The organism is Hymenobacter elongatus, from assembly GCF_004745955.1.
GTDB classification, from domain to species: Bacteria; Bacteroidota; Bacteroidia; order Cytophagales; family Hymenobacteraceae; genus Hymenobacter; species Hymenobacter elongatus.
On record NZ_SRLD01000035.1, the window covers coordinates 1 to 57436 of the forward strand.

Here is a 57436-nt window from a genome sequence, read left to right on the forward strand (position 1 = left end):
CTATTTATGGGCCGAAACGCTTTTTGACAACTCGCCCAAGGACACCGTCCTGCTCAAAATCCCGCGCCACCAACTCCACATCTGGCAAGAGGCCCTGGCATGGGCCGCGTAGGGCTAAAGTCAAGCTTAGCCTCTAGTCGCCTCACCCCCTAGCCCCTCTCCGAAAAAGGAGAGGGGGACTAGAGCTAGAGGCAATGCTATAGAGGTAGAGGTAGAGTTTATTTTTAGAGCTAGTTCCCCCTCTCCTTTTCCGGAGAGGGGGCCAGGGGGTGAGGCGTCGGAGAGGGGGCTACGAATCCAGCTTTTTCTGCAGCGGGATGCGGCGCAGATTGATGTCCACGTCGTCGTCCTCTTCCTGGTAGGTGTCGTCGAAGTGCTGGACGAAGGATTTATCGATGTCCTCGTCCTTGCCGTGCTCGAAGGTAACGAGCAGGGAAGGCAGTAGAATCAGGTTGGAGAAGTTGGTGATGAGCAGCGAGGCCGACATGAGCAAACCCAGGGCCTTGGTGCCCCCGAATTCGGAGAAGGCAAACACCGAAAAGCCCAGAAACAGCACGATGCTGGTGTAAATCATGCTGGTGCCGGCTTCGCTGAGCGTGGTGCTGATGGCGGCCCGCACCCGGTGGCCGTTGGCGGCCATTTCCTGGCGGAACTTGGCCAGCAGATGAATGCTGTTGTCGCCGTCGATGCCCAGGGCAATGCTGAAAATGAGCGCCGTGCTGGGCTTGAGCGGAATGCCGAAGTAGCCCATCAGCCCGCCGGTAAGCACCAGCGTGACCAGATTGGGCAGCAGGGTGAAGAACACGGCCCGGATGCTGCGGAACAGAATCAGAACCACCAGCCCCACCAGCCCGAAGGCGATGAGCAGGCTTTCCTTGAGGCTGTTGATGAGGTACTCGTTGCCCTTGGTGAACAGAATGGTGGTGCCGGTGAGCTTCACGCTCATGCCCGTGCCGTTGAAAATCTGCTGGATTTGCGGCTGAATCTGGTTGGTGAGCAGCGTGTCGAGGTTGCGGGAGCCGATGTCGGCAATCTTCAGGGAGATGCGGGCCCGCTGGGCCGTGGAGTCGGTGAAGGAGCGGATCAGCTTGCTGTCCATGCCGCCGCCCTTGCCCTGGGAGTGGGCCAGGTAGCTCAGAATGAAGTTCTTCTCGGAGTTGTCGGGCAGGCGGTAGTACTCGGGGTTGTCGTTGTAGAACGCCTGGGTCGACGCCTTCAGGAACGTGACGATGCTGACGGGCGTGGTGAGCACCGGCTGGGTGCGCAGGTACTTCTCGAACCGGTCAATCTTCTCCAGGTTCTTGAGCTTCATGATGCCGCGCTTGGTGCCCGTATCCACCACGATTTCCAGGGGCATCACCCCGTTGAAGTGCTGCTCGAAGAACTTCAGGTCGGCATTCACCGAGCTGTCCTTGGGCAGGTCGTCGACCATGTACGACACCGACTTCACTTTCAGAATCCCCCCCACCGACAGCACCACCAGCGCCGCGGCTACCAGGTACACCGTGCCCCGGCGCTCGAGCACGAGGTGCTCGAAAAACTCCAGCAGCTTGGTCAACGGGGCGGCTTCGAGGTGTTCCAGCTGCCTGGGCGTGGGCGGCGGCAGGATGGTGAAGACGATGGGAATCAGAATGAACGAGACAATGAAGGCCACGAAGATATTGACCGTGGCCACCAGCCCGAACTGGTAGAGAATGGCAATGTTGGTGAAGCAGAACACCACGAAGCCGATGGCCGTGGTGGTGTTGTTCATCAGCGTCACCAGCCCGATCTTGCTGATTACCCGCGTCATGGCCAGCACCTGATTGCCCGATTTACGGTAGTCGTAGTGGTAGCGGGAAAGCAGGTAGGTGCAGTTGGGAATGCCGATAACGATGATAATGCTCGGTATCAGGCCCGTGAGCAGGTTGATTTTGTAGCCCAGCAGCACCATGGAGCCGATGCACCACGTCACCACGATGAGCACGATGAGCAGCGGAAACACCACCGCCGACCAGGTGCGGAAGAACATGAATAGGGTCACGGCCATCATGGCCACGGTCAGGGCCACGAACAGCTTCATTTCGGCGGCCACCTTGGTCGTCATCGTGGAGCGCACGTAGGGCAGGCCGGCGTAGTGCATCCGGATGCCGGTTTTCTGCTGAAACCGCTCGGCGTGGCCCAGAATCTCCTTCATCACGCCCTCGCGCCGGGAGGAGTTCAGGAACCTGGGGTCCATAGTCAAAGCCAGCAGCGTGGCTCCGGTGGTGGGCGAAATCAGCTGCCCCTTGTAGAACTCCTGCCGGTTCACGATACGCATCAGCGAGTCCAGCTCGGCCTGGGTCTGGGGAAACTGCCGGAAGATGGGGCTGGCCTTGAAACTCTGGTTGGCGGTGTCCTTTTCGAGCTTGATGAGCTTGGTCACCGACAGCACGCCGCTCACGCCCTCCACCTGGCCCAGCGTGTCGGTCAGGCTGCGCAGCTCGTTGAAGTTGCCCAGCTTGTACACGCTGCTGTCCTGCAATCCCAGCACGAATACGTTGCCGTCTTCGCCGAAGGTGCGCTTGAACTGCTGGAAATACACCATGTCCGGGTCATCCGGACTCACGACCTGGGCAAAATCGTAGGTCATTTCGACCTTCCGGGCGTGCCAGCCCATGAACACGGTAATAACGGCCAGGAGGAGCACCAGAATCCGCCGATTCTTAATCGTAAATAAGGCGAGTTTACTCCACATAGGCCGCTAAAATTTAGCAAAGGTAAGGAATGGCTTGCTGGTAGAATGGTGAGGACGCCAGCAGTGATACGTACGCCAAAATACGTCTGTCATCCTGAGCTTGCGAAGCACCTTCCTCACCTGCCCCAGCAAAGGCCTTTCAACGCACAAAGCCCCTTACACGACGGTAAAGGGCTTTGAACATTGGATAAGACGCGCCACTAAGGGGAGGAAGGTCCTTCACTCTGCTTCGCACGGTGGCCGGCAGATCAAGGACGCCAGCCGAAAAAGAGCCTACAGCTGCTCGAAAATGCGCGTGAAGCTCACGGCCTCGCCGATGTAGGCGCGCAGCTCCGAAATCGGCATGCGGGTCTGCTCGCGCGAGTCGCGGTGGCGCACCGTCACGGTGTTGTCCTCCAGCGTCTGGTGGTCGACGGCGATGCAGAAGGGCGTGCCGATGAGGTCCTGGCGGGTGTAGCGCGTGCCGATAGAGTCCTTTTCCTCGACTACCAGGCGGAAGTCGTGGCGCAGGCTGTTGTAGATTTCGTTGGCCTTCTCGGGCAGGCCATCCTTTTTCACCAGCGGGAAAATGGCGGCTTTCACCGGGGCCACGGCCGGGTGCAGGCGCAGCAGCTTGCGGGTTTTGGTTTTCTGCTCCTCCCCTTCGCCCTCCACGATGGTTTCTTCCTGAAACGCCTGGCAGAGCGTGGCCAGGAACAGCCGGTCGGCACCCACCGAGGTTTCCACCACGTAGGGCACGTAGTTGCCGTAGGGCTTGCCGGTTTCGGGGTTGAGGTCGTTGTCGAAGTAGTTCTGCTTTTTGCGGCTCAGCGTCTGGTGCTGGGTCAAATCGAAGTCGGAGCGGGAGTGGATGCCCTCGATTTCTTTGAAGCCGAAGGGGAATTCGTACTCGATATCCACGGCGGCTTTGGCGTAGTGGGCCAGCTTCTCGTGGTCGTGGAAACGGAGCTTGTCGGCGGGCAACCCCAGGGCCTCGTGCCAGCGGCGGCGCGTCTCTTTCCACTGCGTGTACCACTCGCCCTCGGTGCCGGGGCGCACGAAAAACTGCATTTCCATCTGCTCGAACTCCCGCATCCGGAAGATGAACTGGCGCGCCACAATCTCGTTGCGGAAGGCCTTGCCGATCTGGGCAATGCCGAACGGCACCTTCTGCCGCGCCGACTTCTGCACGTTCAGAAAGTTGACGAAGATGCCCTGCGCCGTTTCGGGGCGCAGATAAATCTGGCTCGAATCACCAGCCACGGCCCCGATCTGGGTCGAGAACATCAGGTTGAACTGGCGCACGTCGGTCCAGTTGCCGGTCTTGCTGACGGGGCAGGTGATTTTCTCGTCGATGATAAGCTGCTTCACGCCGGCCAGGTCTTCGGCGGTGAGCAGGCGGCCCATCTCGGCCAGCAGGGTTTCGGCCCGGGCCAGCTCGCCGCTCTTCTCGTACTCGGCGGCTTTGTCTTCGAGCAACACGTCGGCGCGGTAGCGCTTCTTGCTGTCGAGGTTGTCAATCATGGGGTCCGAAAAGCCGTCGATGTGGCCGGAGGCTTTCCAGGTGAGCGGGTGCATGAAAATGGCCGCGTCGATGCCCACTACGTTCTGGTTGAGCTGGGTCATGGCGCGCCACCAGAGCTGCTTAAGGTTATTTTTCAGCTCCACGCCCATCGGGCCGTAGTCATACACGGCGGCCAGACCGTCGTAAATTTCGGACGAGGGAAACACGAAACCATATTCCTTGGCGTGCGACACAATGTCGGCCAGGGTGCCTTCGGCCGTGGCGGCAGTCTTCTGTGGGGCGTTGCTCATAAATTCGGGAACTCAGTACTAGTAGAGGGGGCAAAAGTAGCAGAAAGCGTGGGAGCCCACGCAGAATGTAGGTCACGCAAACGCAGCAGCAACTGCCCGGCGGTTATTCTGAGGGGTTCAAGCTCAATCGATTGAGGCCAGTGCCAACCCCCAATCGGTTCCTGCGTTAAGCGCAAGCAACAGGGTGATATGTCACTTTGGCGTAACAATTTCATAATCTTGCCCCGCCTAAAGGTGCATCTACCTTTGAACGCATGAAAACCGATTTCTCATTAATCCCCCTTTTATGTTTGGCTTAGAGCCTCATGTGCTGCTACTGCTACTAGCCTGTCTGTTAGCAGCTTGCGCCTTCGAATTCGTCAACGGCTTCCACGATACGGCCAACGCCGTGGCTACCGTAATCTATACCAACGCCCTGCGGCCCTGGGTAGCCGTCGTCTGGTCGGCCTTCTGGAATTTCATCGGCGTGTTTGTCGGTGGCATCGGGGTGGCTATGGGCATCGTGTACCTGCTGCCCGTCGAAAGCCTCGTTGACCAAAACGTGTACCACGGCATTGCCATGGTGGGCGCGCTTATCATCGGGGCCATCATCTGGAACGTGGGCACGTGGTACTACGGACTACCGTCCTCTTCCTCCCACGCCCTGATTGGCTCCATTCTCGGGGTGGGCATTGCCTTCAGCTTTCTGCCCGACGCCCCCGACGCGGCCGTCAACTGGAGCAAAGCCGGCGAAACCGGCCTGGCCCTACTCATCGGCCCGCTGTTCGGCTTCTCGCTCACCATCGTCATGATGTTTCTGCTGAAGCGCTTTGTGGCCAACAAAACCATCTTCAAAGAGCCCCACAAGCGCAAGCCCCCACCGGTCTGGATCCGGCTCATCCTGATTGCGACCTGCACGCTGGTGAGCTTCTTTCACGGCTCCAACGATGGCCAGAAAGGAGTGGGGCTGATTATGCTCATCCTCATCGGCATCGTGCCCACCTTCTTTGCCCTCGACAACTCCAAGAACCCGCTGGATATGCGCGACTCCCTGCTCAAGATTGAGCAGGTGATGAGCCGGGTGAACCCTGCCGAGCTAAGCCCGGCCGACCAGAAGGCGCTGATCGAAATCAAAGCCCAGACCGACGGCCTCGACGCCATATTCGCCGGCAAAACCAGCCTGCAGGAGCTGCCCCAGGACGCCCGCTTCCAGATTCGGAAAGGCATTCTGCTGACGGCTAACCGCGCCAAGAAACTACTCGGCAGCGACAAAGTAAGCCTGAGCACTGCCGACCGTGCCACTTACGACCGCGCCATTACCAACATGCGCTCCTTCACCGATTATGCTCCCTCCTGGGTCTTGCTTATCGTGGCAGTATCCTTGGGCTTGGGCACGATGATCGGCTGGCAGCGCATCGTAACAACCATTGGCGAGCGTATCGGCAAAGAGCATCTGACCTACGCCCAAGGCGCATCGTCGGAGCTGGTAGCGGCCACCATGATTGGCATTTCTACCGCCTACGGTTTGCCCAGCAGCACCACCCACGTATTGTCGTCGGCCATTGCGGGCTCGATGGTGGCCAACCGCGGCATTAAGAACCTGAACCCCCAGATGGTACGCAATATTGCCCTGGCCTGGGTACTTACTCTCCCCGTCACAATGTTCTTGTCGGGCAGCTTATTTCTGCTGTTCAGAGCACTCATGTAAGTCGATCCTTCCTGGAATGATACAAAAAAGCCGACCTGGTATAGGTCGGCTTTTTTGTTGCGGGAAGTTTTCGTAAGGGCGTTAGCTGCTACTGGTATTTACCAAACGCCCCGTATTTATCCACTAAAACTTCGGGCTATTAGATAGTTATCAACTTATCCACAGGCAATTTCCGTTGTTTTGTGGATAACTCCGTGGTTACGAAGGCCATTGCACTTCCAGGTCTTCGCTGATGAAGACGCCGAAATTAACAAACTGGAGCTGGTCTTCATCAAAGTAAAGATCAATCATCTCCTTCTCATAAGACAGCCGGGTTTCGCCCGTGTCCATGTGCTCTACCTCCGTCGACTCGAGACCATTCTGGCGCATGATGTCCTGAATTTCCTGCACGCTTTTGCCATGAATAGGCTGGCCGAAAATGCGCAGGGCAGGGTGGTCGGTTTCGATGCAGCTCAGGCGGTAGTCGTCTTCGCGGTCGAAGTACAGCGAGTAGCCTTCCTCCAGATAATTCCAGGCCTGGTGCTCAAACTCATCGTCGTCTTCCGATTCCTCAATTTCTTCCGGCTCTCCCATCAGGGCCCGTACTTCGTCCTGGGTAGCGCCGAATTTCAGCGGCCCCATGCCGGTTCCCAGAATGATTTCGTTTTCCTCGGTGCTGGTGGGTTGTGGTTGTGACGTTTGCATAGCTGGTTCTGTTCGGTGGTTGGGTGTGTGAACTCGGTGCTGTTGAATTCCAGCTTTAAAGGTAGGTATTCACGACTCACTTGCCGTAGCGGGCCTCAAATTCGGCCCGCTGCCGCACGTAGTCGGGGTGGCGCTTGGCCTCGTCCCATTTGGCCTTGAAGATGGCCGCAGCGGCCGCCTTTTCCGGGTCTTCGGGGGTGCGGGGCAGCTCGGCCCGGCCGTGAGCTCCACTCTGGCCCTTCTTATCGGCGGGCACCGGGCCGTCGTACTTCTTGCCGCCGCGGTGGTTGGCGTAGCGCCGCGCCCGGGTGAAGCCCATCTGGATGAACTTGCGGGCCATATCGGCCCCCACAAAATCTTCAGCCCGCAGATAGTCCAGAAACAGCCGGTATATCTGCTCCGACGACTCCTGGGCCACCTCCGGCGTGCGGAAGCGCCAGTGCGGCAAAATCTCCGACTTATAGGGCTCTACCAATAGCACGCCCTGCTCGCCCTTGCCCACGCGGTATAGCTCGGGGTGCCGGCGAAAGTCGGTGATCTTGAAGTCCAGGTCGTAGTCGAACGGCATGAGCGAGCAGCTTGAAAATCTACATACGGCTAAATCGGGGGGTCAGACCAGCTTATCCACTTTTCCACTTCCCATCCTGTGGAAAAGTGGATAACCAATGTTTATAATAACCTGATCATCAAATTCTTATTCACTTAATCTGCTGGCTTATAGCCGCGCCGGCTTCCTAGGGCATGTAGAAAGTAATCGAAAAAGCAGGCCTGAATGCATGTTGAACGTCATGCTGAGCATTCTGCGCATCAAGCAGCGAACGAAGAATCTCGCGTGTGGTCGTTGGATGACTACTCCTACGGCAGCACGCGAGATGTCTCGTGTTGCTCGACAGGACGTTCTTTTTTCTTCCTGTCCACACAGCCTAGAAGAGTACAGCCGAACAGTTCCTATTCACCTCGCCGCCCCTGGGTTTACCCGACGAAGGCCAGGCCAGCGGGCTGTGGCGAAAGACCATTCTTCCTCAACTGGTTTTTCCTTTTTGGAAACCACCCGAGCTTATCCACAGGGTTAATAACTTTTGAATTAAATTTTTAAAAGATTTCTCTTTGTCCCCACTCGTTGGGGGTGTGCATAAGTGGATAAGAAAATATAGTTATACACAGGGCTGATAACTTGTGCAAAACACAACGCTTATACACCGTCTATCAACAGGGTGTGTGGATAGTAAAAGCATGTATTGTAATAGCTTACAAGAATTATTCACAATCCACGAGGTTATCCACGAATCCACAATCCACAGGGTTTGGCCAGTGTGGATTAGGGTGTTTTTGGTGGGAAGTTATCCACCCTTATCCACCACGCCGGTGTGGACAAGCGCCCCTGTGCTGGCGTCAGCGTGGGCAAATAAACTTGTCCGCAACTTGTCCACGGGTTATCCCCAGGTTTCCCTGGCATTATCCACAGGTTACCCCAGGTTTACCGACCTGACCAGTGCAGCTGTGGAAAAAAATGTGGAAAGCCCGTAGCTGCCTGATCCTGAAAGCCCCCCATGTGGATAGCTGCTGAGCCCGGCCAAACCGGTGCTGCTAAGCAAGGAAAAAGCCCGAAATGCCGACCGAGCTCCGCCCGATGAGAGGAACCCTTATTTTGGGGTGCCGGAAGCGGCAACTAGACGCGGTCTTACGCACTGGAGCTGTTCGCTTAGTTGTCTGTTGCGGCAATGTGTTTACCGGAAAGCCGACCACAGCTTGGGTAGAGCTGCCAGCACAAGACCCCGCTCTACAGTAAAAGCCCCGGGCTCCGGCTGCACGTAGCAGCCGGAGCCCGGGGCTTGTGAGGAAACCACGAAGGTTAGAATACCAGCTTTAGGTCTTCTACTTCCCAGTTGGCCCGCACTTGAATCGGAGCGGGAGCCAGATACACGGGCTCGGCGGGAACAATGAGCTTGGGGTCGCCGCCGCGCCAGGTGCCGTCGGCATCGGCGTCGATGAGGACCCGCAGGCGGTAGTTGCCCGGGGTCAGGTTATCGAAGCGGAAGGTATTTTTAGGGCTTTCCAGAAAGGCGACTACCTGACTTGTGGCATTGAGCAGCTGCACCTGGTAGCGGGTGTAGCGGGTTTGCACCACCCCGGCCACGCTGCCCACCGCCGACTGTTCGCTAACCGGCAGCTGGAGGGCCCGCAGCCCCAGCCGCTGCCCGGTGATGGTAGTCACAGCCGTTGAATCGAGCAGGATGCTGACCGTCTTCTTCGCTTTCGTGTTCAGGGTGATGGTCAGCTGGGTCCGGTCGGGGCTCAGCGTCGCTTCCTGAGGCACCCGAATCGGCTTGCGGGTAGTCGAGTCTTCCAGCAGCGTACCAATGGGCTGCTTGGTAAACGGCCGCAGGGGCTCGGCAAACAGAAATTTGACCTGGCCCTGGCGGTACACGTCCCGAGGGTTTCCTTCTACCGAATACAGTGCCGCCCGCCGCGCAGTGCCGGTGATGGTGCCCGGGAATTTCACGTTGATAGTGTCGCGGCCGGTGTTGCCGAGGCTGTCGGTGGCGGCCAGCACGTAGCGGCCTTCTGCCAGCGCCGGCGTGCGGAAAAGCGTGACGCTGCGGCCCCGGTCGCCGAGCAGCACGGCTTCGTTGAGCGCATTGGGCGCACTAGCGGTGACAGGCGGCGCACCCAGGGCCGCCAGCGTGGCCTGGCGTAGTCCTTCGTTGAAGGAAATTTTGAACTGTGTGGGTGCACTCTGCTGGCTGGAAATAATAGGCCGGCGGGCATCGGGCCGCACCAGCACGAGCCGCAGCGAGTCGAGGCCGGGCCGCACCGTAATGGGCTCGGGCAGGTAGCCGATCTGCTCGCCTTCTTCGTAGCGGCCGCTCTGGTTTTTGTCGGCCAGGGCAAATAGGCGGTAGCGGCCTACTTTCAGACTCTTCAGGAAAAATGCCCCGGCCTTGTCGGCGCGGGCCAGGTAGTAGGGCTTGCCCCGCCGGATGGTGAGTGTATCGGCCGCCGGATAGAGCACCACTGATACCTCGGCGGCCGGCTCCCCGCTGAGCAGGCTCGTAACCGTGCCGCGTACGGAACCCGAGTCGAGCTGGGCCCCCGTGCTGAAGGTGACGGCGACATTCTGAGCGGGCAGGTTTTCGGTGATGTCCGTTACGGCCTCGCGGAAGTTGAAGGTGTAGGTGGTATTGGCCTGAAAAGGCTTTTCGAAGATGAGCGAAATGGCGTCGCGCTCCTCTTTCACCTTGTACTTGTCGTCATCGCCCAGCACGGGAGCTACAATCAGGTTCTTCACCAGGTCTTTCACCTGCACCGCTTCCGAGAACTCCAGCCGGATTACCTGCTGCCGCACGTTGCGCGCGCCCTGCACCGGCGACGTACCGGTGAGCTTCGGCGGCGTCGTGTCGCGTGGGCCGCCTTCGGGCGAGCTTACGGAAGCGCAGCCACTGAAAACAGCCCCGGCGGTCAGCAAAAAAAGCAGGTTAGCGCGAACGGACATTATACAGGAGAAGCGTGGTGACGGTGAGAACAGCAATGGCAACGGCTATACGCAGGCTGGTTTTGCGCGTGGGCTTGTCGGCGTCGTCTACGGTGGGCTGCCAGGCCAGCGCCGGTGCCGCAACCACCGAATCGGGCCGGAGTATCGGTTTAGTGGTATCGGGCAGCATAACGAAGGCCGGCCGGTGTAGCGTGTGGGCCGAAGCGTTCAGGAGGGGCCGGAAGCCCGCCGCCTCCCCTCCCCTATCGGCGGCCGTAGCGCCGAAGCCGGGCAGTAGCAACCCAATGGTGAGCAGGAGCAGCCCGGCACGCATAGCTCAGCGCTTGTGCGCCACGTAAATAACGCTCGAATAGAGTCCTTCGTGTTCTTCGGCGTACTTATTGGACTTGTAGCCCGCTTTGAGCACGTTCAGCAATCCGCCGCCCCGCTCGGCCCGGTGCTTCTCGCTGAGCATGCTCACGTAGTAGGCATCCAGGGGCAGCGGCAGGGTTTCGGGCACCGTGAGCTTGTGCTTTTTGAGCAGCAGCTTCATGGTTTTGGGGCTGAAATGATACAAATGCCGCGGCACGTCGTAGGCAGCCCAGTCCTGGCGGTAGTGCTGGGCGTCGAGGCTGTCCACGTTGGGCACGGCGATGATGAGCACGCCGTCGGGCTTCAGCAGACGCACGAGCTGTTGCAGCGTTTCGTTCAGCGTATGCACGTGTTCGAGTACGTGCCAAAGCGTAATGGCATCGAAGGAGCCCGTTGCGAACGTCACCAAACTCTCGTTGCCGATGGGCTGGCCCACGCGCTCCGTCGCCTCCTGCCGGGCGCGGGCATTAGGCTCTACGCCCGCCACTTGCCAGTTATCGGAGCGGCAGGCCGTCAGAAAATGCCCGGTGCCGCAGCCGTAATCCAGGATTTTGCCTTTGCGCGGTGCCAGCTTGTTGACCAACGCCACCTTGCGGCGCATGGTGAAAAACCGCGCAACTTTATAGGCTTGGTTGATAACGCCGGTAGCCGTGCTGTTGTGCGACACGTAGTCGTCGGACTCGTAGTAGCGCCCGATGGCCTCGACGTCGGGGCGCGGGTTGGTAAACTGAAAGGTGCAATTCTGACACTGCACGATGGCAAAGCTTTCCTTGCTGACGGACTTGTCTTCTACGACCAGCTTGTTGCGAAACTCGCTTTTGCCGCAGACCGGGCAATTATCCAGACGTTCGTAAGACACGCTTTTTTGAATTTAGAAGTAAGAAGTGAGAACTCAGAGCTCAGAAGCCGGAGGGAGCAGCAACTGCTTTTCCGTCCTTAACTTCTGAATTCTGAGTTCCCACGTCTCAATTATCGGCCAAGGTACACCATCAGCACCGAAATATCGGCCGGCGAGACGCCACTGATGCGGGCCGCTTGCCCAATGGTTTCGGGCTGCACCTTCAGCAGCTTCTCGCGGGCTTCGTGCGAAAGAGCCGGCATCTGCTGGTAGTCGAGGCGGCCCTGAATCACGAAGTTCTCCAGCTCGGCTACGCGGGCGGCCTGCTGGTTTTCCTTCTCGATGTAGGACTCGTACTTGATAGTAATAATAGCCTGTTCGAGGCTGTCGGGCTGGTACTGGCCCAGGGCCAGCGTCAGGGCGGGTAGGGTACGCGTGAGGTGCTCCAGCTCCACATTGGGGCGGCGCAGCAGGTTCACGGCGCGGGTCCGCTCGTGAATGGTAGCCGTGCCGAGCTCTTCCAGCAGGCCGTTGATTTCGGCGGGCTCGATGGCGAAAGACTTCAGCAGCTCCACCACTTCGGCTGTTTCCTGCTGCTTGCGCTGCACCCGCGTCATGCGCCCCTCCGAGGCCAGGCCCAGGGCGTGGCCCAGCGGCGTGAGGCGCAGGTCGGCATTGTCCTGGCGCAGCAGAATGCGGTACTCGGCGCGCGAGGTGAACATGCGGTAGGGCTCGTCGGTGCCTTTATTCACCAGGTCATCAATGAGCACGCCGATGTAGGCTTCGCTCCGCTTCAGAATGAACGGCTCTTTGCCATGCACCTTGTTGTGGGCATTGATACCAGCCATCAGGCCCTGGCAAGCGGCTTCCTCGTAGCCCGTGGTGCCGTTGATCTGGCCGGCGAAATACAGGTTTTTCACCCGCTTGGTTTCCAGCGTCAGGCCCAGCTGGGTGGGCGGGAAGAAGTCGTATTCGATGGCGTAGCCGGGGCGGAACATCTTCGCGTTTTCGAAGCCCACGATTTTGCGCAGGGCGCGGTACTGCACGTCTTCGGGCAGCGAGGAGCTGAAGCCGTTGATGTACATTTCCACGGTGCTGCTGCCCTCGGGCTCCACAAAAATCTGGTGGCGGTCCTTGTCGGCAAAGCGGTTGATTTTGTCTTCCACACTCGGGCAATAGCGCGGCCCCAGGCCCTTGATACGGCCCTGGAACATCGGCGACTTCTCGAAGCCCTCCTTAAGGATTTCGTGGACTTCGGGGTTAGTGTAGGTGATGTAGCACGGCCGCTGCTTCACCAGCGCGGGCGTGTCGAGGTAGCTGAACTTGCTCGGCATTTCGTCGCCGGCCTGCTCTTCCATTTTGGAATAGTCGAGGCTGCGGCCGTCCACGCGGGGCGGAGTACCGGTTTTCATGCGGCCCGTTTCGAAGCCCAGCGCCAGCAGCTGCTCCGTGATACCGGTGCTTTTCTTCTCCGCCGCGCGGCCGCCGCCGAAGTTCTTCTCGCCGATATGAATCAGGCCGTTGAGGAAAGTACCATTGGTCAGCACCACCGACTTACCCCGAAACTCGATGCCGAGCTGGGTCGTGACGCCCACCACCGTATCGTTTTCCACCACGATGCCCGTCACGGCTTCCTGCCAGAAATCCACGTTCGGGGTTTGCTCCAGCGTCATGCGCCATTCCTCGGCGAAGCGCATCCGGTCACTTTGCGCCCGGGGGCTCCACATGGCGGGGCCTTTCGAGCGGTTCAGCATCCGAAACTGAATCATCGTCTTGTCGGTGATGATGCCGCTCTGGCCGCCCAGCGCGTCTACCTCGCGCACGATCTGGCCCTTGGCCACCCCGCCCATGGCCGGATTGCACGACATCTGGGCAATGGTGTTCATGTTCATGGTCACCAGCAGCACCTTAGAGCCCAGGTTGGCGGCGGCGGCGGCGGCTTCGCACCCGGCGTGGCCGGCTCCTACTACAATGACATCGTATTCTTCTTGCTGAAACATGGCAGCGGGGGTTGAAAGCTAAGCACTGTCCGGATGAACAGCGGGAAAGAGGATAGAGTGCCGGTGGGTTAGGAAGTCGCTGCTGCAGTGGCCTGAGTGCGCTGGTAGACCAGGGCCAATGCGGCCCGCAACGGCTCGGCCAGCGCGGCATCCGACCCGATAGCCGTTTCGGTGAGGCCGCGCCCGGCTATGGGCAAGGTCGGCGACGCGGCTGGTAGCACCTCGGCCCCCATGGTCGTTAAAATCTCGATCAGCGACGCCTGGGCGTGCGTAGCCCGGGGTGAAGTATTGAACAGCGCAACAGGCTTGCCGGCCAACTCGCCGCTGCTCACCACCCAGTCCAGCGCATTTTTGAGCACGCCCGGCACTCCATGCGCATACTCCGGACTGGAAATCAGCACCGCCGAGCACTGCTGCAGAGCAGCCCGGAAAGCCAGCACCGCTTCGGCTACCTGCGGGCCATCGAGGTCCGGATTGAAGTGAGGCAAGTCGTTTAGTCCTTCGTACACGGTCGTTTGTGCGCCGCCCGGCGTCAGGGCCGCCAAGCTGCGCACCACTACCGAGTTGGTGGAAGCAGAGCGCAGACTACCGGAAATTGCGAGAAAGAGCATGCAAGGAGAGCTGGATAAAAGAAAAGCCGCTCGTTTGGGCGAGTGGCTTTTTTGAAAGCAAATACGCAACGTGCTCAGAACGTGCGCAAAGATAAGCAGGAATCCTGTTTTTGCGCAGCAGCCCATTCACTCCCCAGTTTCCTCTTCCAGGTCCTCCGCCTGCCAATCGGCCAGCAGCTCAGCCGATTGCCGCGCTACATCGGCCCAGGAAAACGGAAGCCACCGGCCGCTGCGGCAGTCGAAGGCTTCCGTTGCGGCCGGGCAGGGGAATAGCTTGTAGTCGAATTTGGGATAGTTGTGCACCACATAGCCGGGGTAATAGTAGCGGTGCTGCTGGCGTCGGGCATGCTCTATTTTGAGCAGCATCAGGTATTTGCCCAGGCTGTGCTTGCGGTAGTCGGGATGGTAGAAGTTCATAATCCCGGCCAGGCTGCGCGCCCCGCTGTCGAAAATACCGGCCGCAACCAGCCGGCTCCCATCCCGCACTTCGATTACGGTAGTGCGAAAGGCGTTATGCTCGGCCCCGGCCAGTAGAAACGACTCCACGCTGGGCGGCGCATCGAAGGTGATGGAACTGAGGTAGGCCGCGTACAGCTCTTCCAGCTCCTGGGTCAGGTGGAAAGGCCGGAACTCCACCGCAAATCGTTTGCTGAGGCGCAACAGCCGGCGTTGCTCGGGGCCGTAGTGCACATCGGCCAGCACCAGGCGCAGCCAATGCACGGTGTACAGGCCTTCGTCGATGGGCAGGAAGCGGCAGGTGAATAAGTCCTGATGCATCCGGTAGTAGCCCTGGCTCAGGTAAAAATCCAGTGCTGGCCCAGGCAGTATAAGGTTATGAGTAGGCGTGGCGGACATGGAGTGCTAAGAGAAACATCAACGGTCGGTGGAAAGCAGAACGTCATTCCGAGCGCAGCCGAGGAATGACGTTCTGCACAACAACACTTTTTGGTCTGGCTAAGAAGCTGTTCGAGTTAGAAAGAAAATTCTGAAACGGTCATGCTGAGCGCAGTCGAAGCATCTCTCCCGCTTCGTTGCACTGCTCAAACGAAGCGGGAGAGATGCTTCGACTGCGCTCAGCATGACCGTTTTTAATAACTCAAACAGCTTCTAAGAAACAAAAAACGCCCGCAGTCGTGCGGGCGTTTCTATAAAAGTAAGGCTGGAAAAGCCGGCTGGCGGCAAGTTAAAACGTACGCAGCGAGAGGCAATAGTCCTCCTTCTTGCGCATGGCCGTCTGGCTCAGCAGGTCTTTGTCGGCGTAGCCTAGCAGGTGCAGCACACCGTGAATCATCACGCGGTGCAGCTCATCATGGAACGGAACTCCCAGCTGCGTGGCATTTTCCCGCACCCTATCTACGCTGATAAAGATGTCGCCCTCAATGATATCGGCGTCGTCGGCGTTGTCGAAGGTGATGACGTCGGTGTACGTGTCGTGGTCGAGGTACTCGACGTTGACACGGTGCAGATAGTCGTCGGAGCAGAAAATATAAGTGAGCTGCACGATTTTGTGCTCGTGCACCTCGGCGATACGCTCAATCCAGGACGTGAGGGCTTCGGCCTCGGCCAATTCAAACACGACATCCTCTACCAGAAACTCGATGCCGTGCGACTCGTGCGAGTCTTCGGGCAGGCCGCTGGTCAGGTCATCTTCCGTTCCGGGAGGGTGCTGGTTCATGCCGCGTGGTCGGAGGAAATGGTATCGGTTTCGGAAGACTCGTCGGTTTCGACGGGCGCGAGCATAAAGGTGAGCTGCACATTGCGGCCTTCCTTAGTGAACTCAACTTCATCGGCCAGGTGCCGGATGAGGAAGATACCACGACCCCCGGGGTTTTCCAGGTTTTCGGGCGCGGTGGGATCGAGCAAGTCGGTGAAATCGAAACCATCGCCTTCGTCCTCGACCTCAAACGTTACCCGGTCTTTGTCCACGTAGAGCGACAGATATACGTTGCGGTCCTTGTCGAACTTGTTGCCGTGGCGAATGGCATTGTTCACGGCCTCCGTCACGGCGACCATGATATTGCCATAAATATCATCCTCGATGTGGAAAGTATCCTTAGAGTTGTCGATAAAGCTTTCTACAACACGGATATTCTCAACGAGCGAAGGAATCTGAATTTTAACCTGTTTCATAGGTATGTAAAGCGAGCAGAGCGGTAAAATTAGCGGAAGACTATTTCATTTTCTGAAAATATTCACTCACCTCGCGCTGATAGTACGGTGTGAGGGCCGGCGGAGTGGTCCGCAGCAGCTCCGTTTGTCGATTTTTCTGCTGCTTATACTTGTCGAAAGCGGGCGGAAATACCGGTGGGCGGCTCTGAGCGGTTTGGGCTTCGCGCTTGTCATCCTGGTCCCGCTCCCGCGCCGATTTCTCGACTTCCAGCAAACGGGTCATGATTTGGCGCTGACGCAGCACAGTCTGCTCCGTTAGCCGCTTGTTTACGAGGTCGGTTTCGGTTTGTTCCATTAATTTCTTCAGCTCGCCGGTGCCGCCCGCGCCGTTTTGGCCCTTGCCTTCCTTGCTGCCCTGCTGCAGTTTGTCGAGCTCTTTGAGGGCTTCACGGAGCATCTGCTGCTGTGCGGCCAGCTTTGCCAACTCCTCGGAAAGCGCCCGCCCAGTCTTGCCGCTCTGCTGCAGCTGCTGAATCTGCTGGTTGAGCTGCTGCTGCATCTTGCCCATCTGACCCTCGCCGGGCGAGCTGCCTTTTTTCTTCTTTTTGCCGCCGGGCTTGCCGCCGCTCTGCTTGCTTTGCTGCCCTTCGCGCTGCTGCTGCTGCAGTTGCTGCAAGGCGTCGTTGAGCATCAGGGCCAGGTTGTTCATGCTGGTCATGGCGAGCTGCTGGCTGTTGGTGGCCCGGCCCACGTTGCGCTGCCGAATCTGGTTGAGCGACTCGTCCATCTGGCCGTTCATCTCCCCTACTTCGCGGGTCACGAAACTCTGAATCTGAAACACCTTTTTGGCCAACGCATACAGGGAGTCCTGGATGATGGCCGCGTCGTCGCGCAGCTTGCGCTGCTGCTGGCCGAGCTGCACAAAGCGCGGGTCGGTCTGGTCGACCTGGCGAAACTGCTTCATCAGATTTTCCTCGTCGAAGCTGAGCGTAATCAGGTTGTCGAGGATGTCGCGCAGGTCGTCGATGTTCTGCTGCTGCTGCTCATCCTGGTCCTCTTCCTGCTGCTGCTTCATCTTCTGGGCCATCTGCTGCATCTTCTGGGCGGCCTGCTTCTGGCTCTCGCTGGCTTTCTTATTCTGGTTTTTGGCGAGCTCCTCCTGGCTTTCCTGCTGCTGCTGGTCCACGTCCTGCTGGTCCTGCTTCATGTCGTCGGCCCCATTCTGGTTGTCGAGCTGCTCGTCCATCTTCTTAAGGTCTTCCAGGTCTTTTTTTACATCCTGAAACTCCTGCTTCTTTTCGGCTTGCTCCTGCTTCAGCTGTTCCTGCTTTTGCTGCTGCTCCTGTTTCGAGTCGCCTTTTTGCTGGTTATCCTTGTCGTTTTTCTCGGTTTGCTCGGCCAGCTTTTCCTGTTCTTTGGCCAGCTGCTCCAGCTTCTCGGTCGCCTGCTCCTGCTTCTGCTCAAACTGCAGCTGCTTGAACATCTCCAGGGCGCGCTCCAACTCTTTCTGCAGCGTATTTTCCTTGTTTTCGAGCTGCTGCAGCATTTTCTGGAGCTGGGTGTCGGGTGCTTTCTGCTCCTCCAGCAGTTTGCGCAGCTGGTCGTAGAGCTTTTTGGTTTCGGGGTCGAGCAGCGTATCCATCAGCTTTTTCAGCTCCTCGGCCTTCTCCCGCAGCTCCTCGCTCTTGGGGTCCAGCTGGTCGTGCTTCTGGGTCAGCTCCTCAAACAGCTTCTTCATGTCGGCAATCTGCTGGTCCATCTGCTGCTTCTGCTCCAGCATGTCCTGCAGCTGCTTTTTATCCTGGAAGTTCAGGTTGCGCTTGGTCTTGAGCTTGTCCTCGGTCTTGGCCATCTCGCGCTCCAGCTTTTTCGACTTCTCCGCCGCCTGGCTCAGCTGGCTTTGCACCGACTGCGACTGGGCATTCATCTGCTCGCGCAACTCCGTTTTGGAGGGCAGCCGAAATTCCGCCGCCCGCGTCCGCGTCGATTTTGGCCCATGTACGCCGTCATTATCCCATACTTGCAGGAAGTACTCTACCCGGTCGCCGGGCTTCAGATTCAGCGGTGCCAGGTCCCACTGGTAGGCGTAACTCTGGGCCGGGCCGCTTTGCAGGGCTAGGGAGCGGGTTTTGTAGTCGCCATTAGGCCGCGCTTTGGAGGTCACGCGGTAGTGCAACTGCAAGCGGCTCAGACCGTAGTCGTCGCGCACGGCCCCGCCCAGGGCCAGGTAGCGCAGCGAGGTAGTATCGGCGAAGCTCTCCACCGTAATTTCCGGCACCAGGTCCGGAATAGCGGTAATCTGGTACTGAATCGGGTCCCGGTTGAGGCTGGCCGCGTTGCGCAGCCGCACGGCATATTCCTGGCTCCGCAAGATGCGGCGCGACGCTTCAAAATCCTCTCCCGCCGCGGTAGCCGTCACGGTTTCGGTAGGATTGGTGAAGAGTAGCTGCAACTCGTCGGTGGCGGCCGTCGCAAATTCCCAGCGTACGGTGCTGCCTTCGGGCACAGTCAGGTTGCCGGAGTTGCGGATGGCCTCGGCGGGCTTGCCGATATAGGCCGGATAGGTAACGTAGACGGCAAAATCGCGCAGGTTGGGCCGCTCCCGCACCAGCAAGTCGTAGTCGGGAGAGGTGAAGCCGGCCGCGGCCAGCTGAAACTCCACGTCGCGCTGCACCTGCCGGAACTCATAGGTGTAGCGGTTGCCGCTGGCTTTGGTCAGCCGCCGCTGCCGGCCCCCATACACGATGTTGATTTCGTTGGGCAGCACGTCGCCTTCCACCGTCACGGCCAGCTTGAAATCCTCGTTTTTGAAGGCTTTGAGGTCTTTGTTCTCTACCACGAACCGAAACGGCGCCGGGGGCGCGTAAGCGCGGCGGTAGTTGAAAATACGCTCGGTGCCCTGCACAAACAAGGCCGGGTACAGCAGCAGCAGCAGCAGCATAACGCCCGCCGGCACAGCTACATACTTCCACAGCGGCCGGCTTTGGGCTTTAATGTTGATACCCCGCGAGAACTCCAGGCCCGTAAGCTGCCCGGCGCGCTGCTCCAAGCTGGCCGCCACCAGCGCATTTTCGCGAGCCTGGCCCTGCAGCTGCAACGCGTTCAGCAGCTTATCCTGCACCTGCGGAAACAGCTCCCCGATGCGCTGCGCGGCTTGCTCGTCGCTGAGCAGGCGGCGCAGGTTGGTCAGGGCGGCCAGCGGCTGCCAGATCCAGCGCACGAAGGCGTAGAGGGTGAGGCCCAGAAAGCCGAACAGCAGCCCGCCCCGCACCCAGGTCGGCAGGTACAGAAAATATTCGAGGGCGTTGAATACCAGAAACAGCGTGAGCAGCAGGCCGCCTGCCACCAGCGCGCCACGCACCAGCAGGTTCAGATAAAACTTGCGCTTAAAGGCATTCAGCTGCGCCAAGACCTGCTCCAGGGCCGGCGCATTGGTAGTCATTATAGGCACGAATTCTTGGTCCAATACACGAAAAGAGCCCATAAGTGGCTCCGGGAAAGATACGGATTAAAGCGGCGAAGGCTGCACGCCTCTTCCCTGCCTCCAACGACAACTGGCCGGGGGTAAATTGTTCCGCCGGAAAAGGTTGGCCGGCCCCCGACCTTTTTCGGTAGTCCCACAGAGTTCAGCGGAAGCGTCCTAACTTTTCACGGGTGCCCGGCAGAGTTCTTCGGATGCACCCGCATCTTTTCACGAGGGCTGCATACCAGGGTGGCGGCGGGCCTACGATCCGTCAGAATGGTATAGCGCCGCAGCTTTGCGGCTACTCGTTGAACGATGCACGACGGACGCGGCCGACGAGCCGCAGGAATGCGTCGCGGCTACCGTTGTTCTAAGTAGCTATCCGAATAGGAAAAAAAGAACGGTCAAGCTCATCTGGCGTCCGCTTGTCGAAGCATCTCTACCGCAGGAGTAACCCTGATTAGTTGCGCAGTAAAGCTGCTTCGACAAGCGGACGCCAGATGAGCTTGACGGCCTGTTCGAATAGGCTTTAAAAGACGTTTCCCAGGTTAAAAGCCACCCCGCAGGCACCGTCGGCCCCGAGGCCGTAGTCGATGGAGAGGTTGGTGCGCGGCACCTTGTTCGGGTTCGGCCGCAGGCCTTCCCCCGCGGCGGGCACTACCTGGTCGGGCTGGGTGGCCAGGGTGCCGGAAGCCAAGTGCAGATTCTCCGGTACGGTCTGGGCATTGCCGAATACTACGCCGCCCAGCAAGTGGTTGCCGGTGGTGCCGAAGCGGTACCCGGCCTCGGCGCGGAGCAGGCTTTTGCCCCAGCAACGGCCCGTAATGACCAGCTTAGCGCGGTTTCGGGGTCAATGGCTAGTAGCGCGAACTACACAGTTCGCGCTACTAGCCATTGGCCCCGAAACCGCGCTAGTTGCCCTTTTGGGTGGCCTGCCGCAGGATTTCCTGGCCCAGCGTCGACTGCTGCCAGACTGGCGTTAGCAGGGCGTACATCTCCAGGTAGTCACGTCGGGTGAGGTAGTCGCTCAGGGTGCAGAAGGTGGGTAGCGCCGCCCCCGTGGCCGAATCATGGTAGCGGCTGACGTAGGCCTTGAGCAGCCGGACGCGCTGCTGCTGCTGCGCCCGCAACGCCGCTGTCTGGGCATCGGCGGCGGCCCGGTCGTTTTTGGCGAGCAGCGCCTGTCGCAACCGGTCAATCTGGTGGCAGCGGTGGCCGAGCTGCCGGTCTTCCTGCAGCCACGCTTTCCACTGCTGGTCGATGAGGGAGCCACGCACCCGCACGCTGTCGTACTCCGGCTGACTGCCCTCCACGGTGAGGTGCTGGTTGTCCAGCAGGATGTCGGTCATTTTTCGGCTGGCCTGGCCCCGGCCGGCGTGCAGGTACACGAAAACCGGCTCGGGCAGCTGGCCCGTCAGGGTAAACTGCCCCGCCCGCACGGTGGCCGAGTCGATAAACTTCCGTCGGCTGCCGTCAATCAGATACATTCGGGTGCCGTCCGCTAGGCCGTTGATGCGGCCCACAATACGGTACGCGGAGTTTTGGGCCCGGCCCGTGCCGGCTGGCAAAAGCAATGCACAGAGCAGAAATAGTCGGAGAGTATGCATTGGGGCTGGGGTAAGCCGGGGCGGGCCCGGGCCAAAAAGATAAGGGTTTTCACCGGGGGCTGGCGGCCGTCACCGGTTGCTCTTCTCGCCGACGTCGTCCAGCTTCAGGTTGGACTGGCCTTCCTTATACTTGAATTTCTTGCCGAAGCGATATGTGGCGCTCACAACCAGGGACTGGAACTGCGGCCGGTAGTCGGTGGTGTAGGTAAAGGTGTCGGCCACGTAGCGGCTCACGAAATGGGACGTGTTGAACACGTCCTGGGCGTTGAGGGTGAGCAGGTACTTGTCCTTGATGGAGCGCTGCACCACCACGCCCACCGTGTTCCAGCCCGTGGCCGTGCCGTTGAGCAGGATGCGCGGGGTGTCGTAGTTTCCCGTCAGCACCGCGTACCAGCTTTTATTAAACCGGTAGTTGAGCGTGGCATTCACGCCGGCCATAAAGCCCGCGTTGGAAAGGCCCAGGGCCTGGTTGGTGGCCTGGTAGTGGGAGAAGTCGAACGTGGAGTTCAGGCTAAGCTTGCCCAGCTGCAGCGTGAGGCTGGGCGCGAGGCCCGTCACGATTTCGGTGCCGGCATTGCCGTAGGTTGTCACTACCACGTCGTCGGTGCGGGGAATGATGTAGGCCAATATGGCATCCCGGGTCCGCCGGTGGTAGAGGCTGCCGCTGAGGCTGTAGTGCTTGCGCAGCAGGGTGGCCGATAGGTCGAGGAGGTCCTTGAGCTCCGGGGTCAGGCTGGTATTGCCGGTGACTATGTTTTTGGGGTCGCGGCGGTCCTGGAAGGCGTTGAGGTAGGAGATGCCGGGGCGCCGGGTTTTGCGGGTGTAGCTCAGGCGCACGCTCAGGCTCTCGCTCAGGGGCCGAAACAAGGCCAGGCTCGGGAAAAGATTGAGGAAAGAGTTGCGGTATTCGGGCTCCTGACGGGAGTAAAACCGGTTGCCCACGTACTCGGCGCGGAGCCCGTACTGCAGCTTGGTTTTGCCCAGCGTCATGTTCTGCAGGCCGTAGAGGGCACTCGTGTACTGGTCGAACAGCACCTGCTCGCCGGTGCCGACGGTAGCGCCAGGATACGTCGAACGGCTCAGGCGGGCCACCTGCCGGGTACCCACCTCCCAGCTGCCGCCCGGCCCCATGGGCTGCTCCCAGCGTAGCTGCACGGCCGTCTCATTCTTGTAGCTGCGAAAAGCGTCGTGGCCCTGCCAGGCTTCGTCCTGGTAGAGCGTGTTATCCACTGTTTCCGTGCGGTAGCTGTACAGCGCGTCCGCCACTAGCCGGCGGCCGCGCGCGTACTGCTTGTCGGCCGATACACTGGCCGACACGCCCGTGTTGGACAGGTCGCGCAGCTGGCGGATGCGGAAGGACGTAAGCTCGTCGGAGGCAATCCGGCCGGAATACGCCACGTCGTTGCGCGACCAGAGCGTGAAGCCATCCACGAACAGCTTGGTGGAAATCAGCAGGGTGGTATCGACTTCCCAGTTGGTGCTGGCCCCCACGTTCAGGGAGTAGTCGTAGGCCGTGCGGCCGCCGCTTTGCCGCAGGGCGTAAGGCTGGCCCTGGGGTGTGGTGCCCACCCGCTCGGCCGAAAGCTGCCCACCGTTGGGGTGCGTGTAAAGCCCCGCGCTGAGCGTGGAGCTCACCCGGCCCTTTTTCACCAGCAGGTTGCCCGAGGCCTGGTGGTTGAAGCGGGTGCCCGCCCCCAGGTTGATGCTGCCGCGGTAGCCGTCCAGCAGTTTCTTCTGCAGCACGATGTTCAGGGCGCCGCCGGTTTTTTCGGCGTCCAGGCGGGCAGAGCTGGGGGCAAGTACTTCTATCTGCCGGATGGCACTCACGGGCAGGCTGCGCAGCCAGTCGGTTAGCTGCCGGCTGTTCATCGGCGTGGGCACGCCGTCCACCAGAATCTGCACGTTGCCGTCGCCCCGGATTTTGAGTTCCCCCTGCGGCCCCACGCTGACACCCGGGATGAGGTTGAGCAGATTGTCGGCGCTGGCGGCGGAGCTGCCCTGAAAGCGACTAGCGTCCACGGTCATCTTATCGATGTCCACGGTTATCGTCTCGCGCTTGCCGTCCACTACCACTTCCTGCAGCAGCAGGCTGCTGCGCCGCAGCAAGAGACGGACGGTATCCTGCTGCGCCGCTGGTGAAATTCGCAGCAGCTGGGGCGCATAGCCCAGACTGCTGACGGCCAGCGTCAGGCTGCGGCGGGCACGGTAAAAACGCCGCGCGGTCCCGTCAGAACGGAGTGCCTTCCTTCGTCCGCCACGATGCTGGCGCCCACCAGCGGGGTGCGCAGCGAGTCGTCCAGGATGATGCCGTGGACGACAGGTGCCGCCCCCGATTGGGCCCGCGCCCGCCATGAGCCCAGCCCCAGCGCCACCACCAGCAAGCCGCCGGCCAGCCGGCTACGCATGGTTCGGCCCTTCAGGGGTGAGCTGCTTTTCCAGTTGCAGACAGATATAGGTGGCTAGCAGCGTAAAAGCCACGTTGAAGGCGATGTGCAGGGGGTAGCCCATTTGTCCCAGCACCCCGCCGCAGGAGCAGGGTATCGACTCCTTGGGAAACAGGGCCACGAGGGCACCCAGGTACATCGAGAAAAAAGCCATCAGCCCCAGGCTGGCGTAGATGGCCCATTTAAAGTACCGGTCGGTAAACAAGGCGACGGCAATCAAGAGCTCGGCCAGTGGAACCAGGTAGGACACGGCCGGAATGGCAAAGGCCGGAATAAGCGGGCTTTTGCTGAGCTGAGTCTGAAACAGCTCAACATCCAGGCCTTTGACAAGACCGGCATAGGCAAATAAAATAGCCAGCGGCAGGGAAAGAAGGAAAAGCTTTTTCATGCGCGGATTACATTTTTTTGTAAAGCACCAACTGGTTTCCTTCGGCTACAAAAAGCGAGTCGCCGGTGACGGCCAGGGCGCTGAAGCCATTGCCGGTATTTTTGCGCACCCGAATGCTGCCGACGTAGCTGCGGTGCAGATCGTAGGTGTCGATGTAGCTCTCGTGCGGATATTTCTTTTTGGTCGTCGATTTAACCCGGGAATACACATAAAGAAGGGAATCGGCAGCGGCGGCCACATTTAAGCGCTTGGTGGGCTCTTTGAAGGTATAGAATTCGCCTACGCGGCCGACTTCGTAGTGTTTATCGGCGTGGCCAATGGTATGTAGCGTGCGCAAATACCGGCCTGCGGCGTCGAACGCATAGATGTTGCTATTCAAATAAGATACGCTGTAGATAAAGCCGTTTTTACCCTGAATGAAAAATCCGTCCGAATTCATGCCGTGGTCACCCAGGCGCTTAATAAGGGGTGAATCATCGTTGGCGTACCGCTGCGGGCGTCGACGACTTTGAACATGTCATCCTTGGCCTCCGCCTGCGCCGGATCGGGGCCCTTGACTAAATAGGAACCGGCATTCAGCGGAATAAAGCGGGAGAAATGAAAGGACTTTAAATTCTTAATCCGGTACGCTCAGGTGCGCATGTTGAGGGCTACCATCATTTGGGTGCCGTCGGTGGCGTAGGCCGTATCGCCCTGCACGGAGAAGTTCAGCACCATGCGCAGGCTGGCCGGAAACCGCAGCTTACCGACGGGTTGCAGGCTCAGGCTGTACACGTACACTTCGGGGCTTTGGGCACTCACGGCATAGAGGCGGTGGCCGGATAGCAGGAGGCTACCGGGCCAAAATGCCAGCTCCGCCGCCGTTTGCCGGCCATACTCGCTTTTGACGGTCCGATTGTAGTAGGTTTCCAGGGCAGTTTCCTTTTTGCGGAAAGCCCAGGTCATACTTCCAATAGCAATAAAACAAAGGAGTAGAATTCCGGCTATTTTTTTCATGGAAAACGGGCATTGGGGAGTAAAAAAAAGGCCGGAATCAATTCCAGCCTTTTCTTATTCACGCCAGCGTAGGTTATTCGGATACTTCGATTTGATCCAGGCCCTTGGTGAAAACAATGCCGTCGGTAGTCCGGGCACAAGCTTGGCCGCTGCCGGGGCAGGTCAAGCCGCCCTGCGCAGTGGCCGTAGAGCTGGCGCTAACCATTCCTGCGATGGCCACGAAGGCAACGAGTGCAGCATACAATTTGGTTGGTGTCTCCTACTAGCAGGAGGTGCTTCAAACATAGAGAAACCCAGACCCGGCGTAAAGGACAGAATGCTTAAAAATAACCATTGTATTAATCAGTGAAATGGTTAAATATATTTTATATAGTTCGGCAAACATAAAAGGCTGTCACTGATGTAGGGTCAGTGATAAGCAACAAGCAAAGCGTAGAAGTAGTGAATTTGTGACAGTCGGCAGCTGATTTTTCTCTTGAAATGATGAAGCTGTTTAGAAAGTCGCCAACCGCAATCAGCAGGACGTTCTTTTGACTTTCTAAACAGCTTCGATAAAAGGAGCCTGTTTAGGGTTTGTTCTTTGGGGTATTTTACGGAGTAGCAGGACAGAAAAGGCCGGAAAGTGGAAGGCCAGCCAGTTGTCCACGTTGGTTTCGTAGCGCACGAGCAGGGTTTTTAACCGATCTACCCAAGCATTGGTGCGCTCAATGGCCGTGCAGTGGCGGTAGAGTTTTTCATCACAATATTGGTTAGCGGCTTCCTCGCTTTGGCCCGAACGGGGCTTGTAGGCAATGTTGGCCTCAATGCCCCGACGGAAGCAGTCGTCGCGTAAGCTATAGGCAGCGAAGCCACTGTAAGCATTCAGAAACAGCCCTTCGAGTGTTATGTGGGCCACTTCTACCAGCGTGCACAACTCGTCAAATAAGGTTTCGATGTCAAACAGGTCATGGTGGTGTCCCGCCTGCGGCGTGGTGCAGGCCAGGGGGCGGGCCCTTGTTATCGGCCAGGGGTGCCTGGCTCCGCTCGAAGAGCAGCAAATCAGCGACGCAACCGTTCGAAAAAGCCCTCCCGGCCGCATGGCTGGGAGGGCTTCTAAGTTTTGGGTAAGGAAAAGCGCCTGCGCAGAACCGGGCTTTCCAACCAGCCAGAAGCGGATAAAAGCTACTCGCCTTTTTCCTTCACTTTGGCGCTATCATCGTCCTTTTTCTGTTTGCGCTTGGTTTTGCGGCCGTCCTCGTACTTGGCTTTGGATTTGGCCTTTTTCACGGTCTTCGCGTCGGGAGCCGGGGCAGCGGCAGGAGCAGCCGTTACGGTGCCGGCCGCCGGCACCGATTTGCTGAGGCGGTTGCCCTCGGCATCCATTTCCACTACTTCGTAGCCGAGCGTCGTGATGCCGGGGAACACCTTGCCCCGGTCGCCGACCACGACGATGTACATGTTATCGATGGGCAGGTGTTTTTTGGCAGTGGCCTGTACGTCTTCCTTTTTGAGGCCACGCAAAATGGCGCTTTGCTGCTGCACGAAGTCCGGAGTGAGGTCGTATTCGAGCAGGCGGGCCAGGAAAGCGGCTTTCTGCTGCCCCGTTTCGTACCGGAGCGCGTCGCTCTGGCCCACCGAAGTTTGCAGATACTGCAGCTCCTCGTCGCTGATACCCGTGGTGTAGCCTTTGATTTCCTTGCCAAACTCGACCAGGGAAGCCGTGGTGGCATCGGCCCGCACGCCGGCCTGGGCCGTGAATGGCCCGGCGTAGCGCGTGCCCTGGAAGCCCGAGCGGGCTCCGTAGGTGTAGCCTTTCTGCTCGCGCAGGTTCTGGTTGATGCGGCTCGTGAAGGAGCCGCCCAGCAGGTAGTTGGCCAGGGTAGCGCGGTAGTACTCGCCGGCCGCGTCGTAAGGCAGCGCCAGGTAGCCCATCCTGATTTCCGACTGGGCGGCATCCGGCTTGTTGACGAAGTAGATGCGCGTTTTGTCGGGCTGCTTGCTGGGGTTGTCGGCCGGCAGCCGCAGGCCTTTGCGCCCCCAGCCCTGCAGAAAGCCCAGCTTGGCCACCACGTCCTTCTGCTCTACGTCGCCCACGATGACGAGGTGGGAAAGGTCGGGACCGTAGTACTGCTGATAAAACTGCTTCACGTCGTCGAGCGTGAGGCTTTGCACCGTGGTAGTAGTACCCATCACGGGCACGCTCATGATGTCGCCGGGACCGTAGAGCAGGGCCGCGTACGTTTTGTCGGCAATGACGGTGGGCTGGGTGCTTTGGTTGGCAATGCCTTCCAGCTGCTGCTTTTTAAGGCGCGCAAAGTCGGCCGCGTCAAAGCGGGGGTGCAGCAGGCGCTGGTCGAGCAGGGCCAGCGTGGCGGGCAGATTCTTGGTCAGGCTCTGCACACTGACGGTGGTATTGTCGGTGCCGGGGCTGATGGTAATAGAGCTGCCCAGGCGTTCCAGCTCGGCGGCAAACTGCTCGCTGGTATACTTTTGGGTGCCTTCGTTGAGCAGGTAGGCCGTCAGGGCCGCTACGCCGGCTTTGCCGGGGTCCAGCTGCTCCAGGCGGTGGCCGCCCCGGATGGTGAGCAGCATATTTACCAGCGGCACCTCGGTGCTGCGGGTGCCCATCACGCGCAGGCCGTTCTGAAATTGCTCCTGCCACAAAGCCGGCACCTTCACCTCCGGGTTAGCGCCCGCGCCGGGCATCTTGCTCCGGTCGAAGGTATCGGTGGCCTTCACATAGGTCAGGCCTTTGTACTCATCGGCGGGTGCTTCGTAGGCTTCTTTGCTGACGGTGTAGTTATCGGGCCGGGCTGGTGCGGTGGGGGTCGATTTGGGTAGTACGCTCAGCACCACGGCTTTTTTGCCTTTGATATACTGCGTGTACACCCGCTGCACATCGGCTTTGGTAAGGGCCCGCAGGCGTTGCAGCTCTACGGTCAGGTAGTTGGGGTTGCCGCTGTAGGTTTGGTTGGCCGCCAGCCGCGACACCTTGCCGCTCACGCTGCCCAGGCTGGTCACCAGGGTAGCTTCCCGGCTGGCTTTAAAGCGCTGAATGTCCTCGTCGCGCACGCCGCGCCGCTCAAACTCGCTCAGGCTTTGGCGCACCCGGTATTCGAGGCTGTCGAGGCCCTTGCCGGGAAAAGCGCGGGCCGAAAGCGTGAATTCGCCGGCCAGCTCCGCCGTGGGGTGCGCGGCCTGGGCCGCCACCGCCTTCTGGGGCTTAATGAGGTTCTGGTAGAGCAGCGAGTTTTTGCCACCTCCTATTATTTCGGCCAGCGCGTCCAGCGCGGTTTCATCGGGGTGGTTTTGGGGCACCGTCGGAAACACGAGCTGCACCAGCGGAAAGCGGATGTTGTCGGAGTAGCTCACGTAGCGGTCCTGGGTCAGCTTGGGCGTCGGCAGGGTCATGTCCTGCACCGCCGGTCCGCGCTTGATGGTCCCGAAATACTTCTCCACCAAGGCCACTACCTCGGCCGGGCGCACGTCGCCGCCCACGGTGAGCGTGGCGTTGTTGGGGCCATACCAGCGCAGAAAAAACTGCTTCAGATCGTCCACGTTCGAGCGGTCCAGGTCCTCGAGGTAGCCAATGGTGAGCCAGCTGTAGGGGTGGCCGTAGGGATACAGCGCTTTGGCCACATACTGGCTTACCAGGCCGTAGGGGCGGTTGTCGTAGTTCTGGCCCCGCTCGTTTTTCACGGTAGCGCGCTGCACCTCGAAGCGCTTCTGGGTCACGGCATCGAGCAAAAAGCCCATGCGGTCGGACTCCAGCCACAGCGTGCGCTCCAGCTGGTTGCTCGGCATGGTTTCGTAGTAGTTGGTCCGGTCGCGGTTGGTGCTGCCGTTGTTGCTGCCACCGGCCCCCAGCGTAACCCGGTCGAAGGTGCCCTGGGGCACATGGTCGGAGCCCTCAAACATCATGTGCTCAAAGAAGTGCGCAAAGCCCGACTTGCCGATCTGCTCCCGGGCCGAGCCCACGTGGTAGGTCACGTCCACATGAATCAGCGGGTCGGAATGGTCTTCGGTTACGAGCAGGGTCAGGCCGTTGGCCAGCACGTATTTCTCGTAGGGAATCACCAGCTCGCCGGGCTTGCGGGTCACTTTTTCCACGAGGCGGGTGCCGCCAGCAGAAGCCGTGGCAGCGGCGGACGTTGGTTTTTTCTGCTGCGCCAGAGCCGGGGCCGTCGTCAGAAAGGCGCTCAGGCCCAGCAGCAAAAGAGAGTTGTTACGCATAGAAAGGAAAATCTGGAAGGAAGCGGGAAGGTACTGCGTTACGGTGGGGTTTGGAAGGTCGCTGCCCGGCGTGGGTACTACCTACGCTGCGCCCGACAAACCCGCTACCCGATGCAACAGATAGCAGCTCTGTGTTGCGGCTACGCACCCGTGCGCCTTGAACGGGAAACCGTGACCCAGAAGTTCGGTTGATTTTTAGCTAGCGCCCTGTGCACATCCGGCAGCTCCATTCTCCAGGCTGTATCTGAAGACTCCATTTATACTCGTCACGAAGTGAGATGCGAAAATTGGGCGAACGATGTAGAGACGCGACCCTTCGCGTCTCCGGGACCGCGCCGCGAAGGCATCGTTCAACGCCGAGACGCAAAGCGTCGCGTCTCTACATCGCTCTTGCAACTCACTTCATGATGGGTACAGGCAAAAATACCGTCCTGCTTCGGCTGCACGGACACCAGAGCAAGCATGCCTGTCCTACAATTCTCAGACACAACCTGGTCGCCACGACAGCGCTGTATAGCCAGGCAGTGCTCGTGCCGATGCAGTGCAAACAACTCCGGTGCCGGTAGAGTACGGCCACTGTCGCGAAGCGGTTAGCACTTGCAATACGACGCTTTTTTGGCACCTTGACGCCTTATTGCCTTCGCCTCCCTCTTCGCTCCCTTTCCTCTGCTGCATGCGCTTTTTCCCCTCTTCTCTGCTTGTCGGCAGTGCCTTGCTGCTGAGCGGGTTGGCCGGCTGCCAAAGCCGTACGCCGGATACGGCCGCCGGGCAACCCGCCGCCGCCGACATGCCCGCCGATACGACTCTGCCCGCCTCGCCCAACGACGGCATCACGGCCCAAGGCATCGGCGACTATATCAAGGTACTGGCTTCCGATGCCTACCAGGGGCGCAGGCCCTTTACCGTGGGCGAGCAGAAAACCACCGTTTTTCTGGCCGATGAGTTCAAAAAGCTCGGCCTCCAGCCCGGCCCCGACGGCACCTACTTCCAGAAAGTGCCACTGGTCGAAATCACCGGTACGCCCGCGCCTACCATGCAGATCAGCGGGGGCCAGCAGCCGCTCACGCTGAATTATAAAACGGACTACATGGCCTTTACCGAGCAGGAAAAGGAGAAAGTAGCGGTCAAGAACTCGGCGTTGGTCTTCGCCGGCTACGGCGTGGTGGCCCCCGAATATGGCTGGAACGACTACGCCGGCCTCGACGTGAAAGGCAAAACCGTGGTGGTGCTGGTGAATGACCCCGGCAACGCGGCCAACGACACCACTTTCTTCAAAGGCAAAGCCATGACCTACTATGGCCGTTGGGATTACAAATATGAGGAAGCCGCCCGCCACGGTGCTGCCGGCGTGCTCATCGTGCACGATACCAAGCCGGCGGCCTATCCGTGGTCGGTGGTGCAGAATAGCTGGTCGGGAGCCAAGCTCTACGGCCAGATGGCCGACAAAGGAGCCAGCAAATGCCAGGTGGCCGGCTGGCTAACCCTGGACGCGGCCAAAAAGCTGTTCACGGCCGCCGGCCAGAGCTACGACGAAGCCTACGCCGCCGCCAACAAGCCTGGCTTCAAGGCCTGGCCCTTGAACCTGCAAGCCAGCACCAGCATCAGCAACACGCTGCGCCGCCAAGAATCCAAGAACGTGGTGGCCGTGCTGCCCGGCACCACCCGGCCCACCGAGTACATCGTCTACTCGGCCCACTGGGATCATTTGGGCGTCGGCATCCCCGTGGCGGGCGACTCCATCTACAACGGTGCGGCCGACAACGCCAGCGGCTGCGCAGCTCTGCTCAGCATTGCCAAGGCTTTCCAGCAGGCCCCCGACAAGCCCGGCCGTAGCATCGTGTTTCTGGCCGTAACGGGGGAAGAACAAGGCCTGCTCGGTTCGATGTACTACGCCAGCCACCCGCTGTTTCCGGTGGCCAGCACCGTAGCCGACCTCAACATGGACGACCTGCCCAACCTGGGTCCCATGCGCGACTTGACCGTTATCGGCTACGGCCAATCGGAGCTGGACGACTACGCCCGCGCCGCCGCGCAGGAGCAGGGCCGCTACATCCAGCCCGACCAGAACGCCGATAAAGGCTATTTCTTCCGCTCCGACCACTTCAGCTTTGCCCACGTGGGCGTGCCCTCGCTCTACGCCAGCGGCAGCGCCGACAGCTGGCTGAAGGGCAAAGCCTACGCGCGTCGTATGGGCGAGGAGTTCGAGGCGAAGCACTACCATCAGCCCTCCGATGAGTATAGCCCCGAGTCCGATTTCCGGGGCATGGAGTGGGATGCCCGCCTGCTCTACCGCGTAGGGAGCCGCCTGGCCGCCGAAACCACTTTTCCGCAGTGGAAGCCCGGCTCCGAGTTTAAGGCCATTCGGGAAAAAAGCCAGGCCGCCCGCTAGCAGCACGGCAGTTCGCACTTCAAGCAGCCACAACCGCCTCTGCCAATCAGCAGCGGCGGTTGTGGTTTGAAACATAACCTACCCACCCGCGTGTTATGCGGGTGCCAGGCATCACCGCTTGGGGTTGTTTCTCTGGAGTTCTCCTTCTTATTAAGCACTGCTTTTCGTGGTTCTTCCCATCACCGAGCTTGAGTACCTGCGCTTGTCCTACCGCCCCGATCTGCGCATCCTGTTTATGCGCTGGAAGCGGCTGGTTTCTTCCCAGGAGCATCGGGAGGGCTACACCACGTCCCTGGATTTTGCCCGCCAGCATCGCGCTGGTCACTGGCTGATTGACCTGCGCATCCGGGGGCTGGCTTCATCCGAAGACTTCAGCTGGGTGCTGACTGATTTTCGGCGGGACATGACCCAAGCGCTGCCAGAAGCGGCATTTCGCGTCGCCTACCTGGTCACACCCTATAATCAGGAGGTAATTACTAGCCGGCTTCCGCCCCAGGAAACGACCTTTCGCGCTTTCATTGAAGAGCAAACGGCCTACCAGTGGCTGGGCGTGCCGGTGCTGGAGCAGTAGCGCCCACTCGTAGCAATTCTGCTGTGTCAGTACGGAATGCCTTGGCTGGTAAATAGAATAAAAAAAGCCTCTCCCGGCGACGGAAGAGGCTTTTCTGTTACAGGCAATGGCCTACACCTGCGGGTTCGTTTGTAGCGGCGAGTCGTAGGCGGGGTTGGCCAGCGCGGTGGGTTCTTCCGGCAGCCGGATGTCGTCGGCGTCGTTGACGCGCAACGTCAGCAGGCCCGAAATAATCATCGAAATCCCGCCCAGCACCAGCGTATACACCGACTCACCGTCGAATACATTCTTAGTGAAGAAGCCCAGAATCAGGCCGGCTACCACCTGCGGAATCACGATGAAAAAGTTGAAGACCCCCATGTAATAGCCCATCTTGTTGGCGGGCAGCGCTCCGGCCAGCATGGCGTAGGGCACACTCAGAATAGAGGCCCAGGCAATACCCACCCCTACCATCGAGAGCAGCAGCATCTTGGGGTCCTGAATGAAGTAAATCGAAATCAGGCCCAGGCCACCGGCTACCAGGCAGAGCAAGTGCGTGACGCGGCGGCTGGTGGCGCGGGCAATAGCGGGCAGCAGCAGGGCCGCAATAGCCGACACGCCATTGTAGACGGCAAAGCAGACGCCCACCCAGTCGGCCCCTTCGTTGTAGAGCTTGGAGGTGACGTCGGTGGTGTGGTAGATGTGGCTCGTAACGGCCGGAGTGGTATAAATCCACATCGAAAACAGCGCCAGCCAGGAAAAGAACTGCACGATGGCCAGCTGGGCCATTGTTTTGGGCATGTGAAAAATACCGGCAAACGACTCCCGAACGCCGTTCAGGAAGCCAGCTGTGCGGCGCTTTTCCTCCTCAAACTCCGCCATGTTTTCCGGCGGATACTCCTTTGTGCGCAGCACCGTCCAGAGCACGGCCAGAAAAAACACGACGCCGCCGATGTAGAACGCATACTTCACCGAAGGCGGAATCTGGCCGGCCGGAGCCGTATTGGGCACGTCAAACCAGTTGGTGAACATCCAGGGCAGCGACGATGCCACCACGGCCCCGATGCCGATAAAGAACGTTTGGGCCGCGAAGCCCGTGGTGCGCTGCTCCGACGGCAGCAGGTCGCCGACCAGCGCCCGGAAAGGCTCCATGCTGATGTTGATGCTGGAGTCCATAATCCAGAGCATGCCCACGGCCATCCACAGGGCCGTCACGTTGGGCATTACCAACAATGCAAACGAGGCCAGAATGGCGCCGACCAGGAAAAACGGGCGTCGCCGGCCCCACTTCGGACTCCAGGTGCGGTCGGACATGTAGCCGATGATGGGCTGCACCAGCATGCCGGTGAGGGGCGCGGCCAGCCAGTAGAGGGCTATTTCGGTGCCGCCCAGGGTTTCGAAAATGCGGCTCACGTTGGCGTTCTGCAACGCGAAGCCGAACTGGATGCCCAGAAAGCCGAAGCTCATGTTCCAGATTTGCCAGAAGCTCAGGCGGGGTTTGGTGCGGGTGTCAGCAGACGGAGCCGCTACGCTGGTTGCCATTGATGGGGGAATTTTAGGGGAGGAACTTAGAATGGAGAGCCCAGAAGTGAGAACTTAGAATAGAGAGCTCAGCAGTAAGAAACCGGCACGAGTTTTACTGCCGAGTTCTATTCTTCTACTACTTCTGCTTAATCTCAAAGATGTAAGCGCTGAGCGGGGTGAGCGTCATGGTCAGGTTTTCGGTGGCCGGGGAGTTGTTCAGCAGGTCGGTGTAGGTGTAAAACTTGCTGGCGTCCAGGCCCATTGCCTTCATGGCTTCCTTCGGGATGCGGATGGTAGGCGTCAGGGTAATGTCTTTGCTGAAGTTGGCAACGATGAGCAGCTGCTGCTTGTCGGTGTAGCGCAAATAGCTGTATACGCGGCGCTGGTCGTAGTTTTTGCCCAGGTTGTTGGCATCCTGCAGCTCGTAGAACTTGCCTGTGCGAATGGCCTCGCTGCTGCTGCTCAGGTTGAGCAGGCGGGAATAGAACTCGCGCAGCTGCTTCTGGCCGCCGTCGAGCTTGCCGCCGTCAAACTTGCCGCCGTTCATCCATTTCTGGTGCTGAGGCACGCCCCAATAGTCGAAAATGGTGGTGCGGCCGTCCTGGCCGCTGAAGCCTTCCGCCCCGTTGGCGGGCTCGCCCACTTCCTGGCCAAAGTACAGCATCACGGGCCCCGAGCCCAGCGTGGCCGATACCGTCATGGCCGGAATAGCGGTGCGTGGGTCGCCGGCAAACTCCTTGGACGCAATGCGCTGCTCGTCGTGGTTTTCGAGGAAGCGCAGCATGCGGGAGCCAAACCCCCGGCTTTCTTCGCTCCACACTTTGGTAATATCTTCGGTGGTGCCGCTACCCGTCATCAGGCGGCGCAGACCATCGTAGAGGCCTACTTTGTCGTAGAGAAAGTCGAATTTGCCCTTCTCAAGGTAGGTTTTATACTCCTTGGGGTTGTAGGCCTCGCCCAGGAAAAGGATGCCGGGCTTCACCTTTTTCACCTCCGGAATCACCCAGGCCCAGAACTCGACAGGCACCATTTCGGCCACGTCGCAGCGGAAGCCGTCCACGTCTTTCTGCGCCCAGTACACCAGAATGTCGCGCATTTTGAGCCAGGTATCGGGCACGGGCTCGAAGTAGGTTTTGCGCTCGTTCTGGTAGTCCACTCCGTAGTTGAGCTTCACGGTTTCGTACCAGTCATCCACTTTCGGCGCTTCCGAGAAAATGTCGTTGCCGGTGGCCTTGGCGGGCGTTTCCGTGTACTTGCCGTCCTCTTTGGGGCCCAGGGCCGCGCCCAGCGGGTTGCCGGCTTTGGGCACTACCAGGGTTTTGCCGGGCAGGTAATAGAAGTTGTTGTTGGGCGCAAAGGCCTTGGTTTTGTCGTCTTTCTCGCCCAGGTCGATGGTGCCTACGGGCTTGGCATTCGAGACGTACGAGCGGGCTACATGATTGGGAATGAAGTCGATAATGACTTTTAGACCGTTGGCGTGGGTGCGCTTCACCAGGGCTTCAAACTCCTGCTTACGCGTCTTCACATCCACGGCCAGGTCGGGGTCGATGTCGTAGTAGTCCTTGATGGCGTAGGGCGAGCCCGCCCGGCCTTTCACGACATCGGCATCGTCGGGGCCGGGGCCGCCGGCCTTGGTGAAGTCCGTCATGGTGGCATGCTCCAGTACGCCGGTATACCACACGTGGCTCACGCCCAGCTTTTTGATGGCCTGCAGCGCTACGTCGTTGATGTCGTTGAACTTGCCGACGCCGTTTTCAACGTTGGTGCCGTAGGGCTTGTTGAGGGCGGTTTTGTTGCCAAACAGGCGCGTCATCACCTGGTAAATTACCAGCTTGTTGTCCTGGGGCACCTCATCGGTGGTATTCGGGTCGGCGAGAGAAAGGGGCTCGGACACGGTGTAAAAGGAACTCGGAAGTGGAAGAGAGAAAGAGGCCAGAACCAAGCTGGCGGCAGCGGCTGGCAACAGCAGTTTTTTCATAGTGCTGGTAAGATAGGGAAAGAGGCACTAGGGAGATGGTGAAAGTGTGCGAAACTGGGGGGGGCTGCCCACGCGCGGCCTGCCCGGCAAGCATCCTGGTCTCCTTATTTGCCGGTCTACCACTCCTGGGTCAGGGGATGAATCATGAGCTCGTCGACGACGACGTGGGGCGGGGCTTCGAGCACGTAGCGCACGGCCTGGGCAATGTCGGCGGGCTTGAGGTGGGTTTTCTCGGTTTCCAGGCTGCCCGGCTTGGCCTCGTTGAAGTAGGTGTCGACCAGGCCCGGATAAATGGTGCTGACCTTGATGCCCTGGGCCCGGACTTCCTTGCGCAGTGAGCCCAGCATGGCGTCCTGGGCAAACTTGCTGGCTCCGTACACCGTGCCGTGCTCGAAGGTGCGCCGGGCCACGTCGGAGGTAATGCCCACGATGTGGCCGCTTTTCTGGGCCTTGAAATACGGCAGTACGGCTTTGCAGAACAGGAAAGTGCCTTTCACATTCACGTCGAACATCCGGTCCCACTCGTCGGCCGGGAAGTGTTCGAGCAGGTTGAAGCTGCCCACACCCGCATTGCAGACCAGAATATCGATCCGGCCGTAGTGGCGCAGGGCTTCGCTGATGACGTTTTGCACGTCGGTTTCGTCGGCCACGTCGGCTGGCACGGCCAGGCCGTTGGTTTTGTGGGCCAGCTCTTCCAGCTCGTCGGCCGAGCGGGCCACGGATACTACCCGGGCACCCTGTATGGCCAGCAGCAGGGCCACGGCCCGCCCAATGCCACGGCTGGCTCCGGTGACGATGGCAACTTTATCGGTGAGGTCGTTCATGGGTGACAGCGCTAGTGGTGTTTGGTAGAAATGAGGAAGGATAGTCTACAAAATTGGACGCGAAACGGCGGCAATGCGTTCCGCTTTTCTACTTTTTCAGCTCCAGCACCCACGCCGTGCGGGCCGGTAGTTGCACCGATTTCAAGTTGGCCAGCGTCGCCCCGGACGTCACCTCCGTAGCCGTCGAAAAGCCATTCAACCGCTCGGCAAATCGGCTCATATCCACCGGCTTTTCGTCTTTGTTGGAGTTCATCAGCACCATCACCGTGCCCGCGTCGGAGTAGCGGAAGTAGGCATACACGCCATCTTGAGGAATAAACTGCATGAGCTTGCCCGAGTGCAGCGCGGGGTGGGTTTTGCGGTAGTTGGCTAGCTTGCTCACGTAGCTGAAGGCTTCGCCCGCCGGCCCCGTGCGGCCCGCGGCCGTGAAGTAGTTCTTCGTGTCGCTGGCCCAGCCCCCGGGGAAATCCTCGCGCACCAGGCCGTCGGGGTTGCTGTAGTTTTTCATCAGCACCTCGGTTCCGTAATACAGCTGCGGAATGCCGCGCGTGGTCAGCAGCCAGGCCAGGCCCATCTTGTACTTGGCCAAATCCTCGCCGATGACGGAGTAGAAGCGGCTCAAATCGTGGTTGTCCAGAAATACCACGTTGCGCATCGGATCCTCGTACATCCAGTCGCCCTGCAGGGCGTAGTAGAGCTTGGCAATGCCGTCGGTCCAGCCGGCATCTTTGGTGAGGGCTTCGTTGATGGCATACTGGCTCTGGAAGTCCGTCACGCCGGGCAGGTTAGACTTAAACCCGTTCACCGGCGGCAGAATATTGCGGGCGAAGAACGCCTGCTGGCCGTTGCCCTGCACCCAGGTTTCACCGAACATGCCCAGCTGCGGAAACTCACTGGCCACGGCCTCACCCCACTGCATCAGAAAGTTGCGGTCCGAATACGGGTAGGTGTCGATGCGGTAGCCGTCGAGGCCCGTGTATTCTACCCACCAGATAAAGTTCTGAATCACGTAAGTAGCCACCAGCGGGTTGGCCTGGTTCAGATCCGGCATCGTGGTGTCGAACCAGCCGTCGCCGTACAGCTTCCGGTCACTGTCGGCGGCGTAGGGGTCGTTGAAGGCCGCGTCGCGGAAGTTGCTGCGCGTGAAGCTGGGCCACTGGTGAAACCAATCGGCGGCGGGCTGCTCCAGAAACAGGTAGTTCTTGCTGCCCATGTGGTTGAGCACCACGTCGTGAATCACCTTCAGGCCGCTTTGGTGGGCATTGCGCACAAAGCGTACGTAGTCCTCATTGGTGCCGTAGCGGCGGTCTACATTATAATAGTCGGTGAGGGCGTAGCCGTGGTAGCTGGCCTTGGGCATGTCGTTTTCCACCACCGGCGTGGGCCAGATGGCCGTGACGCCCAGCTCCTTGAGGTAGTCGAAGTGCTGCTCAACGCCCTTCAGGTCGCCGCCGTGGCGGGCATACATCGAGTCGCGGGCCACAGCGGGGGCGCGCATGCCTTTGATGTTGTCGTTTTTCGGGTCGCCGTTGGCGAAGCGGTCCGGCATGAGCAGGTACACAAAGTCGGCGCTGGTCACGCCCTGCACCTTGGTTTTGTCGCCGGGTGTGGTGCGCGCGCGCAGCTCGTAGCTATACTTCACCTTCCTGGTGCCCTGGAACTCCAGGTTCAGCTTGCCGGGTTGGGCCGCGGGGCTGATGGTCAAATTGACAATCAGGTAGTCGGGGCTTTCCAGCTTCTGCACACCGTCCAGCGTCACCCCGGCGTAGCGCAGCGCCACGGTGCTGCTCCCGATACCCGGCCCATGCACCAGCAATTGCAGCTTGGGGTTTTTCATGCCCACCCACCAAAACGTCGGGTCGATTCGGCTGATGGCGGCTTTGGCGGGCGTCGCCGCCGGGGCCGCAGGCGGGTTGGCGGCCGTGGCCGCTGGCGGCTGGGCGAGCAGCAAGGCTCCGGCGAGCAGGGGCAGAAAGGCGGGGAAGTTCATGCGCGAAATCAGGTCAGCGGGGAAGAGAAGCAGCAAGGTAACTTTAGCAGCCACAGTGTGCAATAAGCGCCTTACTACAAACTTATAAAAACGTGTTTGCATCCCGATTTCACACAAAAAAGCCCCGACGCCAATCGGCAGCGGGGCTTTTTTGTTGCGTCATTTATTGCGCTATTGCTTGGCCAGCCAGAGCGAGGCGTTCAGGTGGAGGCGCGAGTGGCTCAGGTTTTCATTCCAGCCGTCGTACACCGTGTTGCCCGGCGAGCCGGTGCCATCATCGGCCGGCGACGAATCGCCGACGATAACCACGCGGCCGGTGCCAAAGGTGCTGCTGGCGGCCATGGCCAGCGTGTTGCCCTGCCCGGCCGTGCTGCGCCACACCAGTCCCTGCACTGTGCTGTTGGCTGTGGGGTTCAGCGTCATCGTCGCGCCGTTATGAAACGAGAGCTGCGACACGGTGCCCAGCGGGCCGTTCATAATGGGGTTGGTGGCGCTTACCAACTCGTTGCTGCTGTTTTCCACGATGTTGTCGAAGTTGATGCTGAAGCCGAACGGGTTGGCCTGCACCGAGTTGTTGCTCATCAGGTCATTCCAGATTTCGGGCGAGTCCCAGCCGTCGTTGTTGCGGTCGGAGATGATGTGGTCGGAAATCATGAACAGACCGCCCCCATTTTGCACGAAGCCCAGGATGGCGGTTTTCTCGGCGGCCGTAAACACCGTATTCGGCTCATCCACCACAAACACGCTGTACTTGGTCAGGTCTTGGGTGTTCGACGCATCGCCGTAGGTGATGCGGGCCCCGGCGGGCAGCTGCTCCACGGTGTGGCCCAGCTTCACCAGCGCTACGCCCCAGGCCGAAATAGCGCCGGTCCAGTACGTTTCCGGGGTGGTGCTGGTGATGCCCGATTGGGCCGGGGTAGGAATGGCCGAGGCCACGCCGCTGTTCACGTCCAGCACCCAATCGGCATTGCCGGCCAGCTCGCCGTGCGAGCCGTCGAACAGGAATTTCTTGGCCGTGCCGGTAGGTGGCGGCGTGGTGCCGCCCCCGCCGTACTGCTCGATGGTCAGGTTGTCGAAGTTCACGCGGTTGGTGCCACCCGAGGTTTTGCGAATCTGCAGGCGCACGGTGCCGGCCAGGTTCACCGTGAACGAGGCCGTGCTCAGGCTCGTGCTGCTGGTCGTGATGGTGCTGCCTACTTTGGTGTAGGTGCTGCCACTGGTAGCGGAGGCCCACAGCTCCCAGGCCGAGGCGGCATCGGTGCCATACACGGCGTGCTGCACCGTGACGAGGCCCGCGCCGGCCGTGGTGTTGAAGTTCATCGTCAACGACCCCACATTGCGCATCCGTACCGACTGGGTGCCGGTTTTGGGGTCGGCCGAGGTGGTGCCGAGCAGCGCGTCGTTCAGTGTCCAGGAGCCCGAGCTCAGCGCAACCGAGCCGGTGGTGTACGCCGATTTGGTGCCGGTGTCGAAGGTTTCCGGAAAGCCAGTGGCGGCCACAGTGGCCGTGCTGCTGGTGGCCGTTGGGGCCGCGCTGGGCTCCAGCTCCGGCTTGGCACACGACAATACGGAAAGGCTCAGCAGCGAGGCTGCCAGCCAGCGGAAAGAAGGGTTCATACAGAAGGGTTGGTTGGGAGTGGGAAAGGGAGCGAATTCGCGGGGCAAAGCTAGCCCCGGCGGCAGGTGGGTAACGCGGTTGCCAGGTTATGGTTTCGTTACCAAAGCTTAGAATATGAACAGGTTATAGGAATAAGATATCCGGTATTGCTCGGCCTTCGTATGACTTTTCGCTCGACCCGTGCCGCTTTTTCTCGTTTGCCTGGCAGCGGCGTGCCTTCGCTTGCGCAGTGCTCCCGAAGCAAAGGCCTCTGAACCAAAAAGTACAATAGCTGGTGCAAACGTTTGTCCTGCGTTTCTTCGAATCAAGGCTTTTTTTTGGGCCAGATTGTGCTGACCTTAGTCGCCCGCTACGCCGGATAACCACCTGCCACCCAGATTCACTCCCTTCTAATTTCCCATGTCGTTTCAGTTTCAACCATACTCTCCCGCCCCTGAATTTGCTACGCAAGCGGCGTATTTCTCCATGGAATTCGCTCTGGATCAGGCGCTAAAAACCTACTCCGGCGGCTTGGGCTTCCTGGCCGGCTCCCACATGCGCTCGGCCTACGAGCTCAAGCAGAACCTGATTGGCATCGGCATGCTCTGGACCTACGGCTACTACGACCAGGGCCGCAACGAAGACCAGACCATGCGGGCCGATTTCCGCCTCAAGTCCTACTCCTTCCTCGAAGACACCGGCTTAATCTTTCCTATCACCATTCACGGGGCAGAAGTGAAGGTGAAAGCTCTGTACCTGGCGCCCGACACGTTCGGCACGGCCCCGATGTTCTTCCTGACCACCGACATTCCCGAAAACGACTACATCTCGCGCACCATCACCCACTACCTCTACGACGCCGATACGGCGGCGCGGGTGGCCCAGTCTATCGTGCTGGGTGTGGGCGGCGGCAAGCTGCTCGACCTGCTGGGCGTGCGTATGCACACCTACCACCTCAATGAAGGCCACGGCCTGCCGCTGGCGTTTTACCTCTACGAAAAGCACGGTCGCAGCCTGGAAGAAGTGCAGAAGCGCCTCGTCTTCACGACCCACACGCCCGAACTGGCCGGCAATGAGGAGCACGCCATGAAGCTGCTCACCGACATGACCTTCTTCGGCAACATTCCGGCCGACGAAATTCGCCGCGTGGCCCGCGTAGACCACAGTGACATCCTGAACTATACGCTCACCGCCCTGCGCTTCGCGCGCAAAGCCAACGCCGTATCGAAGGTACACGGCATCGTGGCCAACGACATGTGGGGCAGCTACGAAGGCATCTGCCCGATTATTCCGATTACCAACGCCCAAAACGGCACCTACTGGCGCGACCCGGCCCTGCACGCGGCGTTGGAAGCCAACGATGACCAGGCGCTGCTGGCCCGCAAGCGGGAGCTGAAAAAGGAGCTGTTCGATTTCGTGGCCGACCAGACCGGCACCCTGCTCGACCCCGACGTGCTGACCGTCGTGTGGGCCCGGCGCTTCGCTGGCTACAAGCGCGCCGACCTGATTCTGCGCCATTTTGAGCGGTTTGCTCAGATGGTCGCTAACCAAGACCGGCCCGTACAGATCATCTGGGCCGGCAAGCCCTACCCCAAGGACTACGGCGCTATCGGGATGTTCAACGATATTATTCAGCGTACCAAGCAGTTCAAGAGCTGTGCCGTGCTTACCGGCTACGAGCTGGGCCTGTCGGCGTTGCTGAAAAAGGGTTCCGATATCTGGCTCAATACGCCCCGCTTTCCCCGCGAGGCCTCTGGCACCAGCGGTATGACGGCCGCCATGAATGCCTGCTTGAGCTTGAGCATCCCGGATGGCTGGATTCCGGAGTTCGTGCGCCACGGCGAAAACGGCTTCATGCTGCCTTTGGCCAACCTCAACGAGCCCGAGCACGTGAAGGACGACACCGAAGCCAAAGGCGTATTGGACGTGCTGGAGCAGGAAATTCTGCCGCTTTACTACGACGAGCCCGCCGCCTTCCTGGCCATTGCCAAAACGGCCATGCGCGAAGTAGAGCCCCAGTTTGAGTCGCACCGCATGGCCACGGAATACTACGAGAAGATGTACAACGCGTAGAGGAGCTGAAGCCTCAGGTACTTGATGTACAGAAAAACGTAAGGCCCGGCTTCATCAGAAGTCGGGCCTTGCTTTTTATCCGGAGTAACCGCTTTCAAAAGGTTGAATGAGAGACCATCGCTGCCAGATACTCGATGTTGGCTTGTGCGTTGGCAGCAGCGGCGGGCTTCGCATCAGGGCTTGGCTGTTGGCCCCGCAGCAGCCATCTGCCGGCTGTGGGCTTCTGGCCCGCGCCACCGGGCGGCATCCATAACCACCGTCACGAGCAGCGCGTGGGGCAGCGTCACGATGGATGCCACGACCAACGCCAGGCTAAACCAGGCGTGTTCGGTAGTCAGCCGGTCGAGCAGCAGGCGACCCAGCACCAGCAAGGCCGCGCAGCTGACGAGCAGCAGCGGAGCTGCCCGGCGCAGAAAAAATACCAGCTGCGGCAGCAGCGCCACCTTCGCGCCGGCCAGTCCACCCGCCGACGCAGCGTAGCCCAGCCAGCCCGTCAGGCGCAACACGTGCTGCAGGCTGTGCCAGAACACGAAATACACGCCCACCGACAGCCGGGGCGGCAACGCCAGCAGCAGCGCCAGCAGCACCAGAATTTCAACCAGCTCCGTTTGCAGCAGTGCCCACTGGCGCCTGCTGGCGTAGCGCGCCCAAAGTACCCCGTGCCCGGCCAATACGACCAGGCCCAGACCGGTGGTGAACAGCTCAAACTGTGGCTGGGGCACTATGGAAGCGCCGGTGAAGGTGAGCAGGCTATTCACGATGTCGGCCGTTTCGGCAGGCCACCACCAAGCGGGCACGGCAAAGAGCAGCAGGCCCCGCAACAGGCTGTGGACCAGCCACCAGCTGGCCGAAACCTGCGCAGCAGCCGGGGCGTCGGCAGAGCCCCAGTGCCAGATTGTGAGCAGGAAAAAGATGCCCACGGTAGCCGCCGGCCAGCCCCACCATAACACGCCTACCAAGCCGGCCAGGCTCAGGTAGCTGAGCAAAAACCGCTGCCAATACCGCCAGCCGCTCACTACGGCCTCCGCCGGGTGCGGGCCAGCGGGCACCACCAGCTGGTCGCAGGCCCCGTGGGCGATGCCCAGCACCACCATGCCTACCGCCAGGGGCAGGCCGAGGAGCAGCCCAGCCTGCGCCGGGAAACAAAACCCGAGGGCCGTGGAGCCTGCTACCGCAGCGTAGGAGTAGCGGCGGTAGGCCCAGGCAGTGGCGAAAGCGTCGGAAGAAGCAGGCATGGCAGAGTAGATTACAACCAATACAGGCCGTTGCACAGAAGAAATAGTGCAACGGCCTGTTATTTATTTGCCTTCGTGGGCCGATGTGCACGGCGCGCCTTGGGCGGCCGCCAAAGGCTACACCACGGAGGTAGCAGAAGCCGGCGCTACTTTTACGGCCGACTCACTGCGGGCAATGCTATACACGACCAGACCAAAGCCAATCTTGTTGATGGCGTCGGCGATGTTGTACAACAGGTCGAGGTCGTGGGGGCGTAGCAGCCCGGCTCCATCGGGGCCGAGCCAGCCGCCCGGCATGGCCATGTAGCCAATGGGATAAATGGCCCAGCCGACCAGTACGAACCACGCCAGGGCTCGCACGCCTTTGCGCACCGCCTCCGACTGCGACGCCGCAGCCAGTTGCGCGACTTCTCCGAACCAGGCCGAATACAGAATGTAGACGTAGCCCAGTGTCGATAAAGAGCCCCACAGTACCGAGTGGCCCATCGTGCCGTCGGTGAAGGCCTCGCCGATGTAGCCGAACACGAGCATGACAACGGCGGCCACAATCAGCTTGTAGAGCAGACTGACTTTGGCCCCCGCGGCTCGCACGAGCAGGTAAAACTCCACCACCATCAGCGGCACGGTCAGCGTCCAGTCGATGTAGCGCAGGGCAATGGGCGTTTCGTGGGTCGTGACGTAGTAGTCGCGCATGTAGTAGTAATGCACGGAGGCAATACCGGTAATCAGGCCCGAAATCAGCAGCGAAGTTTTCCACTTGTCGGCAACCGTACTGCGCTCAAACAAAAAGAATATGGCCGCCGCAAACATGGCCATGTATCCCGTGAAAAAGGTAAAAGCTACCGGGTCGTCGACCGGAATACGCATGACATCAAGTAACATGGTTCTCATGGGGTAAATGATTTGGGGGTTGACGTATGATGTAATAAAGACAATATTCTATTCAATGTTTAACTTTTAGACACAAAATGTTGAACAAAAAAATAAGAACAGTCGTAGTGCCCTTATTTGTTGAATCCCATTTGTTGAGTTGCCGGCACATAGAGAGCGTTTCGCGGCGACAAAACAGCGTGCTGAAGCACCGTGCGCGTGTGCCGCTCACGGAATACTAGTGTTTCATTGATACCGGTTATTTAAAGTGCTCGGTAGGCGCTGCCACCTGCGGGCAAGCGCCAGCCTGTGCTGCCCGCCACGAGCCCCACTGGGGAAGCCACGCTGGGGTCGGGGCTACAGTTCCAACACGCCAGACAGCACTGCCCACACGTTATTGGCCAGTATCTGCTGGCCGGCCGCGTTGGGGTGCACCCCGTCTGCCAGGTTCAATTCGCGCTTGCCCAGAACGCCTTGCAGCAGAAACGGCACGAAAGGCACACTGTTTTTATCGGCCAGATCCCGGAATAGTGCTTTGAACTCACCTGCGTAGCGCCCGTACTGGTGGCCACCCAGCGCGCTCAGGTCGAAGGGGAACTCCAGCCCTACCAGCACGATGCGGGCCTGGGGATACTTCAATTTCACCTGATCCAGGATGGCCTGCAGATTCTGGGTGGTTTCGCGGACGGGAATACCGCGCAGGCCGTCGTTGGCCCCCAGTTCCAGCACGAATACATCCACGGGCTGCCGGGCCAGCACGCTGGCCACGCGCTGTCGACCCCCAGCCGTGGTTTCGCCGCTCACACCGTAGTTGAAGGCTTTGTAAGGCAGTTGCAGCGAGTCAATTCGAGCTTGAAGCAAGGAGGGAAAGGCCTCGCTAGCCCGTAGCTGGTAGCCGGCCGTGAGGCTGTTGCCGAAGAAAATGATGTTTTGCATAGTACGATGAGTCACCACGGGGCGGCGTGCAACGGGCGAGGAGTCGGCCGGGCCGCAGGCCGAAAGCAGCAGGCTCAGGCTGAGCAACAGGAGCTGACGCATAAGAAGGCTTGAGCTGGAAGGAGCAACCGCCTCTATACGCTGATCCACCAAGTCGGTTGTTAAGGTTCAGCTTATTTTTGTCTGATTAAGCAATTAAATACTGATATTCCTATATATAGTCTCTATGTTTGTACTCATATTTAGCACAAGTGTGCGCGGTTTACTTTTCCCGGAGTATGAGCAAAGTTTTACGGTTTCGTTTGCTGGCGGTAGCAGCCCTGGCAACTAGTTCAGCATCAGTATACGCGCAAACCGGTAGCGTTGGCATCGGCATCGAAACGCCGAACGCGTCGGCGGTGCTGGACCTTACCAGCACCGCCAAGGGCCTGCTGATTCCGCGCATGACCCAAGCCCAGCGCAACCTGATTAGCACGCCCGCCGAGGGGTTGCTGGTATACCAAACCGATAATACGCCGGGCATCTACCAGCGCACCGCTACGGCTTGGGTGCGCCTCGTAGCCGACAACCTCGGTGACCACACCGCCACCACCAACCTGAACCTGAACGGCAAGCTGCTCACCGGCGCCGCAGCCGCCACCACCGGCCTGGGCGTCGATGCTTCCGGCAACGTGGGCGTAGGCGTCACGGCGGCCAACAAGCTCGACGTGGCCACGGCCGCCCGCACGGGCACTCATGCTACGGCCAAGCCGCTCTATGTTACCGGGGCCCTGACCACCACCAACGGCGCGGAGTTTCGCACGTCGGATGCTACCCAGGGCGTCGGTATCGGCTCCAACTCGGTGTACGCCGCCGGCTCCACCGCCAACCAGGACCTGATTCTGCAGCCTAAGGGCATGGGCACCGTAGGCGTGGGCAGCGCCGCCACGGCGGTATCGGCTATTCTGGACGTGAGCAGCACCACCAAAGGCTTCCTGCCGCCGCGCATGACCAAAGCGCAGCGCGACCTGATTGCGACGCCCGCCGTCGGGCTGCTGATTGTGCAGAACGACAACACGCCCGGCCTATACCAGTACACGTCCACGGGCTGGGCCAGCGTCGGGGTGGGTACTTATTACGCCGAAAGCATGTCGACGGCCGCCGCCCCCACGGGGGCCGTTACGGTGGCGCCAGCGGTAACCAACCTGGTGTATACCGACAACAACAGTGGCAATGGGGCAGTCACGCTGGGTGCGGGCACAGAAGGCCAGCGGCTGGTTATCGTCAACAACGACAATGGTTTTTTGACGGTGGTGTCGGCCAGTGGCACGGGTAATATTTTGTCTAAATACGGGGCTCGGTATATCTATACCAACGGGGCCTGGCGCCGCGAGTCGTAGCCGGCCCTGGCTGATTCGTATTTCCCGCATTTTTTCTGAGCTCCGCTTTTCATGGCTGACTTTTCTACTGCCGCGCCCGGCCCCGTGCCGCCGCGTCGCTCCTTGCTCCAACGAATCCAAAACTGGCTGCGGCCTGGGGCCGCCCCCCAGCCCCGCCAGCTGGTGTCTATGCGTCCCAACGGCGGCTATCCCTATGTAGGAGAAATAGCCCTCTTCGCCGGCAGCTTTGCCCCCGCGGGCTGGATGTTCTGTGATGGCAGCACACTGCCGATTTCTGAGAATGATGTCTTGTTTACCCTCATTGGTACTACCTATGGCGGCGACGGCCAAGAAACTTTTAACCTGCCCGACCTGCGGGGGCGAGTGCCTGTGCACAAGGGCCAGGGCCCAGTACTGGCTAACAATTATGTAATTGGGGAGCAGGGCGGCGTGGAATCCGTGACGCTCACCACCCAGCAGCTGCCGGCGCACACGCACCAGCCAGCCGCCAGCACGGCACCCGGCACCTCGGCCTCGCCGCAGGGAGCCGTACCGGCCGACAGTGGCTCCGGCTCGGCGCAGTACACGCAGTCGGCGGCTAGCCTGGTGACGCAGCCCGCGCAGACGCTGGGCTCGGTCGGCGGCAGTCAGCCCCACGACAACATGCAGCCCTACCTGGCGCTCAGCTACATCATCTCCCTGTATGGTGTTTACCCATCACAGACCTAAGTTTTAGCATCATGTCTTCACCAATTGATTTGCCTGTAAACGGCTCCTCGCGGCGGGGCTGGCTCAAAAATCTGGGTGGCCTGCTGGCCGGGAGCTTGTTGCTGGGCAACAGCCGGTCAGCAGCGGCCTCGCCGATGCAAAGCGTGGCCTCACCCCAAACATATGAGCCTTTCCTGTCGGAGATTATGCTGGTCTCCTTCAACTTTCCTCCCAAAGGCTGGGCTTTCTGCAATGGGCAGCTGCTGCCCATCAACCAGAACCAGGCGCTGTTTGCCTTGCTGGGAACCACGTATGGCGGAAATGGTCAAACTACTTTCGCCTTGCCCGACCTGCGGGGCCGGGTTATCGCGCATGTCGGGCAGGGTTTGGTGCTGGGCCAAAAAGGCGGCGCAGAAGCGCATGCCCTGCTGGCCAGCGAGATACCCTCTCACATGCACGGCCTGAAGGTCAGCACGGCCGTGGGCACCACGGCCCTGTCGGGTACCGCGGGCCCCGTAGTGCATCACTACCTGGCCGACAATGGCGGGGGCGCCCCCCAGTATGGCGGCAGCAGCAATACGGTGCTGGCCAGCTCCACAACCGCGCCAACGGTGAACGTTTCCAGCAGTGCGGGCGGCAGTCAGCCCCACGAGAATCGCCAGCCCTTCCTCTGCCTCAACTACGTTATTGCCCTACAGGGCATTTTCCCCAGCCAAAACTAGCCGTGTCCAATCTGTCGTTTACGCCGCCGGCCCAGCCGGCCCGCCGGAGCTTGCTCAAGCGTTTGTCCGGGCTGGTGGCCGGAAGCTTCCTGTTGGGGCCGCTACAGGCACTGCTGGGCCGCGCCACCCCGGCTGCCGCCGGTACCCTTGGGGGTGGTGACGCTTTCGTGGGGGAAATATGTGTTTTTCCCTTCAACTTCGCGCCCACAGGCTGGGCTTTCTGTAATGGCCAGCTACTGCCTATTTCCCAAAATACGGCCTTGTTTTCCTTGCTGGGCACGTATTACGGCGGAGACGGCAAATCGACCTTCGCCCTGCCCAACCTGCAGGGCCAGGTGGCAGTAGGCCAGGGCCAGGGCCCCGGGCTGAGCAACTATGACCTAGGGCAGCAAAGCGGGAGCAGCACCGTGACGCTACTAACCAGCGAACTGCCGGCGCACACCCATACGCTGGCCCTCACCTACAGCACGGAGCTGGGCACGCTAGGCTCTCCCGACAACGCCTATCTGGCCAGCAATGGCTCCGGCGAGCCCCAGTATGAGCCCTCCGGCACCGGCTCTTCCGCCGGCGGAGCCGTCTCCGAAAGCGCTCCTCATAACAACATGCAGCCGTATCTGGCGCTCAATTACTGCATTGCGCTGCGAGGCATTTTTCCGCCGCGCGGTTAGCTCCACCCTCCTTTTTACACCATGAAACACGGTTTACTACTCGGTGGGATTCTGCTGGTCATTCTCCCTGCGGCAGGCCAGGGGCTTTCCAGCCAGGGAGCTGTTATCAGCATTCAATCCGGGGCGCAGGTGTCGGTGGTCGGTGATGTTCTCATTAGCGGCAGCGGCACCATTGATAACGCGGGGACCCTCCGACTGACCGGCAACTGGACCAACAACGCCGGCAGCGGCGTGCTCACGCCCGCTACCGGCACGGTGCAACTAGCGGGCACCAGTACCCAGCAAATCGGGGGCAGCACCGCTACCACCTTCCACACTCTGGACGTGAGCGGCGCCACCGGCCCGGTGCGCCTGACTACCGATGCGTCGGTGGGTAACAGCGCCGGCGTGCTCACGCTGGGGGCTACGCAGCTGGAGCTGAACTCGAAAGTGCTGACGCTCAACAATGGCGCGGCCTCGGCCCTGAGCCGGACCACCGGCACGCTGGTCAGTGAGTCGATGCCCTCGGCGGGCTACGGCCGGCTGAACTGGGTAATCGGCTCCAACACCGGCACCTACACCATTCCGATGGGTACGGGCAGCACCGCCGTGCCAATAGTGGCCACCATTACGGCTGCTGGCAACAGCACGGGCATGCTCTCCTTTGCCACCTACGCTACCAGCCCCGACAACCTGCCCTTGCCCACCGGCATCACGGCCCTGCAAGGCAACCCCAACTACGCCCTCGACCGCTACTGGGTGGTGCAGCCGACCAACTACACGCTGGTTCCTACCTCGACCCTGGCGCTGGGCTACCGCGACAGTGAGTGGAATACGGCGCCCAATACCATCGTAGAAGGCCGCCTGCGCCTACAGCGCTGGAACGGCACCACCTGGGAAAGTCCGCAGGGAGCCGTGAACACGACGGCCAACACCGTGACCACCGACCTGCAGAATACCTACGGCATCTTCGCCTCCTCCGACCAGAACAATCCTCTGCCCGTGGAGTTGCGTGAGTTTACGGCCCGGGCCCAGGAAACAGAAGCGTTCCTGAATTGGGCAACGGCGTCGGAGCTGAACAACGAAGGCTTCTTTGTGGAAGTCAGCGTGGACAGCAAGACGTTTCAGCGTCTGGGTTTTGTGGCCGGCAGAGGCACCACGAGCAGCGCGCAGAAGTACCAGTTCACGGACCTGGGGGCTGCCCGCCGGGGCTCGGTGCAGTATTACCGCTTACGCCAGCGCGACACCGATGGCACCGACCACTACTCGCCGGTGCGCACCGTGAGCTTCCCCCAGAAGACAGCTGGTAGCCTGACGGCCGCGCCTAATCCCACCCGCAGCCAGTACACCGTGCATCTGACGGCCGCCAGGGCCCAAACCATTCAGCTGACGATACACGATGCCCTGGGCCGACTGGTGAGCCAGGTGCCCATGCTGCTGCAAGCCGGCGAAAACCAGCTGCCAGCAACTTTCGATGCCCAGCAGCCCGTGGGCGTGTACCTGCTCACGGCCGTCGTCGATGGGCAAGTGTTGCGCACTCGCTTGGTGCGGGAATAGCCCCTGAGTTCGGGAATATTCGCTCCCGGACAAACTTTTTTCCGGCGGAAGTGCTTTAGCTTTGCAGCCAGATAAGAACTGTTCTTATCTGGCTGCATTCTTTTTTACATCACTTTCCTCTTTGCAATGCCCGTTACGAAAGCATCTGATGCCGATTTCCAGGAGTTACTCGAAACCAATAAAAAAGTAGTCGTGAAGTACTACGCCGACTGGTGTGGCAACTGCCGGCTGTTCTCGCCCAAATTCAAGCGGATGGCCGAGGCCGAGCATAATCAGGACATTACCTTCCTGGATGTAAACGCCGAAACCAGCCCCGCCGCCCGGAAGCTGGCCAACGTAACGACCCTGCCCTTCTTTGCCATTTTCGAAGACGGTGCCCTGATTGATACCGTGTCGGCCAGCAAGGAAGAAGCCGTGGCGCAGTTGATTAACCGCCTGAACTAAGCTCTGACCTATGAAAATTCCGGCTATTAAGCGTCTGGTAGAATCGCAGACGCTGGACGCGCTGGTGGAAGCCGAGGCCGCCTTGCTTGATGAGCAGCAGCCGGCCTTTGCGGTGGAAGGCGAGGACGAGGGCGAACAGCTCACCCACGTATTTGCCGCCATCTTCATCCTGAACCACATCCAGGATACGGGCGCTGATTTTAAAGATGCCCTGCGTGAGTACACCAAAAAGGTACGCGTATCCATCAGCTAGCAGAACCTCAGTACCCCCACAAAAAAGGAGCCCGTCGGGCTCCTTTTTTGTGATTTATTACATACGAGCGAAGTACGAGGAGGCCGCCTTGATACCCTCATCGGTGCACAGGCCGCGGATATAATACAGGTACACGCTGCGGAATACCTCGGCCACATTGTATCGACTGGCCGGGAACACTTGCTCGTTGAGCACCATGTTCAGCTGCTCGATGATGATTTTGCTCACCAGCGCAATGTTGATATCGCCCCGCAGCAGCTTTTGCACTACGCCTTCGTTGAGCAGGCTGTGGGTCTGGGGGTAGGAATAGTCTTCGAGATGCTGCATACCTACGGCCCAGACCTGCGGATAGTGCTGCACAAGATCGGAGAAATAGGCTGGGGAAGAAATTTTGCGCAGGTCGCGGATGCCCAGCTCAAGGAGGCTCAGCAGGCGGCCTACCGGGTTAGGCACGCGCTGAAACAGTTCGACATGCTCTCGTTTCTGCCGCTCAATATCATACTGCATGGTTTGCAGAACCAAGTCTTCTTTATCGTGAAACATCTCACGAAAGGTGGCGGGCGAAATGTCCAGCTTGGTCATAATCCGCTCCAACGACAGATTCGTGATGCCCTGGGTCTGAAAAAGCTGAAGGGCTTCTTCCAGTAGTGTGTCGCGTAAAGTAAGACTCATAGTAGGCGAGGCAAGGCAGTGAGCGGACGAAAGTTAGCGAATAAACCAGCTAAGCCCGAAAAAAAACAGCAGCTGCACCAGATACACGAAAGGCACTAACGGATTGCGCTTCTCAAAATCGGTGCGGTTGAAATAGACCTGTAGAATAAGCGCCACCGCAAACCAGCCCTTGAAGTTTTGCAGCGGAATTAGGTCATAAGCCCAGGTCCAGAAGTCGTAGCGTACGGCTACGGGTTCCAAACAGATATCCATGCCGACCATAAGCAGGGCCGCTGCTACGGCCCGTACGAAGCCCGGCAAGGGCAGATAGCGGGCCAGAATGCCAGTCATATAAGTCAGCATGAGCCAGTTGAGGCCAATGATGAGCGGGACGCCCAGCCACGCGAAGCCCAACGTAGCCCCGTAAGAATATTGCCCGAAAATCTTCCCGGTCCGGATGCCGACTACTTCTACGAAGAAACCCACGACGACGACTGTCAGGCAGAAGCTAAGGAAGGCGAAGCTTCGGTCGCGCTGAAAGGCGAAGAGCAGCACGGCCGTCAGCACCAGATTCAGCGGTACGAACTGCAGGTAGAAAGCCGGATTCTGGGAGAAGGCGAGCCCCACGAAGCCGGTGACATGGAAGAGTAGCAGGATGCCCTGCGCCACGCGTAAGCGCCGCAGGCGCGTATCGGGAGCTACCGGAGGCGCGGGCAGATGTTGGGTAGATTCGGAAGCAGACACTGGAAGAAGATTGGCAGGTAGCAAGTACTAAGTAAGGAAGTGCGGGCCGCAACGCAAGCACTGGCCCGCATCTACCTAGTAAGTACTACTCGTTCAGTACTAATTGATGAGGCCGGCCACGATTTTGGCCGACAGCAAGCACAAGGGGATTCCGCCGCCGGGATGCACGCTGCCGCCACAAAAGTACAGTCCTTCCAGCTTCCCCGAGAAATTGGGGTGCCGCAGAAAAGCCGCCAGCGGATTGTTGGAGCTGCTGCCATACAGCGCCCCGCCAAAAGACGAAGTAAGCTGCTCGATGCCCCGCGGGTCCCAGACCTGTTCGGCCCGAATCAGCGGCTCAATGGCGACGCCCAGCACCCGGCCCACTTTGTCCAGTACGGCCCGGCGCGTGGTTTGGATTAGCGCGTCCCAGTCCTGGCCCTGGTTGTGGGGCACGTTCACCATCACAAACCAATTTTCGTGGCCCGCCGGCGCGTCGTCCGGCGTTTTCTTGGAGGTGATGTTCACGTAGACTGTCGGGTCGGCCGCCACGGTTTTCTGCTCGAAAATAGCTTGGAATTCCTGGCGGTAATCCTGGGAGAAGAAGATATTGTGCAGGTCCAGCTCGGTGAAGCTGTGGGCCACGCCCCAGTAAAAAATCAGGGCGGAGGACGAGCGGGGCTGGCTGAGCGTGCGCTCGGGAGCAGGCTGGGCAGGCAGCAGGCGGCGGTAGGTCGGCACCACATCCATATTGCTGACGACCAAGCCAAAATCGTACACGTCCTGGGCCGTGCGCAGCCCCGTAACCTGCCCGGCCGCCGTGAGAATTTCTTCCACCGGCTCGCCGTAGCGAAATTCGACGCCTAGCTCTTCGGCCAGCTCCACTAGGCTGCGGGCAATGCTGTAGATGCCGCCTTCGGGATAAAACGCCCCGATGCCGTGCTCCAGGTGCGGAATCAGGCTCAGCGTGGCCGGGGCCTGGTAGGGGTCGGAGCCATTGTAGGTGGCAAATCGGTCGAAGAGCTGCACCAGGCGCGGATCGGCGAAGGTACTGGCGTGGCGCTGGTGCATGGTGCCCGTGAGGCCCAGGCCGGGCAGCGCGGCCACGGCTTTCAGCACGTCGGCACTGAAATAGGTACTGGCTTTGTGCAGCGACTTGTGCAAAAAGGTGCTTTCGGTGGCCCCGTAGGCCGCGCCGCTGCGGTCCAGAAACGTGCGCACATCGGTCGCCGGCGTGCCAAGCTTCTGCTCTATTTCCTGGGCAAACCGCGCCGCATCGGCCCAAGCCGTGAGGCGGGTCCCGTCGGCGAAAAAATACTGGGTAATCGGGTCGAGGCGCTCGTAGCGGAAGTGGGCCTGTGGGTCGCGCCCGGCCAGCCGGAACAGCTCATCGACCAGCGCGGGCAGCGTAAACAGCGAGGGGCCGGCGTCGAAGCGGTAGCCGCCGGGCAGGTCGAACTGGTGCATTTTGCCCCCAAATGTGCCCTGGGCCTCGAATACCGTGACGGCGTGGCCCTTCAGTGCCAGCCGCACGGCGGTAGCAATGCCGGCAATGCCGGCCCCGATGATGGCAGCAGACTGTTTGAGGGAACTGCTGGTTTTAGGTTTGCGCGCCAAGGATGATTACGAGTTGCTCAGTGAGATTCTAGCCTTCAGCGCAGTAGTTGCCACGTGTAGCAGCATGCTTTTCGACGCGTAGAGAGGACTGGTACTATCTTCCACAAACTGCCCGGCAAATTGTTCTGAGCGCGCAACCCGAAAACATGGTGCCGGGGCCAACAGCTGAGCCGTTTTGGTAGCCATACTGTCAGTTCGCGCGCGGATGCCACGCAGCCAAGGCCGCTCCCCAGTACGGGAAGCTACTTGCCGCAACCCCCGCGGGAAGCACGGTACGGAACAGCCATTTGGGCTGCTTATTCCACGGCCAGCACTAGTCCTTTCAAGTAGGCACCTTCGGGGTGAAACAGGCTCACCGGGTGGTCGGCGGGCTGGGTGAGGCGGTGCAGAATGCGGGCCGGGCGGCCGGCTTCGATGGCAGCGGCCAGCACCGCGCCCTCAAACAGCTCGGCGCTGACCACCTGCGAACAGGAGAACGTGAACAGCAGCCCGCCCGGCGCAATCTGCCGAATGCCGGCCGCGTTCAGGCGCTTGTAGCCCATCAGCGCGTTGTGGCGGGCCGAAAGGTGCTTGGCAAACGCGGGTGGGTCGAGCACGATGAGGTCGTACTGTTCCTGGCTGCCTTTCATGAAGCTAAACACATCCTGGGCATAGGCTTCGTGCCGACCGGCCGGGGCACCTGCTGCTTCGGCCAGGGCCGCGTTGCGCTCCGTCAGCTCGATAGCGCGCTTGGAGCTATCCACGGAATGTACCAACTCGGCCCCGGCCTGCAAGGCGTAGGAGCTGAAGCCGCCCGTATAGCAGAACGTATTCAGGACGCGGCGGCCGGGCGCGTAGCGGGCCAGCAGCTGGCGGTTGTCGCGCTGGTCGATGAAAAAGCCGGTTTTTTGGCCCGTCTCCCAATCAACGGCGAATGGCTGCCCGTTTTCATATACAACGTGCTCGGAGCCTGTGCTCTGACCAAGCAAATAGCCGTTCTGAGCGTCCGGCGCGGCTTTGGCTGGCACGGTTTCGGCGCTCTTGTCATAGATAGCCCGCAGCTTATCGCCCAGCACTGCCTGCAAGGCGGCGGCAATCTGGGGGCGGGCCTGATACATGCCGGCGCTGTGGGCCTGAATAACTGCCACATCACCATACACGTCGATGATGAGGCCGGGCATGCCGTCGCCCTCGGCGTGGGCCAGGCGAAACACATTGGTATTGCCGCTGCCGGTCAGGCCCAGATTCTGGCGCAGCTGGTAGGCATTCCTGAGTTTTGCTTCCCAGAACGCGGCGTCGGGCAGGGCCGCCTCCGGTCCGAAATCGAGCATGCGCACCGCAATGGAGCCGGGCGCGTAGTGGCCCATACCCAATACTTCGCCGTTAGCCGCCTGCACCAGCACCACTTCGCCTTCCGTTACTTCCCCCTGCAACCGGGCAATGGCCCCCGAAAACACCCACGGATGGAAACGACGCAGGGAATGATCTTTACCGGATTTGAGAGTGACAATGGCGGGCATACAGCAGAAATTCAGACGACACAAGAAAGCGCAAAGGTACGGCAAAGTCCTGTGGCCGCCGGCGGAACATGGGTTCATGGCCGGGCTTATTTCGGCTGGCTTTCCCCGGGCCGCACACTCAGCTCAGGTATTAAGCCGTGCCTCAGCCCGCGTAAGCCGGTGCCGGTGCCCCAAACACGCGCCGGTAGATGGGCCGCCGCCACGCAAACTGGGCCCACATGGCCGGGTACAGCAGCGCGTCCAGCACCTTCGAGGCCGTACGAAACTCAATGGCATCGACAATAGTGCTGCCCCCGTTCGGGCCGGGCTCCATAAGGTGGCGGTGCCGCCAGTAGCGCAACGGCGCGGGAGCGGTCTGGGCTTCATCCACGAAGTAGAGCGTGCCGTCGGGCAGCTGGCCGTGGTCCGTAATCAGGCTGGTCCAGCGCTGGCGCAGCGGCCCGCTTACCAGCTCAATTTCTACCTGGTCGCCGCGCAGGCAGCCGTCGAAGCGCAACAGGTTGAGCTTCGGAAACGGCGGTGCCAGGGCCAGAAACAGCTCCCGCGTGAAGCCGGCCAATACTTGCGCGGGCGGCTGCGCGACGGAAGTGCGAAGGGTGATGTGCATAGAGCGCTAACTCTGGCTATAGCACTTTAGTTTTTGCGGGCGCTCGGTGTAGTACGTGCCCGTAGTTCTGTGCACACGCACATTAGTACCCATGGTAGACTGCGGCAACCAAGCTGTCTTGACCCACTACAATAGCAATTTCATGGGAGGCAAGGGGCGCAGTCGTGTACAGATACACCGTACTAGAATCCGTTAAGCGGGTTTCTGTTTTTTTAGGAGGTCCCATGATGTGCAACGCTCTTTGCTTGCTCATGCCTTTCTTTACCTTATAGGAATTAAGCGCGTTTGCCTTTCCCAGGCGCGCTTCGGCCCCAGAAAAGAAGATGAAATAGACTGAAGCAGCTCCTATGGCCAACAACATGAATAACCCTAGCAACACGGATAGGGTTACTGCAAACCAACGAGGACGAATTGCCATAAACCGAAAAGTATTGTGGTAAAACACAATGTAAAAAGAGAGGAGTTTTTAGAGTGATATTTGCGGTTCCTATAGTATCATAATAAATTATAATGATTTATCAATAAAATTTGTATAAAATTTTATTGATAAAGAAAATTCCTCTATGGACAACGTTGATTAACAAATTTTGGATCAACATTCCTAGATCTATACAAAGGGTTAGTTAGATAAGCTTTCAAATAGAATAGATAATTTATTCCTAACCCGTTAGGAGTAAAATCTGCTCCATAGTAGAAGACAAAATCATATCCTAGTCTGTTTGAGTAATAATCCTGATGGTTGCCAGCACTAGAATTCACCGCAGGATCACTACTCAACCATTGTATAATTTCTAAGCTCTCACCAATTGTACTCCCTTGGGGGCCAACTACCAGCATATGTCGTAAATTAATGACAATATCTGGATTCAAAGGGTCTCTTATATATCGAATTCTAGGTCCATAAGGAAGTCTGGCAATTTCAACGGATACTCCTGCGACTGTTTTAGTGATAATTTGAACACCCCTCTGATAGATAATTTCGGAACGCGTTTTTCCATCGTTTTCGTCAAGAAAATCTTGTAATGTATATACTTACCCGCGTTGATAAACATCATCAGCGCTATGCCAATCTCGTAGCTGGGTACAGTTATATGCTAGCACGTCGGGTGCTGGCAATGCTGGGGTAAGTACTATTGAGGAGTTAATATATTCGGAGGAAGTCGGAGGGTGCAACCCAAATTGTCGCTACGCCGCCCTGGCCGTGTTGAAGGGTTCAATGTGTTGGCGTACCAGCTGCCATCGGTTACTCATCGCGCAGACGCGCAAGGTCAAGACCCGCTGTGCGCCGTTG

Annotated in this window: 46 protein-coding genes; 11 read left to right on the forward strand and 35 right to left on the reverse strand. The window is 59.7% G+C overall.

The window, feature by feature from the left end:
• Positions 1-289 precede the first annotated feature (289 nt).
• The gene (locus E5J99_RS15890; RefSeq protein WP_135498802.1) at positions 290-2716 is read right to left on the reverse strand and encodes an efflux RND transporter permease subunit; all 2427 of its coding nucleotides are present in this window, start codon (positions 2714-2716) and stop codon (positions 290-292) included.
• 273 nt (positions 2717-2989) lie between these two features.
• Positions 2990-4510 carry a glycine--tRNA ligase gene (locus E5J99_RS15895; RefSeq protein WP_135498803.1) on the reverse strand — a complete coding sequence of 507 codons (1521 nt, stop codon included), beginning with the start codon at positions 4508-4510 and terminating at the stop codon, positions 2990-2992.
• A gap of 286 nt (positions 4511-4796) precedes the next feature.
• Here E5J99_RS15895 and E5J99_RS15900 point away from each other — a divergent pair, with 286 nt between their 5' ends.
• Positions 4797-6197, forward strand: a complete 1401-nt coding sequence (locus E5J99_RS15900) for an inorganic phosphate transporter (RefSeq protein ID WP_135498804.1) — start codon at positions 4797-4799, stop codon at positions 6195-6197.
• A 198-nt stretch (positions 6198-6395) separates the two neighbouring features.
• On the opposite strand, the gene E5J99_RS15905 is transcribed toward E5J99_RS15900, so the two are convergent.
• The 19 genes from E5J99_RS15905 to E5J99_RS15995 form a co-directional block, all read right to left on the reverse strand.
• Positions 6396-6881 carry a hypothetical protein gene (locus E5J99_RS15905; RefSeq protein ID WP_135498805.1) on the reverse strand — a complete coding sequence of 162 codons (486 nt, stop codon included), beginning with the start codon at positions 6879-6881 and terminating at the stop codon, positions 6396-6398.
• Between the two features lie 76 nt (positions 6882-6957).
• Positions 6958-7449, reverse strand: a complete 492-nt coding sequence (locus E5J99_RS15910; protein ID WP_135498806.1) for a DUF4385 domain-containing protein — start codon at positions 7447-7449, stop codon at positions 6958-6960.
• Between the two features lie 1284 nt (positions 7450-8733).
• The gene (locus E5J99_RS15915; protein WP_135498807.1) at positions 8734-10374 is read right to left on the reverse strand and encodes an Ig-like domain-containing domain; all 1641 of its coding nucleotides are present in this window, start codon (positions 10372-10374) and stop codon (positions 8734-8736) included.
• A complete protein-coding gene (locus E5J99_RS15920; protein WP_135498808.1) occupies positions 10358-10687 on the reverse strand; it encodes a hypothetical protein in 330 nt (109 codons plus the stop codon). Before E5J99_RS15920 ends, E5J99_RS15915 begins: the two co-directional genes overlap by 17 nt.
• A 3-nt stretch (positions 10688-10690) precedes the next feature.
• Positions 10691-11584, reverse strand: coding sequence for a class I SAM-dependent methyltransferase (locus E5J99_RS15925; protein WP_135498809.1), 894 nt, complete (start codon positions 11582-11584; stop codon positions 10691-10693).
• Positions 11585-11694: 110 nt separating this feature from the next.
• Positions 11695-13563, reverse strand: coding sequence for a tRNA uridine-5-carboxymethylaminomethyl(34) synthesis enzyme MnmG (gene mnmG, locus E5J99_RS15930; protein ID WP_135498810.1), 1869 nt, complete (start codon positions 13561-13563; stop codon positions 11695-11697).
• A 68-nt stretch (positions 13564-13631) separates the two neighbouring features.
• A complete protein-coding gene (locus E5J99_RS15935; protein WP_135498811.1) occupies positions 13632-14174 on the reverse strand; it encodes an NADPH-dependent FMN reductase in 543 nt (180 codons plus the stop codon).
• A 126-nt stretch (positions 14175-14300) separates the two neighbouring features.
• Complete coding sequence (locus E5J99_RS15940; RefSeq protein ID WP_135498812.1) at positions 14301-15029, reverse strand: GNAT family N-acetyltransferase; 729 nt, start codon at positions 15027-15029, stop codon at positions 14301-14303.
• A gap of 328 nt (positions 15030-15357) precedes the next feature.
• Entirely contained in the window at positions 15358-15849 is a 492-nt protein-coding gene (gene ybeY, locus E5J99_RS15945; protein WP_135498813.1) for an rRNA maturation RNase YbeY, read from the reverse strand.
• Positions 15846-16304, reverse strand: coding sequence for an ATP-binding protein (locus E5J99_RS15950; RefSeq protein ID WP_135498814.1), 459 nt, complete (start codon positions 16302-16304; stop codon positions 15846-15848). The genes ybeY and E5J99_RS15950 overlap by 4 nt, the downstream gene beginning before the upstream one ends.
• 40 nt (positions 16305-16344) lie before the next feature.
• Positions 16345-19767 carry a DUF4175 family protein gene (locus tag E5J99_RS15955; protein ID WP_245319045.1) on the reverse strand — a complete coding sequence of 1141 codons (3423 nt, stop codon included), beginning with the start codon at positions 19765-19767 and terminating at the stop codon, positions 16345-16347.
• Positions 19768-20275: 508 nt separating this feature from the next.
• Entirely contained in the window at positions 20276-20497 is a 222-nt protein-coding gene (locus E5J99_RS15960) for a hypothetical protein (RefSeq protein WP_135498815.1), read from the reverse strand.
• A gap of 160 nt (positions 20498-20657) precedes the next feature.
• Positions 20658-21353: a DUF4369 domain-containing protein gene (locus E5J99_RS15965; RefSeq protein ID WP_135498816.1), complete on the reverse strand. Its 696-nt coding sequence runs from the start codon at positions 21351-21353 to the stop codon at positions 20658-20660.
• 69 nt (positions 21354-21422) lie between these two features.
• Positions 21423-23459, reverse strand: coding sequence for an outer membrane beta-barrel family protein (locus E5J99_RS15970; protein WP_167852177.1), 2037 nt, complete (start codon positions 23457-23459; stop codon positions 21423-21425).
• 291 nt (positions 23460-23750) lie between these two features.
• Positions 23751-24185 carry a MauE/DoxX family redox-associated membrane protein gene (locus E5J99_RS15975; RefSeq protein ID WP_135498818.1) on the reverse strand — a complete coding sequence of 145 codons (435 nt, stop codon included), beginning with the start codon at positions 24183-24185 and terminating at the stop codon, positions 23751-23753.
• 7 nt (positions 24186-24192) lie between these two features.
• Positions 24193-24564 carry a hypothetical protein gene (locus E5J99_RS15980; protein WP_135498819.1) on the reverse strand — a complete coding sequence of 124 codons (372 nt, stop codon included), beginning with the start codon at positions 24562-24564 and terminating at the stop codon, positions 24193-24195.
• A 251-nt stretch (positions 24565-24815) separates the two neighbouring features.
• Positions 24816-25130: a hypothetical protein gene (locus E5J99_RS15985; protein WP_135498820.1), complete on the reverse strand. Its 315-nt coding sequence runs from the start codon at positions 25128-25130 to the stop codon at positions 24816-24818.
• A gap of 589 nt (positions 25131-25719) precedes the next feature.
• Positions 25720-26094: a transposase gene (locus E5J99_RS15990; RefSeq protein WP_167852178.1), complete on the reverse strand. Its 375-nt coding sequence runs from the start codon at positions 26092-26094 to the stop codon at positions 25720-25722.
• Positions 26095-26342: 248 nt separating this feature from the next.
• Complete coding sequence (locus E5J99_RS15995; protein ID WP_135498822.1) at positions 26343-29393, reverse strand: M16 family metallopeptidase; 3051 nt, start codon at positions 29391-29393, stop codon at positions 26343-26345.
• A gap of 673 nt (positions 29394-30066) precedes the next feature.
• Between E5J99_RS15995 and E5J99_RS16000 the strand changes: the two genes are divergently transcribed.
• Positions 30067-31782, forward strand: a complete 1716-nt coding sequence (locus tag E5J99_RS16000) for a M28 family metallopeptidase (RefSeq protein ID WP_135498823.1) — start codon at positions 30067-30069, stop codon at positions 31780-31782.
• 166 nt (positions 31783-31948) lie between these two features.
• Entirely contained in the window at positions 31949-32353 is a 405-nt protein-coding gene (locus E5J99_RS16005; RefSeq protein WP_135498824.1) for a hypothetical protein, read from the forward strand.
• Positions 32354-32464: 111 nt separating this feature from the next.
• Here E5J99_RS16005 and E5J99_RS16010 read toward each other — a convergent pair whose 3' ends face one another.
• The 5 genes from E5J99_RS16010 to E5J99_RS16030 form a co-directional block, all read right to left on the reverse strand.
• Positions 32465-33874 (reverse strand): MFS transporter, encoded by a 1410-nt coding sequence (locus tag E5J99_RS16010; RefSeq protein ID WP_135498825.1) that lies wholly within the window; start codon positions 33872-33874, stop codon positions 32465-32467.
• 118 nt (positions 33875-33992) lie between these two features.
• Positions 33993-35750, reverse strand: a complete 1758-nt coding sequence (locus E5J99_RS16015) for an alpha-amylase family glycosyl hydrolase (RefSeq protein ID WP_394345954.1) — start codon at positions 35748-35750, stop codon at positions 33993-33995.
• 200 nt (positions 35751-35950) lie between these two features.
• Positions 35951-36658 carry an SDR family oxidoreductase gene (locus E5J99_RS16020; RefSeq protein WP_135498827.1) on the reverse strand — a complete coding sequence of 236 codons (708 nt, stop codon included), beginning with the start codon at positions 36656-36658 and terminating at the stop codon, positions 35951-35953.
• A gap of 88 nt (positions 36659-36746) precedes the next feature.
• Entirely contained in the window at positions 36747-38702 is a 1956-nt protein-coding gene (locus E5J99_RS16025; protein WP_245319046.1) for a glycoside hydrolase family 13 protein, read from the reverse strand.
• A gap of 117 nt (positions 38703-38819) precedes the next feature.
• A complete protein-coding gene (locus tag E5J99_RS16030) occupies positions 38820-40265 on the reverse strand; it encodes a hydrolase (RefSeq protein WP_135498828.1) in 1446 nt (481 codons plus the stop codon).
• A 466-nt stretch (positions 40266-40731) separates the two neighbouring features.
• Between E5J99_RS16030 and glgP the strand changes: the two genes are divergently transcribed.
• Entirely contained in the window at positions 40732-42318 is a 1587-nt protein-coding gene (gene glgP / locus E5J99_RS16035) for an alpha-glucan family phosphorylase (RefSeq protein WP_245319047.1), read from the forward strand.
• 173 nt (positions 42319-42491) lie between these two features.
• Here the strand turns inward: glgP and E5J99_RS16040 are convergent, their stop codons facing one another.
• From E5J99_RS16040 to E5J99_RS16050, 3 genes are all read right to left on the reverse strand, one after another.
• Complete coding sequence (locus E5J99_RS16040; RefSeq protein ID WP_135498830.1) at positions 42492-43553, reverse strand: Brp/Blh family beta-carotene 15,15'-dioxygenase; 1062 nt, start codon at positions 43551-43553, stop codon at positions 42492-42494.
• A 117-nt stretch (positions 43554-43670) separates the two neighbouring features.
• On the reverse strand, positions 43671-44444 hold the full coding sequence (locus tag E5J99_RS16045) for a bacteriorhodopsin-like (protein ID WP_135498831.1): 774 nt from the start codon (positions 44442-44444) through the stop codon (positions 43671-43673).
• A 336-nt stretch (positions 44445-44780) separates the two neighbouring features.
• On the reverse strand, positions 44781-45461 hold the full coding sequence (locus E5J99_RS16050; protein WP_167852179.1) for an arylesterase: 681 nt from the start codon (positions 45459-45461) through the stop codon (positions 44781-44783).
• Positions 45462-45637: 176 nt separating this feature from the next.
• Here E5J99_RS16050 and E5J99_RS16055 point away from each other — a divergent pair, with 176 nt between their 5' ends.
• The 7 genes from E5J99_RS16055 to E5J99_RS16085 all read left to right on the forward strand — a co-directional run bounded on the left by E5J99_RS16055 (position 45638) and on the right by E5J99_RS16085 (position 51048).
• A complete protein-coding gene (locus E5J99_RS16055) occupies positions 45638-46738 on the forward strand; it encodes a hypothetical protein (RefSeq protein WP_135498832.1) in 1101 nt (366 codons plus the stop codon).
• A 51-nt stretch (positions 46739-46789) separates the two neighbouring features.
• Positions 46790-47446, forward strand: coding sequence for a phage tail protein (locus E5J99_RS16060; protein ID WP_245319048.1), 657 nt, complete (start codon positions 46790-46792; stop codon positions 47444-47446).
• Positions 47447-47457: 11 nt separating this feature from the next.
• On the forward strand, positions 47458-48147 hold the full coding sequence (locus E5J99_RS16065) for a phage tail protein (RefSeq protein ID WP_317128834.1): 690 nt from the start codon (positions 47458-47460) through the stop codon (positions 48145-48147).
• 2 nt (positions 48148-48149) lie between these two features.
• Positions 48150-48815, forward strand: coding sequence for a phage tail protein (locus tag E5J99_RS16070; protein ID WP_317128835.1), 666 nt, complete (start codon positions 48150-48152; stop codon positions 48813-48815).
• A 21-nt stretch (positions 48816-48836) separates the two neighbouring features.
• Positions 48837-50351, forward strand: coding sequence for a T9SS type A sorting domain-containing protein (locus tag E5J99_RS16075; protein ID WP_135498833.1), 1515 nt, complete (start codon positions 48837-48839; stop codon positions 50349-50351).
• A 126-nt stretch (positions 50352-50477) separates the two neighbouring features.
• Positions 50478-50795 carry a thioredoxin family protein gene (locus E5J99_RS16080; RefSeq protein ID WP_135498834.1) on the forward strand — a complete coding sequence of 106 codons (318 nt, stop codon included), beginning with the start codon at positions 50478-50480 and terminating at the stop codon, positions 50793-50795.
• Positions 50796-50805: 10 nt separating this feature from the next.
• Positions 50806-51048 (forward strand): DUF6952 family protein, encoded by a 243-nt coding sequence (locus E5J99_RS16085; RefSeq protein ID WP_135498835.1) that lies wholly within the window; start codon positions 50806-50808, stop codon positions 51046-51048.
• A 57-nt stretch (positions 51049-51105) separates the two neighbouring features.
• Here E5J99_RS16085 and E5J99_RS16090 read toward each other — a convergent pair whose 3' ends face one another.
• From E5J99_RS16090 to E5J99_RS16115, 6 genes are all read right to left on the reverse strand, one after another.
• On the reverse strand, positions 51106-51720 hold the full coding sequence (locus E5J99_RS16090; protein WP_135498836.1) for a TetR/AcrR family transcriptional regulator: 615 nt from the start codon (positions 51718-51720) through the stop codon (positions 51106-51108).
• A 33-nt stretch (positions 51721-51753) separates the two neighbouring features.
• Positions 51754-52443, reverse strand: a complete 690-nt coding sequence (locus tag E5J99_RS16095) for a carotenoid biosynthesis protein (RefSeq protein ID WP_167852180.1) — start codon at positions 52441-52443, stop codon at positions 51754-51756.
• A gap of 99 nt (positions 52444-52542) precedes the next feature.
• Positions 52543-54039, reverse strand: coding sequence for a 1-hydroxycarotenoid 3,4-desaturase CrtD (crtD, locus tag E5J99_RS16100; RefSeq protein ID WP_135498838.1), 1497 nt, complete (start codon positions 54037-54039; stop codon positions 52543-52545).
• Between the two features lie 296 nt (positions 54040-54335).
• The gene (locus E5J99_RS16105; protein WP_135498839.1) at positions 54336-55538 is read right to left on the reverse strand and encodes a class I SAM-dependent rRNA methyltransferase; all 1203 of its coding nucleotides are present in this window, start codon (positions 55536-55538) and stop codon (positions 54336-54338) included.
• A 142-nt stretch (positions 55539-55680) separates the two neighbouring features.
• Complete coding sequence (locus tag E5J99_RS16110) at positions 55681-56145, reverse strand: SRPBCC family protein (protein ID WP_135498840.1); 465 nt, start codon at positions 56143-56145, stop codon at positions 55681-55683.
• 82 nt (positions 56146-56227) lie between these two features.
• A complete protein-coding gene (locus E5J99_RS16115; RefSeq protein WP_135498841.1) occupies positions 56228-56563 on the reverse strand; it encodes a hypothetical protein in 336 nt (111 codons plus the stop codon).
• Positions 56564-57436 lie beyond the last annotated feature (873 nt).

What these genes read in the sequence shown, in the direction of transcription:
- mnmG (WP_135498810.1), bottom strand. Translation starts at nt 13,563, where the DNA reads ATGTTTCAGCAAGAAGAATACGATGTCATTGTAGTAGGAGCCGGCCAC.
- E5J99_RS16075 (WP_135498833.1), top strand. Translation starts at nt 48,837, where the DNA reads ATGAAACACGGTTTACTACTCGGTGGGATTCTGCTGGTCATTCTCCCT.
- E5J99_RS15890 (WP_135498802.1), bottom strand. Translation starts at nt 2,716, where the DNA reads ATGTGGAGTAAACTCGCCTTATTTACGATTAAGAATCGGCGGATTCTG.
- E5J99_RS16055 (WP_135498832.1), top strand. Translation starts at nt 45,638, where the DNA reads ATGAGCAAAGTTTTACGGTTTCGTTTGCTGGCGGTAGCAGCCCTGGCA.
- E5J99_RS15935 (WP_135498811.1), bottom strand. Translation starts at nt 14,174, where the DNA reads ATGCTCTTTCTCGCAATTTCCGGTAGTCTGCGCTCTGCTTCCACCAAC.
- E5J99_RS16045 (WP_135498831.1), bottom strand. Translation starts at nt 44,444, where the DNA reads ATGAGAACCATGTTACTTGATGTCATGCGTATTCCGGTCGACGACCCG.
- E5J99_RS15915 (WP_135498807.1), bottom strand. Translation starts at nt 10,374, where the DNA reads ATGTCCGTTCGCGCTAACCTGCTTTTTTTGCTGACCGCCGGGGCTGTT.
- E5J99_RS15910 (WP_135498806.1), bottom strand. Translation starts at nt 7,449, where the DNA reads ATGCCGTTCGACTACGACCTGGACTTCAAGATCACCGACTTTCGCCGG.
- E5J99_RS16000 (WP_135498823.1), top strand. Translation starts at nt 30,067, where the DNA reads ATGCGCTTTTTCCCCTCTTCTCTGCTTGTCGGCAGTGCCTTGCTGCTG.
- E5J99_RS15995 (WP_135498822.1), bottom strand. Translation starts at nt 29,393, where the DNA reads ATGCGTAACAACTCTCTTTTGCTGCTGGGCCTGAGCGCCTTTCTGACG.
- E5J99_RS15940 (WP_135498812.1), bottom strand. Translation starts at nt 15,029, where the DNA reads ATGTCCGCCACGCCTACTCATAACCTTATACTGCCTGGGCCAGCACTG.
- E5J99_RS15975 (WP_135498818.1), bottom strand. Translation starts at nt 24,185, where the DNA reads ATGAAAAAGCTTTTCCTTCTTTCCCTGCCGCTGGCTATTTTATTTGCC.
- E5J99_RS16020 (WP_135498827.1), bottom strand. Translation starts at nt 36,658, where the DNA reads ATGAACGACCTCACCGATAAAGTTGCCATCGTCACCGGAGCCAGCCGT.
- E5J99_RS16115 (WP_135498841.1), bottom strand. Translation starts at nt 56,563, where the DNA reads ATGGCAATTCGTCCTCGTTGGTTTGCAGTAACCCTATCCGTGTTGCTA.
- E5J99_RS16050 (WP_167852179.1), bottom strand. Translation starts at nt 45,461, where the DNA reads ATGCGTCAGCTCCTGTTGCTCAGCCTGAGCCTGCTGCTTTCGGCCTGC.
- E5J99_RS15900 (WP_135498804.1), top strand. Translation starts at nt 4,797, where the DNA reads ATGTTTGGCTTAGAGCCTCATGTGCTGCTACTGCTACTAGCCTGTCTG.
- E5J99_RS16110 (WP_135498840.1), bottom strand. Translation starts at nt 56,145, where the DNA reads ATGCACATCACCCTTCGCACTTCCGTCGCGCAGCCGCCCGCGCAAGTA.
- E5J99_RS16065 (WP_317128834.1), top strand. Translation starts at nt 47,458, where the DNA reads ATGTCTTCACCAATTGATTTGCCTGTAAACGGCTCCTCGCGGCGGGGC.
- E5J99_RS15965 (WP_135498816.1), bottom strand. Translation starts at nt 21,353, where the DNA reads ATGCATACTCTCCGACTATTTCTGCTCTGTGCATTGCTTTTGCCAGCC.
- E5J99_RS16105 (WP_135498839.1), bottom strand. Translation starts at nt 55,538, where the DNA reads ATGCCCGCCATTGTCACTCTCAAATCCGGTAAAGATCATTCCCTGCGT.
- E5J99_RS15905 (WP_135498805.1), bottom strand. Translation starts at nt 6,881, where the DNA reads ATGCAAACGTCACAACCACAACCCACCAGCACCGAGGAAAACGAAATC.
- E5J99_RS15985 (WP_135498820.1), bottom strand. Translation starts at nt 25,130, where the DNA reads ATGACCTGGGCTTTCCGCAAAAAGGAAACTGCCCTGGAAACCTACTAC.
- E5J99_RS16090 (WP_135498836.1), bottom strand. Translation starts at nt 51,720, where the DNA reads ATGAGTCTTACTTTACGCGACACACTACTGGAAGAAGCCCTTCAGCTT.
- E5J99_RS16080 (WP_135498834.1), top strand. Translation starts at nt 50,478, where the DNA reads ATGCCCGTTACGAAAGCATCTGATGCCGATTTCCAGGAGTTACTCGAA.
- E5J99_RS16010 (WP_135498825.1), bottom strand. Translation starts at nt 33,874, where the DNA reads ATGGCAACCAGCGTAGCGGCTCCGTCTGCTGACACCCGCACCAAACCC.
- ybeY (WP_135498813.1), bottom strand. Translation starts at nt 15,849, where the DNA reads ATGAACCAGCACCCTCCCGGAACGGAAGATGACCTGACCAGCGGCCTG.
- glgP (WP_245319047.1), top strand. Translation starts at nt 40,732, where the DNA reads ATGGAATTCGCTCTGGATCAGGCGCTAAAAACCTACTCCGGCGGCTTG.
- E5J99_RS15920 (WP_135498808.1), bottom strand. Translation starts at nt 10,687, where the DNA reads ATGCGTGCCGGGCTGCTCCTGCTCACCATTGGGTTGCTACTGCCCGGC.
- E5J99_RS16085 (WP_135498835.1), top strand. Translation starts at nt 50,806, where the DNA reads ATGAAAATTCCGGCTATTAAGCGTCTGGTAGAATCGCAGACGCTGGAC.
- E5J99_RS15955 (WP_245319045.1), bottom strand. Translation starts at nt 19,767, where the DNA reads ATGGGCTCTTTTCGTGTATTGGACCAAGAATTCGTGCCTATAATGACT.
- E5J99_RS15895 (WP_135498803.1), bottom strand. Translation starts at nt 4,510, where the DNA reads ATGAGCAACGCCCCACAGAAGACTGCCGCCACGGCCGAAGGCACCCTG.
- E5J99_RS15950 (WP_135498814.1), bottom strand. Translation starts at nt 16,304, where the DNA reads ATGAAACAGGTTAAAATTCAGATTCCTTCGCTCGTTGAGAATATCCGT.
- E5J99_RS16030 (WP_135498828.1), bottom strand. Translation starts at nt 40,265, where the DNA reads ATGAACCCTTCTTTCCGCTGGCTGGCAGCCTCGCTGCTGAGCCTTTCC.
- E5J99_RS16040 (WP_135498830.1), bottom strand. Translation starts at nt 43,553, where the DNA reads ATGCCTGCTTCTTCCGACGCTTTCGCCACTGCCTGGGCCTACCGCCGC.
- E5J99_RS16060 (WP_245319048.1), top strand. Translation starts at nt 46,790, where the DNA reads ATGGCTGACTTTTCTACTGCCGCGCCCGGCCCCGTGCCGCCGCGTCGC.